Here is a 57,671-nt window from a genome sequence, read left to right as displayed (position 1 = left end):
CTGCTTTCCTGCTTGGAAATTTCATCGCTGCTGATGGTCACAACGACATCCTTACGGGTTTCTGTAATATCGGTTATACTGACGTTCACGGTCTCTATCGTTTTGATGATTAAATAGCTTCGGAAAAAACGGGCACTAAACGACATGGAGTTTTATCGGTCAACTCATTTTGAAATATTCCGCTTTGAAGGGGGCGTGACACTTAATCTTTCCAAACCAAAAAAATCCCCCATGGTGATGTGGATGCACGCGAGACATTCCCTGATTCTAGTCGGTCTGGTCATCATGAACCTTGCCGGGGCAGCTCCAATCTACCGGAGCAACTCCATTTTTCGCCCGGTTGAGGCGAAACAAGGCATGGTCGTGGCCGCCGAAAAGCTGGCCGCCGAGGCTGGATTGGCCGTACTGGAAGACGGTGGAAATGCCATTGATGCAGCTGTAACAACCGGATTCGCCTTGGCCGTAACCCTTCCCCGAGCCGGGAATATCGGCGGTGGAGGGTTCATGCTTTTTCACGAAGCGGAAACCGGGAACACCTATGCCCTCGATTACCGCGAAACCGCGCCCCTCAAGGCCTATCGGGATATGTTTCTCGACGAGGATGGAGAAGCCGATCCGGACCTTTCCAGGAATTCCCCGCTGGCGGTCGGTGTGCCGGGCACTGTTGCCGGGTTGATTGCCGCCCACGAACGCTTTGGCTCGCTTCCGCTAGAGCGACTCCTCGCACCCGCGATTGCCCTCGCAAGGAATGGATTCAACATTCACCCGGGCCTCGCGAAGAGCCTTTCCGAGGCGCGCGATTCCGGGCGAATGGACGCGACCGCGAGCCAGGTCTTCTTCAAGAAGGATGGTAGCCTCTACAGGGCTGGTGAGCGGCTTGTTCAGGCAGATCTGGCAACTTCCCTCGAGCGGATTGCCAAAGAGGGCCTGGCGGGCTTTTACGCAGGTCCGACGGCCCAAGCCATCGTGGAGACCCTTTCCAAGAACAACGGCATCATGAGCCTGGAAGACCTCGCGGACTACAAACCGGTCTGGCGCGATCCGGTCAGTGGCACGTACCGGGATTTTGTCATCTACTCGATGCCACCACCAAGCTCGGGAGGCGTCCATCTCATCCAGATGCTCCGCTTGCTTGAAAATTTCCCGCTGCGGGCGTGGGGACAGAACAGTGGCCAGACCGTCCACATCATGGCTGAAGCCATGAAACGAGCTTATGCCGATCGCTCAAAGCACCTTGGCGATCCGGACTTTGCAGACATCCCCGTGGATGAGATTCTTTCGGAGGGCTATGAGCAGAAGATCCTCAACCGGATCAATTCAATGACTCCCACGGCCAGTTCCGATATTGATCCGGGGGAGCCACGCCCCGTGACGGAAAGTCCGGAAACAACCCATTTCTCGATTGTTGACGCCCGAGGGAACGCGGTCTCCAACACCTATACGCTTAATTTCAGTTACGGTTCAGGCATCATGGCCGAAGGGACAGGCATTTTGTTAAATAATGAAATGGATGATTTCTCCGCCAAGCCGGGTACACCGAACGCCTTCGGTCTGATTGGTGGAGAGGCCAACGCCGTCGAGCCGCGGAAGCGCATGCTCAGCTCAATGACCCCGACTATTGTGACGCGAAATGACGAGGTCCACATTGTCACCGGAAGCCCCGGCGGGAGCAGGATCATCAATACCGTTCTCCAGGTCGCCTTGAATGTGATGGAATTCGAACTAAACGCCGCGGAAGCCAACAACGCCCCGCGCTTCCATCACCAGTGGTTCCCGGATGCCCTTTACGTGGAACGCGGCTTTCCTTCCGACGCGCTGCATTCGCTTCGGCTGATCGGATACCCGATAACCGAGGAAGGGACTATTGGCTCGGCCCAGACGATTGTCCGTGCGGGTGATGTCTTGACAGGGGCCACTGATCCACGACGGGATGGAGGGGCGGCAGTGGGGTATTGACGACCGCCTAAAGGCTGGACCCCAACCAAGACCGCCTGATGGCGGAACTTCAACCGGGACTCCAATTTTTTTTGCAGATATGAGTATAGCTATAGAACTACAGGACCTGCGGGTCGATTACGGCGATTTGACCGCCGTGAACAATCTTTCCCTGACCATCGACAAGGGAGAAATTTACGGACTGGTGGGTCCCAATGGGGCGGGCAAGACCAGCACCCTGAACGTCCTTGCGACTTTGCTGGTGCCCACCTACGGACACGTCCGGATGGCCGGTTACGATCTGGACCGGGATCCGGATGCTATCCGTGCCCGTTTGGGCTACATGCCCGATCTGGCTCCCGTGGTGGGCAATCTCAGGGTATGGGAATTTCTAGATCTCTACGCTGCGTCGTACGGGCTTGCCGGGACCGAAAAGTCCAAGCGGGTTGATGAATGCCTGGAGCTGGTCAAGCTTGCGGACAAGCGCGATGTCCTGTGCGGGACCCTTTCCCGTGGCATGACGCAACGGGTTGTCCTCGCCAAGACGCTCCTTCACAAGCCGGAGATTCTCCTCCTCGACGAGCCCGCCAGTGGCATGGATCCGCTCGCCCGTATTGATCTCAAGGATGCCCTTCAGAGCGTGGCCACCACCGGGGCGACAATCATCATTTCCTCGCACATTCTCAGCGAGCTTGCCGAGATGGCGACGTCCATTGGAATTCTCCACAAGGGTCGCCTTCGCGAGCATGGCGACGTTCATGATGTCCTCGCCTCAATGGAGCATGCCATCAGCAAGGTGGAGATTGAACTGGTGGATGGTCGCGAGGCCTGCCGGGACTGGTTGGCCTCCCACAATCTAACCGCCACCCTGCCCGAGAAACAGCCGCACCGGATCCATGTGGAGCTCGCCGGGGGCAAGGATGCGCAGGCCACATTGCTCAAGGACCTTGTCCAGGCCAATTTCCAGATCCATGGCTTTCAAGCCCGGCGCTCCAGTCTGGAGGATGTCATGCGGGCCATCTCGACCGAACCGGAGGAGTCCGAATGAGTCGCCAAACCAAACGCGATATAGATGAACCGACGAAAGGAGGAACCACCGATGACACGGATTTCAAGGATCAGGGTGTTTCTCTTAATTCCTGAAAACCTCTAAATCCCTTAAATCCGTGCAATCCGTGGTTTCTCTCCTCAACACTGCCGTACATACGATCGAATTTTAGACCATGCTTCACAATAATCCCATTTTCATCCGTTTCTGCCGATCCAATCTGCGCGTCAAGAAGGCCATCTTCTGGTATCTTCTGACGACCATCACATGCGCCTTCACGGTGGCAATCATCTACGTCCCCCAAGTTGTCCGTGATCGTGATCCGATGGATGCCGCCCGGGCCGCCATCCTGCCAATGATGATCATTCAGGGGATCATCCTGCTCTTCATGGGTACCGGTAGTGTGGCTACTGGGATCACGCGGGAAAAGGTCGACAATGTCCTCAATTACCAGCGTCTGACCCCTTTGCCCATTCCGCAGAAAATTCTCGGATACCTGTTTGGTCTGCCAGTGCGGGAATATGTGCTTTTTGGCATCACCCTGCCCTTCATGGCCTTTGTCCTGATTGTCGGCAAGGTGTCGCCCACCGCCTTCCTTCCCTACTACCTGATTCTCTTCACCTCGACCCTCCTGTACCACTTTACGGGCATGGTCGCTGGGATGATCAGCAAGAAGTGGCGCTGGTCGGCCCGGATCTCCCAGGGGCTCATCATTCTATTGTATTTTGCCCTCCCGCAACTTTCCCACCTCGGGCTCGTCTTTATGGAATTTCTCACCGTCCGGCCGGTCTTTGCGGAAAACATTCTTCCGGTCATTGGCCCGAGTGAGAATATCCGCATGGACGAATTCGGTTTGTTGGCCGGGCAGGATGTCCCGTTCTTTACCCTTATGATTTCCGGGACGCTCTTCTCTTTCATGATCCAGTCGCTCCTGATTATCCTCTTTGCGACTATCATCGCCCGCAAATGGAAGGCCGACAGCGTCCCGGCGATCAACAAGCCAATGGCTATGATTACCTTTTCGGCCTTCGCAATCATGAGCCTGGCCAATATCTGGCCCAACCTGACCCGCTCGGAGAACGCCATCCGCATCTTCCAGTCGGATGGCACCCTTCCACAGGCTGCTGCCGTGGCCGGGCTTCCTTTGATCCTTGCGCTGGTGACGACCCTCCTGGCTTTTGTCCTCATGGTCTCCGCCCTGCCCGATCCACAGCAATTCCGACTCGGCCGAATTCGCGCCAAGCGACAAAACCTAAACCAGCTCCCACGCTGGGATGACGAAGCCAACGGCTACACCCTGACTACCCTGCTCTTCCTGGTCCAAACAACACTGGTCGGCATCGCCCTTTTCACAGTTCACCGAAGCGGATACTTTGACGGTCTCAATTCGCACCCATTCATGGGCCTCATCCTTATTGGCACAACCGGGCTCTGCCTGTTTTATTTTCAGGGACTCAAGGAATCCTTTGGCGGAGGTCAACTTGGACTCTTCGCCCTCCTGCACTGGTTGGTGCCGATTCTCGGGGCTATCCTCATCACCGCCATCAGCAACGGATTCAATCCAGCCGCCCTCTTTGTTGCATCCCTCTCGCCCATTATCCTCATCCTCCTCAGCGTGACTCAACTTATCCCATCGGAGGAACTCAATGAACACGCCCTTACCGTTCAGCGCGCCTTGGGATTTGGGATTCTTCTCCTCACCGTGCTAACACTCGGCCTGCACGCAAAGCTGCGTAGGGACCGAAAGGACGATTAGAGCTGCCAATCACCAGCCGCGTAATCAAAGAGATACGCTGCGCCATTCACCTCGAACACATGCAACCAGGTGCCGGAGCTGTAGGAATAAAGAATTGGGTACGTATCGCGGCTGGTCCACACCCAGCTTGCCAGCGAAATGCTATAGAGAAATATGTCTTCCCGCGTTGAGCTGTTATTAACATACAGGACACCTCGTGCAGAATCATAAATCCAGCGAGACCCCAGATCGGAATAGGTCCCGAACCAGGATGAAGTGAAGGTCCCATCGAGGTTTTTCTTGGTCTCGAACAGCGCTTCCAATCCCAGGCCTTCGGATCCATCGCCCATTTCCTCAAGCGCATAGCCGCCCGGGACGACCGTCCCCAGAACAATATCCGCCTCGTCAATTGCCGAGCTGACCATGTTCAAGCTGCCAAGGTCAGAGGGAACGGTCCAGTTTGGGTCAGTAAATATCCCGCTCTGTGTGGCACTCTCAGGATTCCCTCCATTGTAGATCCAAAGATAAATCCTCCGGCCAACACCTCCGGCAGTTGATACCGAGACATTCGTGTTTCCCTGGATGTTGCCCGACCGGCTCGGAAAACTTGTCACTTCCGTAAACAAGGCGTCTAACGTCCCGAAATTTCGCAATCCGCTCGCATCCAATCCAGAGAGCCCAGCCTCGTCAAAATATCCAACCCGGGCAATACTCCCGTCCGGCAGGGCCGATTCGTCCGCCTGAAGGAACGCCCCTGTCGCCGGTATGGCAATCACCTGAATCGTGATGTCCGCGTGCGAGCAGAGACAGGCACAGCCCAACAGAAGCGTCAGTAAGTTTCGTCGCATGCGCCTGCGAAATCCTGCGCTAGCGCCGGCGGCGCCAGATGACCACACCAAGACCGATCAGCCCAACAAGGGCTGCATAGTGGGCGGGTTCCGGTACAGCGGTCAGCAGAAAATTTGTTGGCGCAGACCCATCGGTCGAGCCGACAACAGTCTCATTGATAGCCGAAGAGACCATATTTAATGAGCCTGTATCGGCCGGAGAGTTCCAGGTACTTGAGCTGAATATGCCGTACTCGCTAGCCGTCGCTGGGAGGGGTGAATTAAATACCCAAAGGTAAACCTGATCACCCACATTTGTCGCATCCAAGGTATTGTCATTCTCCAGAAAGTTTCCACTAGCGCTGGTGAAGGTCGTAAATTCCGTAAAGAAGGGTTCCACCAGACTGGAGTCAAGCAACTGGGATGCACTCAGAGAGCCCAGTCCAGTAATAGGATCAAGATCAAAGAACCCAACCCGCATTAGGCTACCATCCGGTAGCGCGGTCCCCGTGGAATCTTGAACCTGACCCGTGGCGGCATTCGAGATAATTTGCACCGTAACGGCACCATAAGATGCCACACCGCCAAGGCAAAGTGACGTCATTAAAAGAAGTGTGGATTTTTTCATTTAAAAAGAGCTTTGTGAGATTTGAAAATATAGAATTAAGGGGTAAACGGTGCTGGCAGAACAACGTTTGTTTCAATGCCCCCGTTGGCAATTTGTAAGGCGGTCAATGCCGGTACGGGATAAGCACTTCCATCGGTCGAGCCAAAGTCATCTGTCATAAACCCACCCCAGTCCGTAAAGAGCGTGATGGGGGTGAGATTGCCATCCTCGGATATGAATTTAACCGTTCCAAAAAAGTCGTTCAGTCCGCCAGCGGCAAGCTGCAGGGAACCAAGAGTTTCATCGACGGGGCTTGATGAACCATAAAAAACAGGATAAACCGTCGAAGCGGGAATCGGAACGACAGTCTTGGTCGTCTTCACTTTGCCACTGACGATAAAAGTGATCTCTGAGCTGAAGGTCGCGAGAAAGCCTTCACCGGGATAGATCTGTCTCTGACCACTATCAGTTGTCCCGAAATCTGGTGACCACATTGAGCCAGTCCACGTATAGAGATCGATACTACCATCCAGGTTGAAGAACTTTACTGTTTCGAAAAATGCGGCGAAAGAACTCTCAGCATCCGCAAAAAAGTCATCGAGAGTCATATGCTTGCGGATTTGAATCTGGTCCCCAGCAGCAAGGGAAAAATCTGCAGCCAGCTCAGCCGATACAATGACTGAATCTGTGGTGTTGGAAATGATATCAAAAGAATACCCCTCAAACGGGTGACCTCCCTCAGTTATTTCCAGATAGTAGAGGGGAAATTGGAGCGATTCATTAAAGGCCCCTGAAACCAAGGGCGCCCCCCCAACACTCACAGTGGAAGATCCAGTCCCATCGACTACACCAGATACGTCTCCCACAAAATCATTATCGTGAATGTAAGGACACGATACGAAGACCCCTCCCAAAATGCTTTCGGCAACAGTCACATAGCTCCCGCCCATGGGCTCGGTGTAGACTGTTGTCTGGGCGGATAACGAAACAGGAATGTGAGTACTTGATAAGAGTATGCTGGAAATAATCAGGGTGGTTCGCATTTCGCTATAAATACGTGACGGCACACCGCGTGACTGACAAGAAATTTTTTCGGTGAATTACGACAATCGGGGCGATGCAAAAGCGCCTGAAGACTCACGATTTCTCCTGATGTTAGAACAAAAAAAGCCCCGGCACCGCCGAAGCGATACCGGGACCGAAATAATCCCACCTAGATTATTATTAGAAAACTGTTTATGCCCGGCGGCGACGATACATCACGAAGCCGAGTGCCAAAACACCGCCCAAGAGAGCGAAGGTTGACGGCTCAGGAACGACTGAAACCATCTGGACGGAGCCAGCAGCTCCAGAAAGGATGGAGAAGTTGCCTGAAGAAATCGTGATGAAACGATTATCAAGATTTGACAAGAACGGGGCACCCGAAAGGACTGCAACTTCAGTCGGAGTGGCAACGCTGTCAAAGAAGGCAAAGATAGGTTGTTCGCCAACTGCGATAGAAACCAAGGCACCTAATTGTACATCAGGAGTCATGAAGTCTGCGCCTGCAGGAGCGCCGTCAACAAGTGGCAACCAGGAGAAGTCACTAATTGCAGCTGCGACCTCTTCTGGAGTAGGTGCGAGCGCATCCACGAAGGACGGCACAGTACCAGACGGGGTGACAGCATAAAATGCATCGACCGCTGTTGAATTAACAGGATTACCCGTTGCATTCAGGAGCTGGCCTACTTCGCCGACGAAAGCAAATGACTGCGCTGTCGCAGAGGAAACGAAAACCATGGAAGCGAGTCCAAGAGTGGCTAGGATTTTTTTCATAATTATTGTGTAGTTATTTTATTTAGATTGATTGAGTGAAAATGCTTTAAAAACTATGGGGCAATAACATTGCCAGCATTGACGATATTTACGCCTGCAGCTGTATTAATAACGATTGATTTGTAATCCGTTACATCAATAGTTGACGGATCAATTGACCAACCTGTGAAAAGCTTGGTTGAAACCAACGGGCTTCCGTCAGGATTCAAGGCTGTGATAGTCGAGAAGTTCGGAACGCCTGCAGCAACTGTGCTGACAACGTCCACTGCACCATCGACTGGGTCAATAAATCCAATAATTGCTGGTCCGGAAGCGGCTTCATAAATAACGTCGTCTTCGCTCACAGCGCCCGAAAGGGTCATCGTGAAAGCAAGGCCGTTATTGATAACGAAACCTTCGGCGGGACGGATAATGGTATCGCCACCTGTGCTCCATCCTGTGAATAACTTGGTTGCAACGAGTGGAGTTCCACCTGGCTCGAGCAATGTAACAGTCGAGAAATTAGGAACGCTGGCACCAAGGTCATCGAGCGTCATGTGGGCGCGGATGGCAACGGTATCACCGGCAGTCAAAGCCACCGGAGCCCCGGTCAAAGTAACTACATTGCCGACGTAAGAGTCGATATCATATACGCGGCCTGCGTCCGTTCCATCGAGAACATGCAGGTAATGAGGACCGGTCAAAACCGGAACAGTAGCGCCAACATCAACATCAGCGCCGGTAACACTAGCAACGGCTGATTGGAGCTCAACTGACTTGAGATAAGCGATCGACATCACGGTAGGGCCGCTGGGAACCGTAATTGAAGTCGCTCCCACGACGCCAGACGTCGCGGCAGAGAGTGAAAGAGATCCGGCGCATAAAGCGGCGGCAGATAGAACGATTGGGGTGAGATTATTTAGTTTCATATCGAGAATCATTTTGAAGGGCCTTCTCTAGGCCTGTAAAGCCTTTTTTTCTGCGGAAAGGAATTAATTTTGCTCGGGAAAGGCTGAAAACCTGTAAATCGTTCAAAAAAAGCCTCGATTGGCGCCTAGTGTGCCACCTCGACCCGTTCGCCTTTGGGTTGGCCCATGATTTCGAGGAGCTCAATGAACCAGTCGGTATCGATATCGAACGGCTTGCCGCCTTTAATGCGATCGAATGCAATGGCGGAGAGGATATTCTGGTTGTCCTCGTCATGCCCGATGACCCCACCCTGGTGCTTGATGGCGCACTCGACAGCAAGATCGACGCAGGACTTGATGAGGCGCAGATCCTCGTCGTTGGCGGCGGCGGCACGGGAGAAATAGCCGGATTTCTGGACCATGACCTTTTCGGCGCCCATCTTCCTGGCAAATTGTTCGGCAAAGTACTTGCCCGGATTGACTGCATCCAGCTTGACGTGGCCAAAGGCATCGCGCGGGACCTCCTGCCCCTCGGATTCCATCATCTTGACGATATCGCCCACCCCGGCTCCCTCGGAGACGAAGATATTCACGCAATCAAACTCATCCATGATCGCCTTGAGGCGGGCAGCCTCGGCATCGATATCGATGGACATCTCGGGAATATAGACCCCATGGACCTCAAAGCGCTCCTTATCGAGGCCAATTTCCGGGACATAATCGTTCTGGTCGACCAGATCCATGTATTCCATAGCCGTGGCAGCGGTGAGCCAGCCACAATTGCGTCCCATCACCTCATGGACGATGAGCATGCGCGGATTGGCGTTGTGCTCATTAACAATATTTTCGAAGAACGCGGCGCCTTGCTCGGCGGCTGTCCATGCCCCGAGGCTCTGGCTGATCGGGAAAACATCGTTGTCGATGGTCTTGGGCAGGCCGATAACCGTAAGATCGTAGTCATTTTTCTTGAGAAAGGCGGCCAGATCGGCGGCAGCCGTATTTGTATCGTCCCCGCCCACCGTGTGCAGGATATCAACGCCATCCTTAACCAGCTGATCGGCAGCCACTTGCTGGGGATCCTGGCCCTCCTGGACGAGGCCCCGCTTCACGCAGTCCTTGACATTGGTCAGCTTGACCCGGCTGTTGCCGATGGCGCTGCCGCCGAAACGATGCAGGATACCGGCATCCTCGCGGATGACATCGGTGACCTCGATTGAGTCACCCAGGAGAAGGCCCTTGTACCCGCTGCGGTAGCAGATAATTTCAATAGACGGATCAATCTCCGTATAGCGTTCAATAAGCCCGCCGACGGCGGAGTTGAGACAGGGCGCAAGGCCCCCGGCTGTGAGGATGGCTACTTTCATGGTATAAAGATGTTTGAAGACTACGAATCAGACGAATTGGACGAATCTAGACTGATATTGAGTTGTCTACAGGGAACTCAAAAAAATAATTCGTGGAATTTGCATGATTCGTAGTTGGGAAATTCAGGAATTAAGCAGGTTCGCGCCGGTCATGGCTGCGGGCTGCTCGAGACCCATGAGTTTGAGAATGGTCGGGGCGATGTCGGCAAGTCGGCCCGATTGGGCGAGGGAAAGGGACTTGAGCTCCTTTCCGTAGACGACCAGCTCGACCGGATTGAGCGTATGCGCGGTGTGGGCGCTGCCGGTTTCCGGAACATACATCTGGTCACTGTTGCCGTGATCGGCTGTGATGAGGGCGGCGGCGCCGATGGCATCCACCGCTTCAAGCAGCGTGCCTACGCAGTTGTCAACCACTTCGCAGGCCTTGATGGCCGCTTCCTTGGAGCCCGTGTGGCCCACCATGTCTGCATTCGCAAAATTTATAACGACCAGCCCGTACTTGCCTGAGCGGATGGCCTTGTCGGCGGCATCACGAATCCCGTAGGCCGACATTTCCGGTTTCAAGTCATAGGTTGCGACCTCCTTTGGGCTTGGGATCATTTCGCGATCCTCACCCTCCAAGGGTTCTTCCCGGTAATCATTAAAGAAGAACGTCACGTGGGGAAACTTCTCTGTCTCGGCGCAACGAAACTGCGGAATGCCCTTGTCAGCGACATAGGTGCCCAGAATGTCCGGCATCTTGGCTGGCTTGTTGAAGATCACCTTGTCGCAGAGGCCCTTTTGGTAATCCGTCATCGTCGCATAGTAAAGATCGAGCTTGTCGCCCCGGTCGAAGCCATCGAATTCGTCATTGATAAATGCACGGGTGAGCTCGCGCGGCCGGTCCCCGCGAAAGTTGAAAAAGATGACCGAGTCACCGTCCTTGATGGTCCCCACTGGCTTGCCGTCTTCACCGACGATGGCTGTCGGGACAATGAACTCGTCCCCGTTGCGGGATGAATCGAGTGGATTGTCGTAGTAAAGCTGAATGGCGGCTGAGGCATCGGGGGCCGTTCGCTCGACGTTGCGGCCGGTCAGGCAATCGTAGGCCTTCTGCACGCGATCCCAGCGCAGGTCACGGTCCATGGCCCAGAAGCGACCGGAAACGGAGGCAATCTGCCCGATGCCAATCTCGGCGCACTTTTCCTCGATCTGTTTGATGTAGCCCATTCCCGATTTGGGCGGCGTATCACGCCCATCGGTAAAGCAGTGGATAAAGACTTTTTCCAGTCCAGCCTCCTTGGCCAGACGGAGCAGGCCGTAGAGGTGTTCCAGCATGGCATGGACGCCGGCATCGGAGACAAGGCCCATCAGGTGGAGAGTTACAGGGCTCTGGCCTGTAAAAGCCCCCTGGAGGATGGCGTTGTCCTTCACGGTCCCCATTTCGAAGCCCTTGTCGATGCGGACGATCTCCTGATCGACAATTCGCCCAGCTCCGATGTTCTGGTGCCCTACTTCGGAATTGCCCATCACACCTTCCGGAAGTCCCACATCCAGCCCGCAAGCCATCAGTTCGGTGCGCGGCCATTCGGCAGTAAGTTTGTCGGCCACCGGCGTCTCAGCCAGTTTGACCGCGTTAAACGCATCGTGCGCCGGGTTGTGATTTTCACCCCAGCCATCCCGGATGATTAATACTACAGGTCGTGTTTCCATATGAAATCTATATTAGTGAGCCTAATCTTTATTGTACCCTTTAAAAACCGCTCTTATCTAGAATAGGAGAGCAACGTGACAAGAATATATGCGCCCAGAAGGACAAATCCTGTCCAGCGCCGCATGTGCGTCCCCGATACCCAGACGGAGATCCGGAAAACAAGCAGGACAAATATCATTGCCGGGAAAAGGAGCGAAAAGAACTTTGGATCCGCATACAGACCGCCCGGAGTCACAGCGGCCGAGGCCCCTGCGACAAAAAGGACATTCAGGATGTCTGCCCCGATTACATTTCCGAGGGCAAGCCCACCATGGCCGCGCCTCACAGATGTGACCACTGTGACCAGCTCCGGAAGGGATGTCCCGAAGGCGACCAGCGTGGCCGCAATGATGGCTTCCGGAACATGCAGACGAAAAGCAGTCTCTTCAACGGTCGGGATCAGCACCTTCGAGGAAAGAATGACCAGAGCCATGCCAAGGGCGAGCTTCAGAAGGACGATCGGCATCTTTGCCGAATCGGCATGTGTCTCCTCCTGTTCAGGTGCTTCGCCCTTGCGAGCCCAGTCGATCGATTTCCAGATGTAGACCACGAGCAGGAAAAGGAAAAGCCAACCACCCCAGCGCGGAAGTCGCCCGCCTTCGCTGAATACACTTCCAAGGGATGACCAGGGAAGACACATGGCAACGAGCAGAAATCCCGATCCCAGTTGAATCCAGCCCTGCCGGTTGACGATTGTCTTATCAAGGGGAATGGGCCTCATCAGGGCTGCAATGCCAAGAATCAATCCCGTGTCACAGATGATCGAGCCAACTGCGTTGCCCAGCGCAAGTCCCGGGCGCCCACCTAAGGCTGCCGCCACCGAAACCGCCGTCTCCGGCAAGGTCGTCCCGAGGCTGACAATTGTCGCCCCGATCAGGAGCGGCGGAACGCCCCAGCGAATGGATAGCGTGACTGCTTCCACCACGAGAATATCCGCCCCTTTCGCCAGCGTGTAGAGGAACACGGCGATTATTATGAAGAGTCCCCAAAGAGGAATCGGTTGGACGAGTGATTGTATCCAGGCTTCCATGCTGTGAAAGGTGGGAGAAAGCTCAATTCACGAGAGACTGCAAGAAGGAATGGGAGGAATCGTTGGAGTTCCACCTTCAGGCGGTCTTAGGTTGGAGTTACCCTACCTGACATCCAGATCCGGCCACTGCTTGAGCTTCCGGTGTAGAGTTCGGCGGCTCATTCCAAGAAGCTTGGCAGCCTGTGTACGGTTTCCATTAGCCTGGACAAGGGCATTGCGGAGGAGGCGCTTTTCATTCTCCTCGACGGACAAGGGATTGTTGATGGGGGCAGCCGGGGAAGAAGCTAGGGCCTCATGTTCCGGACTGAGAAAACGACTGTCCAGATCGTACAGGCTAAGCCGCCCACCCCGTTTCATGACGACCGTATTCTCGGCAAAGTTGCGCAGCTCGCGGATGTTGCCCGGCCAGTTGTAAGTCTGCAAGGCGCGGAATACATCCGGGTCGACTTCCAGCAGCGGGACACCGTTTTCCTCAGCAACGGTTTTCATGAAGTGATGAAGAAGCACGGGAATGTCATCCTGCCGTTCACGCAAGGGTGGCATGGTCAGGGTAACCACATTCAGCCGATACAACAAATCCTCACGGAAGTCGCCCGACTTGACCAGCTCGGCAAGGTTGCGATTGGTCGCTGCGACAAGACGTACATCGACCTTGACTGGCTTCACGCTACCGAGCCGCTCAAAGGAACGCGTCTCCAGAAAGCGCAGTAACTTTACCTGTGTACTGGCGTCAATTTCGCCAATCTCGTCCAGGAAGAGGGTTCCGTTATTCGCTGCCTCAAAGCGCCCGATCCGGCGCTCGCTGGCCCCGGTGAAGGCCCCGCGCTCATGACCGAAGAGCTCGCTTTCAAGCAAGTTGGCCGCGAGGGCCGCACAGTGAACAGCAACAAATGGCTTGTTCGCACGTTCGCTGTTCTGGTGAATGGCCTGGGCGATCAGCTCCTTGCCCGTTCCAGTTTCGCCCTCAATGAGCACAGTTGTCCGGGTTGGCGCGACCAGGCGGACCTTGTCGATCACACCCGCCAGCGCACTGGAATTGCCGATGATGCCATCCAGACTGAATTTGTCGTCCAACCGCTTCTTCAAGGTCTTCACCTCTTCTTCCGTGGAACGGTTGCGCAAGGCCCGCTGGATCATGATCTCCAGCTTTTCAATATTCAGCGGCTTGGTCAGGAAATCGTGCGCACCCCGCTTCATGGCCTCAACCGCCGTTTCCACATTTCCGTAGGCCGTCATCATGATAATGACTGGCTTGTTCGACAGCGTCATGGCTTGCTCAATGACCTTCATCCCGCTTTTGCCCGTCATGCGGAGATCCGTGAGAATCACATCGAACGGCTCGGATTCCATCAGACGGAAAGCCTCCTCGGCATCCGTTGCCAGATAGACATCGTATTCATCTTCCAATGCGAGCATCAACCCCTCCCGGGTGTGCTTCTCATCATCAACTATCAGAATGGTGGCAGGCATCTCCTCAAAAAGTGCGACATTATTACTCACGTGCAACCGAAATTATCAAACAGCGGGTCACACAGGGACTTAACCACGGATCGCACGGATTTAAAGGATTAGAAGTTTCAGAGGTAAGCAATCTCATGATTCAAAATCCGTAAGATCAGTATAATCCGTGGTTAGTTATTGGTGCGATCCGCAGTATTGCATTCGTTTGATTCACGTGATTCGTAGTCAGGGATGCAACAAGGTGAATCAGACGCCCACGCCGAACGATTTGGCGGGATTGCCCGACTCTATGGTGCAGACGGACTGGAAAGATTCCAGAAGGCTCATGTGGCAATTGTCGGAATTGGCGGGGTCGGTTCATGGGTAGCCGAAGGGCTTGCCCGTTCGGGGATCGGAACAATTACCCTGATGGATCTCGATGATATCTGTGTCACAAATACCAACCGTCAGATCCACGCCTTGGAAGAGACCATCGGACAATCCAAAATCCACGCCATGGCCAATCGGCTCCGCTCCATCAATCCGGAGATCATTGTCCACGAGCTCCATGCCTTTTACAGCGAATCCTCGGCATCTGCCTTTTTTGCCACCCAGTATTCGGTCATCGTCGACGCGATCGACAGCGTGCGCCAGAAGTCGCACCTCATCGCCACCGCCAAACAGCACAAGCGTCCCATCGTGACCGTCGGAGGTGCGGGCGGGCGCATTGATCCAACCCGTATCAAGGCGGACGACCTCAGCCGGAGCGAAGGGGACCGGTTGCTCATGCTGGTCAGGAAAAAGCTCCGCACAGAGTACCGTTTCCCCCGTGTCGGCAAGGGGAAGTTCAAGGTCCCCTGCGTCTATTCCGATGAGCCACCGCGCTTTCCCCAGCCCGACGGATCCGTTTGCGAAAATCGCAATCCCGAAAACCCCGGCGGAATCAATTGTGATACCGGCCTGGGGAGCGCCACCCAGATCACCGCAACCATGGCCTTTTTCGCCACGGCGGAGGTGTTGAAAATGTTGGAGAGTCGCTAAAATGTTGGAGTGCCGTCTTCAGGCGGTCTGCACGTGACATAAAACCGCCTAAAGGCAGAACCCCAACGCTAATTAAAGGCGGTACTCCAACCTAATCTATAAATTTCGCACGACCGCGCGGGCAACGCCTTGGATGACCAGCTCGGAGACCGGATGCAACTCGGGGAAATTACGGTTTTCGGCCTTCAGATACGGGGAACGGCCCGGTTTGTTCATAAAGCGCTTGAGGGTTGTTTCGCCGTCGATCAGCGCGGCCACGATATCACCGTCATTGGGCGGGCATTGCTCAATGACAACTGTGTCGCCATCGAAAATCCCGACATCAATCATCGACTCGCCGCGCACCCGCAAGGCAAAGCTGCGACGTGAACGCCGGATCCCGGCTGTCTCGGTATCGATCTGCAGGCGCCCGATTTCACCACCGGACTCCACCCCGTCGGGGAATCCTGCGGCGATGCTGCCATAGATCGGAATGTCCAGGACATCCATGGCCTCCACTGGCCGGGCGTCCTCAGTAAGGTCGAAATTAATCTTGAAGGTTCGGGCCTGTCCCGGAACACGGCTGATGTAGCCCTTCTTTTCAAGTGCCTTGAGATGCCCCATGACCGCGTTGGTGCTCTTGAACCCGAAGTGTTCCTCAATTTCGCGGAAGCTGGGCCACGTCCCATAGTCCCGCATGTGTAATTGAATATAGCCCAAAACCTCTTCCTGCCGAAATGTTAACTCCTTCATATGTGCATTTGTACAGTAAACAGGTGTTCACTGTCAAGTAGAAGACTTAACGAAAAAGATCGCCGCGGCGAAAGCGCCAGAGGGCGATCGACAGAACAACACAGGCGATGGCAAAAAGTACTCCCACTTGCGGCAATACCTGAACCAGACCGGCATCCCTCCAGAGGACGGCCAGCAATCCATCCATGGCCCAGTAGACCAAGGTAAACGGAGAAATGTAGGTCCGGATTGTCTCGGGAATCATGAAAAGCGGAAACATGGCTCCGCCGAAGGCACTCATCCCGAGGATCAGGAAAGTTCCGAGGCCGTTTGCCTGGGCGGGCGTCTTGGCGATTGAGGAGAGGAGCATCCCGAAAGCGGTCGCCGCGGAGGCAGCGGCCAGGGAAACCACAAAGAGCGGAAGCAATTGTCTCCACGATGTGATGACGTCGAAAACGACTTCACCGAAAAGGATCAGGACCACCATTTGGGACAATCCCAACAAGGCGCAGAAAATGAACTTGCTCCAGAGGATCTGGGTGCGGTTGGCGGGGCCTGCGAGAATTCTCAGGAAAAGTCCCTGGTCCCGCTCTTCAAAGAGGCTGGAAGCGGCACCCGTGAGGGAAAAGAGCAGAAACATCACTGCCCATCCACCAACGCTCTGGGAGGCCGGGTTCTTCCCCTTTCCGAAGACCTGCGTCTTTTCCATGTTGAAAACACCGCCGAGGAGGTCATCCGAGGCGTCAGTTTCTTCACCCTCCGCCGAGGAATCCGCGCTGAATGCGCCACCAAAGAAACCGCCTGAATTAATCTCCTCAAGGATTTCATCGGGATCCGCTCCGAAGTGTTCGGAAATGATCATCGCCAGATCACCGTTGAAGGCGTCTTGAACGGAGTCGGTGATGCCGTATTCGATGTTATTGAGGAGCAGGGGGAAGCCCTGCGAGAACAAGGTCTTCTGGAGAATTCCCTGAACGATGTTGTTCTCAATCGTGTTTTGCGGATTGTAGAGCAGTTCAAGGTTGAAGCCAAAGTCCTCGGAGAGCAGATCCTCAGGAAGGATCAGGAGATAGCGATACGTGCTCGCATCCGTCTGCAAAAGTGAGGCTGCATACTCACGCTCAAGCGGAACGGATTCTCCTTCAGGAAGACTGCGGTCAGTAAAAATGCGGAAGGTATCTTCGGACCGGAGAATTTCGATCAGTTTTTCTGACGTTTCACTGTTGGCTTCATCGACGACAAGGACCCTGATCCCGGAGGGTCCCCCTCCCCCGCCACCGAATATCATCCCAAAAATCGTGATAAGAACCATTGGAACAAGGAAGGACAGGACAACGGCGGTCCGGTCATTCCAGAAGACCCGCAGTTCCTTTGAGACCAGTGCAAGCAGAGTGTTCATCATTCCAATCGGTTAAATTCAGTCCCTGAGGCGGTGGCCGGTTAATTTAAGAAAAAGGCTCTCCAGGGAGGGCGGACGAACATCAAGGATTTCGTAGGGAAGCCCGGCCGACTCGAGGGCGCTGTAAATTTCCGATAGCCGGCTCTTGCTGGACGGCATAAGCCGATAGACCAACTCATCCTCCATGAGCTCTCCATGTTGCTTCAACCCGGCGAGGAACGATTCCTGGTCCGGGCCTTTGCGGATGACAATCTCTCTTTCGAAATCAGCCTTGCGCAGCAATTCCTTTTGTTCACCGCAGGCGAGGATGTCCCCATGATCAATGATCGCAATGCGCGGACAAAGGCGCTCAGCCTCTTCCATGTAATGTGTTGTGTAGAGGACGGTCAGGCCTTCGCGGTTGCGGGCCTCGAGGAAATCAAAAATCGCATTTCTCGATTGTGGATCGACGCCCACCGTCGGCTCATCGCAGAGGAGAATGTCAGGATTGTGGAGGAGGCTGACGATAATGTTGAGACGCCGCTTCATGCCACCTGAGAATTCCTTGACGCGATCATTCCGTCGTTCCCAAAGTCCAACGGATTTCAGGAGTTCCTCGCTTCTTGCCTCAGCCTGCTTGTGCGGTAGCTTATATAAGCGGGCAAAAATCCTCAGGTTCTCGAGCGAATTAAGGCTCTCGTAAAGGGCAATTTCCTGCGGAACGAGTCCGCATCGACGGCGCGCCGCCATGTCATGCAAACCAACTGTTTGCCCATCGATAAGAACCTCTCCGGAATCAGATTCAATAAATCCGCTGAGGATCTTCATGAGCGTGCTCTTCCCTGCACCGTTGGGTCCTAACAGCCCGAAAAACTCGCCCTTGCAAATGGATAGGTCCACCTCTTTCAGGGCAACCAGATCCCCGAATTCCTTATGAATCCCCTTGAGTTCGAGTATCGTCCTGTTGTCTGTCATGCTGCCTGATTATTGCGAAGAGTTCCTTCAATCTATCCGGGTCCTTGACGCCGGGAGACTGCTCAACGCCACTATTGACATCAACCATCTCAGCCTGCGTGAAGCCGAGCGCCTCACGGATGTTATCCGGTGACAACCCGCCAGCAAGAATCCACCTCTTGTGCTGGTAAAGGAGCGTGCAGTCAAGGAATCGTTGCCAGTTTGCCCCGGCGTGGCCGGTTCCGCCATACGCATTCTTGTCAAATGCATCGACAAGGATGGTTTCGGCAAACTCCATCAAGACCTGAGGAAAATCCGGCTCGCTGTCGGGGAGGCGCGGAGCCACCCAGAGCGCATCCGGCCCAACCAGACCGGACCAGGTGGCGATCGAGGCCATGGGAATATCCAGGTCAAAATGAATCTGGTAGGCATCAAATCCAAGGGAAAGGCAGCTTTCGAGGCGCTGAGCCGATGGGGCCACATCAACAAGCACCCGTTTGCCCTTGGGAATCGACTCCAGCAGTTCGGGAACTTTCTCCAGCTCAACCGCCCGCGGAGACTTCTCATAAATGATCACTCCAATGAAATCTGCTCCAAGGGACAATGCCAGTTCGGCATCCCCGGGCTGTGTGATTCCACAAACTTTGACCTGCGTCGCCATCTTTCAGCTGGTTCAGGCCTTGCCCGAAAAATAGTCCACAAGGGCGGCCACCATGCCGTCCAGTCCGGGATCCGAAGCCTCGACAGCAACCGGAATACCCGCTTTCTTCATGCGCTCGCTTGTAGTGGGTCCAAAACTACAAAGAGCCGGCACCTTGGCACCCTTTTCCAGTTGGAGATGTTTTGCCTGCTCCCCGAATGCCTCCACGGACGAGGCGCTGGCGAAGACCAGGGCATCTGCGCCTTCCTTGCGGAATCGCGAAGCTTCCTCGTTCCCCTCCAGATCACAAAAGTGTGTCGAGTAAACCCTCAGCGAATCGACAATGGCCCGGTCTTCCCAGAGCCGCTTGACCAGATCCTCCTTGTTTCGGTTACCCGTGATGACGAGCACCTTCAAGTTGTCCAAGGTCTCCTCATCCTCGAGGGCTTTTGCCAAATCATCGGCCGTGGCACTGGGAGCAACCAGATCCGCCCGAAGATGATACTCACCCAGTGCCTCAACAGTCCCCTTTCCGACAACCGCGATGCGGACAAATCCGAGCGAGCGGATATCATCATAAGCCTTAAGAAAAGCATTGAAGAAGTGTTTCACGCCATTCCGGCTGGTAAAGATCAACCATTCATAGCTGGCAAACTCCTTGAAAATCTCGACTGCGCTTTCACCGTCGATATCAAAGCGGACCTCAATCAGGGGAATTTCAAGAATTTCCGCCCCAAGTGCTTTCAGACGGCCAGCAAGCCGACTAGCGCCCTCGACGTTGCGCGTGAGGACAATGCGCCTGCCACTCAATGGTTGTGACTGGATCATGACACTTGTTCGGCTACCCACTCCGTCATCCCCGTGGGATTCAGATGACTCACTTCTTCCGGAACCTCCAAGCAACGATAGCCGGTGGCCTCATCGAAAACATGCAGTTGGCCATCGGTGAAATGGGCTGCTGTGGCGGAGTGGCATCCACCCCCCATGGCCGCGAGATAAGCCCGCTCGAGATGAACCGCACGGGCTGTTTGCTCACAGAGCAGACTGGCAAAAACCGGTCCATCTTCGGCCCGTACCTGCAACCCGATCGCTCCCTGACCGGCAGCCGGTACGCTGCGGGTGATCGGGATAGGGAGAAATCGCAGGCCCTCGTAATGATCAATGCCCAAGCGGTATAAACCCGCCTGCGCCATTACGGTGGCTTCCGCCTCCCCTTCAGAAATCTTCCTCAGGCGTGTATTCACATTGCCCCGGATCTCCTTCCACGCGGCATTTGGATAGACCGCCTTCAGCTGCGCACGGCGCCGTGGGCTACTGGTGGCAATCAAAGCCGGCTCGGTCACTGATTCCCGAATGATGAGCAAATCCCCTGCAGGTGCCCGGGGCAGAAAGCCTGCAAGAACAACCCCTTCGGGCATTTCCGTAGGGAGGTCCTTGGAGGAATGCACTGCCAGGTCGCCGTCTCCCTTGACGATCGCCTCTTCCAATGCAGACGTGAAAAGTCCCTTGCCGCCGCTCGTTTCAAGCGACCAGGCAAGGCGCTCATCGCCCGTCGTGCTCATCGGAATCAGCTCAAAGTCCCAATGAGGGCAAGCCGCACCGAGGGCCTCAATGGCAATCTCGGTTTGCCGCATGGCGAGTGGGGACTTGCGGGTCACCACCCGGATTGTGCGCTTCTCCTCAGGCATTGTAAAAAAATCCGGCCCGTGGAGTGAACCACGAGCCGGGAATTAAAAATCAGGAAGAATACCCGGCTTGCGCACCCTTCAGGTTCCGCTTTTTGACCCAGGGCATGAGGCTGCGCAAGCGATCCCCGGTCTTTTCGATCGGGTGCTTCACACTATCCTTCTGGAACTGCTTGTAGTTCGGGAAACCGGCTTCAGCTTCCTTGATCCATTCACGGGCAAACTTGCCGCTCTGGATATCCTTCAGGACCTTTTGCATGGCCTTCTTGGAGGAAGCGTTAATCACTTTTGGTCCACGGGTGTAGTCACCATACTCGGCGGTCTCGGAAATGCTGAAACGCATTCCGCTGACCCCGGATTCAACCATCATGTCGACGATCAACTTCAATTCGTGCAGACACTCAAAGTAAGCCATCTCCGGCTGGTATCCGGCATCGACAAGTGTCTCATAGCCGGCCTGGACAAGTGCGCTGGCGCCACCGCAAAGAACTGCCTGCTCGCCAAACAAGTCTGTTTCCGTCTCTTCCTTGAAAGTTGTCTGGATAACACCGGCCCGAGCCGAGCCAATCCCCTTGGCCCATGCCAGGGCGATCTTCTTGGAATCCTTTGCGGATCCCTTCAGAACAGCAATCAATGCTGGCACGCCCTTCCCCTCGAGGTACTGCGCACGCACGGTGTGGCCGGGTCCCTTCGGGGCGACCATGATCACGCTCACACCCTTCGGCGGAGTAACGAGACCGTAGAGAATCGCAAAACCGTGGATAAAGACCAGCGTCTTGCCCTTGGTCAGGTTCGGCTGGATCTCGCTTTCGTAGACGGACTTCTGCTTCATGTCCGGAACGGCAATCATGATCACATCGGCCCGCTGAACCGCTTCAGCCACCTCGACCACCTCAAACCCGAGCTTTCTGGCCACAGGAATGGATTTGCTCCCCTTGTAAAGCCCGACCAGCACGGTCATGCCACTTTCCTTGAGGTTCAACGCATGTGCGTGCCCCTGGGAACCAAAGCCGATAACGGCGAGGGTCTTGTTCTTGATTGTACGGAGATCCGCGTCCTTGTCTGTATACACCTTTGCAGGCATTGTTTATCAACCTTTCCTGTTTTGAATTAGAGTTCGAGTTTGCGATTGCGCGGAAGGGCTGCTGTCCCTGTCCGTGCCATTTGTTTGATTCCAAAATGTGTGATCATCTCAAGAAAGCCATCAATCTTGGATTGGCGGCCAGTCATTTCGATAATCATGCTTCGATGCGAGACATCCACAATGTTCGCACGGAAAATTTCACAAATCTGCAACAATTCGGCGCGCTTGGAGCCATCGGCAGCCACCTTGACCAATACAAGTTCACGGGCCGCGTACTGGCCTTGCGCCAGATCCTGGACCTCAATCACGTCAATCAGCTTGTGAAGCTGTTTAATCGCCTGATCAAGCTGCTGGGTATCGCCTTTGACGGTGGCGGTGATGCGCGAGTATCGCGGATCGTGAGTCGGGGCAACATTCAGGGTGTCGATGTTGAACCCGCGCCCGCTGAACATCCCGGCCACTCGGGCCAGCACCCCAAACTTGTTTTCCACAAGGACGGATAGCGTGTGTCGCATGATTGGTTTTCTTTGCTCTCCTCACTCCCTGCGCGGACCTCGCAAGCAGTTTGGAATAGGTGGTTATCTCATCAATTTGGGCCCGCTCAAAACCCTCACCATTCAGGCCATCCACGGTTCTTGGCAAGCAAATAAAAGAAAGCCCCGACGGTGCTGGTGCACTGTCGGGGCTGTTCCTCACTCCTGATATCCAAACAACCAAGTTAAACTACGACAAACTACTACAATCTAAACACATGAAATGCTTGTAGGGATTGAGACGGGGTCACCTCTCTCTTTGTTCACTTTTTTCGTGCTTTTTTTCCCAACCTGCCTCTACCTTGCCGGCATGGAGAATAAAACACGCACTGACGGACGACAGCCCGATGAATTAAGGCCCATCCATTTCGAATTGGATTTTGCCCCGCACGCCAGCGGATCGGTTTTGGCGTGCTTCGGGAACACCCGGGTTATCTGTGCTGCCACCCTAGAGCCCAACGTGCCACGCTGGATGAAGGCCCAGGGCGTGGAGGGCGGATGGATGTCGGCCGAATATAGCATGCTCCCCTACTCGACCCTCGACCGCAAAAAGCGCGATATTGCCAAAGGACGCCAGGATGGGCGCTCCGTGGAAATCCAGCGCCTGATCGGGCGCAGCCTGCGCGCTGTGGCCGACCTTTCCAAGCTGCCAGGTCATACCCTCTGGGTGGATTGTGATGTCCTGCAAGCCGACGGCGGGACGCGTACCGCCTCCATCACCGGCGCATGGCTCGCCGCCGAAGTGGCCATTCGCCGCGCGATCAACAAAGGCGCATTGGCGGAGTCCCCTTTCCGTGAGCCGGTGGCCGCGGTCAGTGTGGGTGTCCTTGAAGACCTTGGCCTTTTGGATTTGTGTTATGTTGAGGATCGCGATGCTTCCGTCGACGCCAACATTGTCATGACCGGATCAGGACAATTTGTCGAGGCACAGGCCTCAGGTGAGGAAGCCACCTTCTCGCACGATCAACTGATCCAGCTATTGGATCTCGCGAAAGGCGGTATCATGAAGTTGGTTCAATTGCAGAACGAGTCGCTGGCGTCCGCTCAACTGGAACGCCCCATCGACTTGTAGGCCTTGATCGCTTCCTTCAAATCCTGAATTGTCAGCGGCTTGTTCACGAATGCATTGATACCTGATTTGTAAGCCCGCTCACGGTCCTCGTCGGCGACACATCCGGTGACTGCGATTATGTAGGCCTCGCGGTTGACTTCGCCACAATCACCATCGCGGATTCTCCTCGTTGCCTCATATCCATCCACTCCGGGCATCATTAGATCCATCAGGATGATCTCGTAGTTCTGCCTCTTCAACTGTTCCAGCAGCTCGCGCCCGTTTTCAGTTGTATCGCAAACATAGCCCAGAAAATGCATCAGGCTGCTGTTGACCTCGAGGCTGCTTTTTTCGTCGTCAACGACCATCACTGTGGCCTTTTCCTCTGCACCCTCCTCCGGGGAACCGGAATGTTTTTTCCGCCGCGTCTTGGGTCGTTGCAGATGCTCCGGGACCGGGGAGAAAGGAATTGTTAACTCAATCGTTGTTCCTTTCCCTTCCTCGCTTTGGACACTTATTGTGCCGTGCATTGCGTCCACCAGCTTCTGGGCAATGGCAAGGCCCAACCCGGCCCCGGAATATTTCTCGGCAAATTCAGTTTCTGCGCGGGCAAACGGCTCAAAGAGCTTATCCACCTGTTCCGGTTTCATGCCCACGCCGGTATCGCTCAAGGTAAACTTCAGCATCTGCACATGCCCGCCGTTGAGACGAACTTTTTCAACCGCCGCTTCCAGATCGACATGCCCGGTGTGCGTGAACCGGATGGAATTTGTGATGAGCGTGCCGAGGACCTGCTGCAGCCTCAGTCTGTCCTGATAAAGCTCAGTGTCGCCCTCCACATTGTCCTTCACCCTCAGCTCGATTCCCCGCGACTTGGCGTCGAAAGCATACAGGTTGTCGATCTCCATCAGGAGGTCGTGCACATCGGTCGGTTCCGGGGAAAGTTTAAGCGCACCTGCTTCGATCTTCGCGTAGTCCAGGACCTCATCAAGCAGTTTCAGGAGGTTCTTTCCGGCCTTCAGGATCATCTGCGCCATTTCCTTCGAGTCCCCGTCAAGGTTCGGATCAGAGGCAAGCAAATCAGCAAAACCGATGACAGGATTCATCGGGGTCCGTATCTCATGACTGGCCAATGAGAGGTAAGCCGACTTTTCCCGGTTGGCCTTGTCTGCGGCCGCCTTCTGAAGGAGCGCCTGCTCTCGCAAATGGCGAGCCTCCTCAAGGTCCTGACGCATGACTTCCACCCGTTTGCGGCTGTCGTCAATATTCAGGGCGGAAACAATGAAATCAGTCTTGCCCTCGGCTTCCGGCTCAGCCGGCCGGCCACTGAGACGTACCCAGCGATAACCGCCCATCAGGTGGCGAAGCCGGAACTCCAATTGGACCACTTCACGGTTACCAATGGCGTACTGGATTCGGTCCATAACCTGTTGCCGGTCATCCGGGTGCACCATACCGGACCAGCCTTCACGAACTTGCTCGACAAGCGTGCTGCCTGTGAAATTGAGCCAGGATTCATTGTAAAAATAGGGAATTCCGTCCTCACCTGAAATCCAGACCATTGCCGGAATACGGCCCAGAAGATCCTCCTGGAAATCCAGTGATTTGCGTCGCCTCAAGTCCAGTTCCTCGCGTTCCGTGACGTCCCGGAACTGCAAAATCAGGCAATCTTTGTCGACCAACCCCGGATGCTTGTACTCGCGCAAATCCGCCTCAATGTACCGTCGGCCTGTCTCCGGAAATTCGATCCATCCACGAAAAGTTGCCTGCCCATCGCTGCGCGCCCTTTGCAGAAGCACTTTCAGCCGCTTCTCGTAAATGTCTGCCCCCATCACCTCGCTGATCGATTGCCCGCGGACCGTCTCTAACCCCAGGCCATACTGCGCGGCATACGCCTTGTTCATGAACAGGAAACTGTCCGCTGCATCAACGATCCCAATCGGTTGATCCAACGCATGAAGGACATGCAGAGCCAGGTCATCCGGTTTCGCGGATACGCCTGTACGGAAGGAATTTCCTTCCTCTATCTCGTTTTCAGACATGTTGACAGCAGCAGATCCCTAGAATTTGCCATTTCGAGTCATTATAGGGACTTATACCTATACGTGGGCTAAAGTTTTCGGTCAAGTGAATTGTATTAATCAGTTAAGGTAAGGTCTATACCCTATTTTTATCCAAAAATCCACTGAAATCAACCTGCCCTCTGAAAAGAGTGAAAAACCGAATATGATGAAAGTAAAACCAATCTTTATAGTAAATAAGAAAAGGGTTGTCAGGAAATTTTGTAGGTTTTCTATCAAATCTTTATCGAATAACAAAACGAATGAACATACACGAATTTCAAGCAAAGGAACTATTTGCCGGATACGGGATCCCGATTGCCAAGGGTATTGCTGTAAAAGCTGAGTCCGAATTTGATAATGCGCTCGCGCAACTACCTGATGGAAAGATAGTTGTAAAAGCCCAAATCCATGCTGGAGGCCGGGGAAAAGGGACCTTCACGGATGGTTTCAAAGGGGGCGTTCACGTTTGCCCGGACAAGTCAACGGCACGGGAAACCGCCTCGAAAATGCTGAATAACACCTTGGTCACGCATCAGACGGGCCCGGAGGGTAAATTAGTGAAAACCCTCTACTTCAATGAGCCTTGCGCCATCGAGAAGGAATATTACCTGGCCATCACGCTGGATCGCGCTGGCAGCCGGCCGGTCATCATCGCCTCGACTGAAGGTGGGATGGATATTGAGACCGTTGCCGCGGAGACCCCGGAAAAGATCACCCGCGTCTTCATCGACCCGGCCCAGGGCCTTCAGCCACACCACAAGCGATCAGTCGCCTTCGGTTTGGGATTCAGCGACAAGGCCCAGCTCAAACAGCTGGATAAACTGCTCACCGGGCTTTATAAATTTTATTGGGAAAAGGACGCTAGCCTCGTTGAGATCAATCCCCTGATCACAGCTCCTGACGGCGCAATCATCGCGTTGGACGCAAAGGTTGGCTTTGATGAAAGTGCGCTCTTCCGCCATCCGGACGTGGTTAACCTGCGCGACCTCGACGAGGAGGATCCGAAGGAGGTCGAGGCCAGCAAGCACGGCCTGAGCTACATTGCGCTGGACGGGAATATCGCCTGCCTCGTGAACGGAGCCGGCTTGGCCATGGCCACGATGGACATCATCAAGCACTTTGGCGGCAATCCGGCCAACTTCCTCGATGTGGGTGGTGGAGCCAGTGAGGAGGCTGTCACGGAAGCGTTCAAGATCATCCTCAGCGACCCGAACGTGGAAGGGATCCTGGTCAACATTTTCGGAGGCATCATGAGTTGCAAGGTGATTGCCAAAGGCATCATTGCCGCCGCCAAGAATGTCGAAATCAAAGTTCCGCTGGTGGTCCGTCTGGAAGGAAATGAAGTCAAGGAAGGCAAGGCTCTGCTTGATGAAAGCGGACTTGCTCTCACTTCTGCGGACAGCTTGAGCGACGCGGCCAAGAAGGTCGTCGAACTGGTCAAGGCCTCCAACTGAAATTCTTAATACAGGAAAATTTAAATGTCGGTACTAGTCGGAAAAGAAACCCGCGTCGTCGGTCAGGGGATCACAGGAACCTTTGGCAAATTGCACGCGTTGAAAAACATTGAATACGGCACACAATATGTAGCCGCAGTCACTCCGGGGAAAGGTGGACAAACTTTCGAAGGAAAGCTGCCAATCTTTAACACGGTGAAAGAGGCTGTGGAGAAGGAAGGCGCCAACACCAGCGTTATCTTCGTCCCGCCACCTTTTGCCGCGGATGGCATTCTCGAGGCGATTGACGCAGGTATTGAGCTGGTGATTTGCATCACTGAGGGAATTCCCGTGAAGGACATGGCCGTGGTGAAGGACGCACTCAAGAAATCGAGCACGCGCCTGATCGGTCCAAACTGCCCGGGCATCATCACGCCGGGTGTCTGCAACATTGGCATCATGCCGGGATACATTGCCCAGCCGGGCAAGGTCGGCGTAGTCAGTCGCTCGGGCACCCTCACCTATGAGGCAATGTACCAGGTGACTCAACGCGGGCATGGTCAAAGCACCTGCATTGGAATTGGTGGAGACCCGATCAACGGGACTAATCACACCGATGCCATCAAGCTTTTCAATGAGGATCCGGAAACTGAGGCGATCGTCATGATTGGCGAAATTGGTGGATCCGCGGAAGAGGAAGCGGCGGCCTACATCAAGGAGCACGTGAAAAAGCCAGTGGCGGCCTTTATCGCCGGCATGACAGCTCCCCCCGGGCGCCGGATGGGACATGCCGGTGCAATTGTATCTGGTGGAAGCGGAACCGCCGAAGCGAAAGTTGCTGCCCTCAAGGATGCCGGCATCGCCGTTGCCCCGACTCCCAGCGATATTGCTGAGGCACTGTTTTCAGTATACAAGGTTTGAGACCGCCTGGAGGCGGGACTCCAATTAATTACAAGAGCCCTTCGACCACCTTCTCAATGAGGGCGGCGAGGCGCAGGTCCTTGTCGGTAATCTTGTCACCGGCATCGTGCGTGCACAGGCGGATTTCAAGGGTATTGTAGCTGATGAGGACATCCGGATGGTGGTTGGTCTCCTCTACCTCATAACTGATGCGGACCATCGCGGTCACCGCTTCGCGAAATGATTGAAAGGTGAAGGATTTCACCAATTGATCATTCTTCCCCGACCAGCCGGGTAATCCGCTCAATGCCGCTTGCAACTCACCCTCAGATATCATGTGGCTCATAATCTATTCCTGACCAAAATTCGGTAAACTGTCAAAGTTGGAGTTCCGCCTTCGTCTTACGGTGGTGTCCCGCCCCCATCCTTTCCTTGTCAATTCCGCCATCATATCCTTTCGTGCCCCTACCATGACCCATTACGCGGTGACTGCCTTTTATAAATTCGTTGATCTGAAGGATCTCGCCAGCCTGAAGTCCATTCTGGAAACCAAGGGCTCCGAGCTAGGGATTCTCGGTACCATCCTCTTGGCGGAGGAAGGGATCAACAGCACGATTGCAGGACTTCCTGGGAAACTGGATACCTTCATGGCATTTCTCCGCTCCCTGGAACCCTTTGAGGATCTTGAGGAAAAACGATCTGGATCGGAGGGTCCACCCTTCTATCGGTTCAAGGTTCGCCTGAAAAAGGAGATTGTGACTATCGGGGTTCCCGAAGCTGACCCGCGTAAAGCGGTTGGGAAATATGTGGACCCGCAGGAATGGAACAACCTGATTGAGGATCCGAATACCGTCCTCATTGACACGCGTAACGATTACGAAGTGGCAATGGGGAAGTTCAAGGGCGCCATCGATCCGGAGACACCCTCATTCCGCGATTTTCCCAAATGGGCTGAGGAACACCTTGCCAAGAAGCCCGACCAGAAAATCGCCATGTATTGCACAGGGGGCATCCGCTGTGAGAAAGCCACTTCCCTGCTCAAGCAGATGGGCTACCGAAATGTCTATCACTTGAAGGGTGGTATTTTAAAGTACCTTGAAACCATACCGCCCGAGCAATCGACATGGGAGGGCAGTTGCTTCGTATTTGACCAACGCGTCGGTCTGGAGCACGGGCTGCGGGCGAGCGACTACACGCTGTGTCACGGCTGCCGCAATCCCCTCTCCGATCAGGACCGGGACAGTCCCCTCTATGAACCGGGCGTCATGTGTCCTCATTGCGCCAATACACTTTCCGAGGAAAAGATTGCCCGGCTGCGCGAACGGCAACTGCAGGTCCGCCTGGCCGAGGCGCGGGGGGATCACCACATCGGTTCCCTTCCCAACCCTGAACCATTTGAAGAAAACAAGGATGACTGACTCCAGCGAGCCCATCCACACCTTCCGCGGCAAGCGGCTCTTCCTTTCGATTGATCTACCGGATTACGTAAAGGACAGCCTGCTGGCAATTCAGGAGGAGACTCTCAAGGGTTTCAACTGGGTCCCGCGTGAGCGCTTTCATCTCACCCTGAAATTCATCGGGGATATCCCGGGCCAATTTCAGGAGACCATCGAAGCGGCTATTGACCCGATCCAGGTGCGCTCGTTTTTGCTCCCGATTGATGGACTCGGCAGCTTTCCACCGATGGGAAAGGCCCATGCCGTCTGGGCAGGACTCGCTACCGGACATCCTCACCTCTTCCAGCTTCACAAGCGAATAGAGGACGCCCTCTTCAATATCGGCATTGAACCGGAAAAGCGCATTTATCATCCCCACATCACGGTGGCACGGGTCAACCATGCTGCCGATGAGTCAGTCCGCCAATTCCTCAAGCGCCACCAGAATTTTGGAGCGGCGCCCTTCAAGGTCGATGCCTTCCATTTGATGCAAAGCCAGGAGATTGAGGGAAAGCGGGTCTACTCGATCGAGCGGACATGGGAGCTCACACACTGATTGTACGAGCTGAGAGCGCGCGAATCCTAAAGCTTATGAGAGTATCACCGCCCCTTCAGGATATCTGCATAGCCCTCGCGAAAACTTGGATGGGACGGTTTCCAGCCAATGGATTCCTTTAGTTTCGCGTTGCTGACCCGACGATTTGGCAAGCCGCCCTGAGTAGTCCGGCGCGAGGCGCGTGGGCCCAAATCATCTGGATTAAAAGGGATTGTCGGCAGTCCCAGCTTGGTCGCCAGCCAGTCGACGATCTCCTGCTTCCGCGCAGGCTCATCATCAACCACATTAAAAACCTCCGCCACGTTGGGCATCGGCGCATCTAACAATTGGATCAGGGCGGTCACAATGTCCTTCAGGTAAATCAGGTTCAGCCATGCTGACCCATCCCCGGGCAGGGATTGGGCCCCCTCCTGCAAACGGTTTAAATACAAATGCCGACCCGGGCCATAGATTCCCGCCAGACGGGCCACGACTCGCTCAGGAAAAATATCGCTCTGCAAAATTTCCAGTTCTGCCTCACGCAGGACTGCCCCGCTTGGGGACAGGTGATTCATTTCGGGCACATCATCTTCCGACACCCACTCTCCTTCGGTTTGCGGATAGACCGAGGTCGCGCTGCTGTAGATGAAGCGCCTGACCGCAGCTTCCTCCGCCCATGCGCGAATGGAGCGGTTTCCTTCGAGGTAGGACAATTTGTATCCTTCCAACCCCCCGCCGGCTGAGCTGACCAGATTGACCACGGCATCCCATTGCCCTTTCAAGCGACTCTGCCATTCATCCTCGTGCAGGTTTCCAATGATGCGACGTTCCGTCGGTATTTCATTCACTTCTGCCAAAGACTTCGCATTGCGCGAATGGATCCACACCTCCCAGCCTGCCTCAGCTGTTGCCTTGGCAAGGGATCTACCGACATATCCGCATCCGAAAATCATGAGGCGTTTTGATTCCATATCGCAGCTATACCTGCCTTGGCATTGATCAGCAAGTCCTGAGCAGAATTCCGGTCCAGGAATTACGCGGATTTCATAGATTAGGCTGATCCCAATTCTATATCTGTGTGATCCGTGTAATCCGTGGTTGATCCCGCTGCTCCTTGTCTCTTTTTCTTTGACCGCTTCTTCCCTATTCAATGAAACAAAGTTGGACATGATCGAATCCTCCGCCATCAAAGCCTACTTTACCGGACTGCATCGGGGCCTGATCGAACGCCTCACTTTTCTGGATCCGGAGGCCCTCCACGCCGAGGATTCATGGCAACGGGAAGAAGGTGGAGGAGGACTGAGCCATGTCATTACCGACGGACGGCTTGTTGAGAAAGGCGGCGTGAACTTCTCGCATGTCACAGGAGCAAGCCTCCCTCCCTCGGCCACGAAGACCCGCCCGCAATTGGCAAACCGTCCCTTTGAGGCAATGGGCGTCTCCGTGGTCTTTCACCCACAAAACCCTTTTGTCCCCTGCACACACATGAATGTGCGTTACTTTTCCACCCGGGATGATACCGATGCGCCACCCATCTGGTGGTTTGGAGGCGGCTTCGACCTCACTCCCTGCTATGGGTTTGAGGAGGATGCCATCACCTGGCACCAAGCGGCACACGATGCCTGCGCGCCTTTCGGCAATGACCTCTATCCAAGATTCAAGGCTGCTTGCGACCAGTATTTCCATCTCCCCCATCGAGGGGAAGCCCGGGGCATCGGTGGGCTCTTCTTTGACGATTTTGATGAATTGGGACCACAGGACTCCTTTTCCCTTACCCAATCCATCGGGAACGCCTTCCTCCCCGCATGGGAGGGAATCGCTCTCAAGCGGAAAAACACGCCCTACAATCACGATCAAAAATCCTTTCAGAAAATCCGCCGGGGACGCTATGTTGAGTTCAATCTGCTTTACGACCGCGGAACCCTCTTTGGCCTCCAAAGCAACGGCCGTACGGAGAGCATCCTGATGTCGCTTCCTCCACAGGTTCAATGGGCTTACAATCACACACCGGTCCCGGGTTCTCCCGAGGAGTCACTTGTGCGTGACTTTTTAAAACCACGCGATTGGATAAGCTCCTGATTCCATTAAATTAAACCCTTCAGCCCAAGTCCCTGAAAATTACATGACCTCCCGCGACCGTTTCCTGAATGCCTTCACGAATAACGCCCCGGACCGCCCGCCTGTCTGGATCATGCGGCAAGCCGGGCGCTACCTGCCCGAATACCGGGAGCTCAAGACGAAATACGATTTTGTCACCATGGTAAAGACCCCTGATCTGGCGACTGAGGTCACGCTTCAGCCACTCAGGCGATTCCCGCAGCTTGATGCCGCTATCATTTTCAGCGATATCCTCATCGTCCCGGAAGCGATGGGACTTCCCTATTCCTTCCGGGAACAGGGCGGGATTGAAATGGCCGGAGCCATCCGCAGCCATGGGGAAGTCGAAACCCTCGATCCCTCAGCCGTGCGCGAAAAGACTGCCTATATCGCTGATGCCCTCCGGCTTGTCCGGGCCGAACTTGGAAATTCCAAGGCCCTGCTGGGCTTCGGGGGCGCTCCCTGGACGCTGGCGACCTACATGATTGAGGGCGGCTCGAGCAAGGATTTTTCGCATGCGAGGGACATGTTCATCAAGGACCGCGCACTCTTCGACTGCTTGATGGAAAAACTCACCCTAGCCGTCATTGAGCTCTTCAAGAGCCAGGTCGAGGCGGGCGTGGATGCCGTGCAGATTTTTGACTCGTGGGCCGCAGCTGCCCCCGAGGGTCACTACTGGGACTGCTCCCTCAAGTGGATTAACCGGATCATTGAGGCGATTCCCAAGACCACACCCGTCATCCTCTTCTCAAAAGGCATGACCAGCCATCGGGGTGAACTGGCCAAATCCGGGGCGCGCGCGCTCGCCGCAGACCATTCCATTGATCTTCCCTCCTGGCGTAGCCATCTGCCCGCCGACATCGCAGTCCAGGGCAATCTTGACCCGGAGATCATGACAGGCGAGCCCAAGGCTGCCGCCGAGGCCACGCACAAACTCCTTTACGCCATGGCACCATGGAAACGTTATATCTTCAATCTTGGACACGGCATTACCCCGCAAGCCCGTATCGAAACGGTGCAAGCCGTGCTTGAGACAATTGATGGGGCAAAGCAAAAGGGATAGAATGCCTGAAAACAGCCCAGATCCTGTGGAATCGGAGAACATCGACCCATTGCCTCAGGCCAAAAAGCCTTGGCCTCTTTCATGGATTTTAATCGTCATCCTCGCTTACATTGCCTTTCAGACGATTTTCTTCCTCTTTTTTGCCGATTGATGGCCGCATGCCTGATTCAATGCCATCGAGACTTTGATTCCAGACCCATTCAAGGCAGCTAATTCCCGGCTTTTATAATAATTCTTGATCTAAGCCGCTTGGGTCCTAAAGACTCTCCCCTCACTTTCATTAACATAAAACAGAAAATAACATGTCTATAGCCACACCGAAACAATTCGCGTCCATGCTGGATGCGGCTCAAAAAGGCGGATACGCCTACCCGGCCATTAACTGCACCTCGATTCAGACGCTGAATGCCGCTTTCAAGGCCTTCGCCGACCAAAAGTCCGACGGGATCATCCAGTTTTCAACGGGTGCCGGGCAGTTTGCCTCCGGCCTCAATAACTCTGATGCCGCCTACGGGGTCATCATCCTCGCCGAAGCAGCTCACCGGCTGGCCGAGCAGTACGACGTCCTCGTCGCACTCAATACCGACCACTGCCAGCCCGAGAAAGCAGCCAGTTTCCTCAAGCCACTCATTGAGGCCACAACCGCTCGCCGGGCAAAGGGTGAAAACAACCTTTTCCAGAACCACATGCTGGATGCCTCTGGCTTGCCGCTCGAAGAGAATATCGCCATCAGCAAGGAATACATGAAGCTCTGCGCTGAGAACGAAATCGTTCTTGAGGTGGAAGCCGGTGTAGTCGGTGGTGAAGAAGACGGAGCTTCCGGAAGCGAAGATACTCCGGAAGAAAAACTTTACACCACGCCGGAAGACATGTTGGCGGTCTATGAGGCCCTCAGTCCGCTGGGAAGCTTCACCTTCGCCGCGACATTCGGTAATGTCCACGGCCACTACAAGCCAGGTGCGGTCAAACTACGCCCGGAAATCCTCAAGCAGGGTCAGGCTGTTGTGATGGAAAAGCACGGCGCGGATGCCGAAATGGATCTCGTCTTCCACGGTGGTAGCGGCAGTGAGCTTGAGCAGATCCGTGAAACATTGGACTACGGCGTTGTTAAGATGAACGTCGATACGGATACCCAGTATGCCTTTACGCGCCCGATTGTTGACCACGTCATGAAAAACTATGACGGAATCCTCATGATCGATGGCGAATGCGGCAATAAGAAGGCCTACGACCCACGCGGCTACCTGAAGAAGGGTGAGGCCGGAATGTCAGCCCGTATTGCTCGTGCCTGTGACGACTTGCTTTCAACCGGCAAGACGCTTTTCGGGAAGATCTAATTTGTTACCCTGACTCCTAAACCTATAAAAACCGACCCTTCGGGGTCGGTTTTTTTTCTGAAAAATTCATGTTTATACCACCAAAAAAATCCTATCTTGGCTACATCTTCGACTGTGACGGCACCCTTGCCGACACAATGCCATTGCATTTGCGGGCATGGAACTACGGGCTCAAAGCAGCCAACAGCGGATTGGAACTGGATGGCCACTCCTTCATGTCCGTGGCCGGCATGGCCCTTGAGCAAACCATCAAACACTGGAACGAGACACACTCGCTCCAAATCGATGCCGAAGTCGTCATGCGGGAAAAGAATGATTACTTCAAGCGCCACCATGAGGAAATTGACCCGATAATCCCCGTCCTTGAATTTGCCCGGAGCTGCAAGGCCTCCGGGGCCGCCGTAAGTGTTGCTTCCGGCGGGGAAAGACCTGACGTGCTTGAGACATTGCGGCTCATTTGCATGGATGGCTTCTTCCCAGTCATCACCACCGCTGAAGATGTCAAACACTCCAAACCCGCCCCGGACCTGTTTTTGCTCGCTGCTGAAAAAATGGGGATTGCCCCGGCGGATTGCCTGGTCATCGAGGACAGCCTGCTCGGTATCGAAGCTGCGGATACAGCCGGGATGGATTCGGTCCTGGTCCCCCACCCGTTCTAATATCCCGAGCCCGAGTCGGGCCTTCCATGAGTCGGGCCTTCAGGCCCGGTTAACTTCCCTCACATCGGCACCGGCGCTGAAGCGCCGACTCGCAAGTATCGCCTGTTCACGCTCACAATGAGTCGGGCCTTCAGGCCCGGTTAATTTCTTTCCGCGCCCTAGCTACGCGTCACCTGCAGGCCCTCATTTGAAATGGCCACGTCGACAAATCGAGCTCGTGGATTCGGAGGATTCTTGCTGAGGTGTTCCTTGATCTTCTGGGCTGCGGAACTGTCCTTGGCCAACATGAGAAGGTAGCCGCCCCCACCTGCGCCAAGCAATTTGCAACCAGCCATCCAAGGCTCAAGCCCTTTCAGTATTCCTTCGATTTCGGGAGTGTTGGTCCCGGAATCCAAGGCCTGATTCAGCTGCCAACTCCGATCTACTGATGCCGCAAGGTCTTCGTAGCTACCCTCCTGAAGGGACGCCTGTAACCTTAAGGCATTTTTTCCTATCTTCTCAAGGACCCGCAGGCGGTGCTGGCTGTTCAGGAACATGCCCCGGACAATCTCGCCCAAGACATTTTTGGCCACACGCGTGATCCCGGTGTAGTAAAGAAGAATGTTCGGCTGGGCCGATGGATCCGTGAACAAATGGTCGTCAAGCCAATGGACTTTTGGTGACTGGTCCAGCCCCGCAGCTGTATCAAGGTATTTCAAGCCGCGGCAAATTCCACCGAATTGGTCCTGCCATCCGCCACCCGAAGTCAGCATCTGCTCAAGGACCAACACACGCTGCCCGATAATGTAGTGATTCCACCCGAGCTGACAGAGCTCGCTCAGGGCGCCCAGAAGCGTCGCCGAGAGAATGCTGCTGGTACCCAGTCCGGATCCCTTCGGCACCGCGCACAGTAGTGAAATTTCGATACCGCTGCCGAAATTACGGAGAAACTCCTCCAGAGTATCCGGGCACTTTCCGGAATGAAACTCCGGCAGAAACCCACAGAGGGCAAGGGCCGCCTTGGCTATGGCAAATCCGGAACCAAGATCAGCGTAGCTGCGCAGGTCATCGTAGGTATACAACTCCTCGGATATCCCCAGATCGATGGAGCGGATTTTGATTCCCCCTTCCCTTCGTGGCCTGACAAAAACCTGGATGGGGGGTTGTCCGTTCAGCTCGACAGCCACATTCACCACCTTTCCCCCATTGAGGAAACAATACGGAGGTGTGTCCGTCCATCCACCAGCGAGGTCCAAACGAACAGGACTCCGAGCCCAGATAATCTGGTCTTCCAGGCAATCCAAAGCGGGGCGTACCGGGTCACTCTTTGCAGATTTGATCAAGGCGGTACGCAATGCAGCAAATGCCGCTTCCTCCTCATTCTCCCAGTTCTTGTTGCGGCGCTTCAGGACACATGCCCGGAACATCGCGTCCCGGATAAACTTGAACAATTCCCTTTCTTCATCGGGGCGGGCTTCCGGCAGGGAAAATTCACTTTCCGCATAAAGCCCGGCCAGATGTTCCAGATCGACTTGGTAGAAGACGCTACGGTCGGCATGCTTCGCCAGTAACGGCAGGCTGGAGGTGAGAAAGGCATCGCGTTGCTCCTTGATGGCAGGCAAGTCCGCGTCGCGGGAAATAGTCTCCGCCGAGATACGCCGCAAATCCTTGTAAGCATTGGCACAATCACCCTCGCCAGTGAGGAGCCACTGGAGAATTGTTGAATCAATTTCCCCTTTAAAAACCGGAAAGATCGCTGCCTCTTGTAAATCAGTTGAAGGGTCCAGCCCAAGCTCTTCCAGACTGATTCCACGGCTAATCAGCCAGCTGTTGAAGGATACTCCAGCATAGAGCGTCTGTTCATCACCAACCGGTCCCCGGAACGGATCACGAATGCCGTAAACCCGCACTACTCGCCCCCCATCCTTTAAAGGCACGCAATCAAGACAAAGGCCTGCCGGAACGGAAAGTGACCAGTCATTCTCCGGAATACCGGTAATGACATGCTCGCTATCCAATGACCAATTGGCCCCCAAGTGGCTGTTCTCAACCCAAATCTGAGACTGTTTCTCCGATAGAAGCCCCTTTCCGAGAAAACTATTCTGCACGAACATGGATGGGTGCGGCTTGATATTGGTCGTGGAAAGCTGGCGCTGGTCGATGATCCGGTTTTGCAGCCTCAAGGTCGATTCAATCAAGTCCGGGCCGCTGCCGAAGTGATAAAACTCCCCACCCTCCAACGGGAGTATGGCTGAGCTGAGCGCATTGACTTCCTCGTCCTTGCGGTGGGGATTCATTCCCAGAGCCGGACCAAAGTCCCCGTAGAGATCATACGCCTCGACCGGGCTGTTGCCGGATTCCCCTCCACTTGAGGTAAAGCACCGCTCCAGCAGGACACGCATGGCGCGCCCACTGAGTAGCCAGACACCAACATCCAACAGGAAATAATGGTCCCGTGCACAATTGCGGATTTCGTCCAGTGTCGGCTTTTGCAACATGAACGATAGGGATTCCGGATCATTTCGCGGTGTGAAAAAGACCCCGTGTCGGGTGGCCTGTTCCGGCTCGCCCCAAATTCCCAGGCATACCACATCCGCGGAAGGAAGCGACGCCGGAAGGCGATCCGCATGGAGCATGACATCACCGCTGGCAATGAGCCATCGGGAATCCTCCCCGGCCGTTTCCATGACCTGCTCGAGAAACGGCACCTGCAAGTCGAGAAGGGTCTGGTTGATACGCTGCCCGGTGGACCAGCGAAAGACTGGTACCGGAATGAGCGCCTTCCCCTCCGCCGCGTAACCCGGCAATCGCCGGCTTTGTCCCCCGGCATGCAACAGAATGCCTTTTTCTCTTTCAATCCACTCCGGGAAGTCTCCCTTGCGTCCGGCAGAAGCCCACGCCTCGCGCAGCAGATGGATCGTCCCTCCCCCGCTGCCCAGCTTGCTTCCAGCTGGATCATGCGTGCAAAACCACTCGGGAGACGCTTTCCCTGTCAGTTCGGTAAATTGATCTGCAACGGATGGTGATAAACTGATCAGTTTTTGCATTAAATGTGATTAAATACATGAAAAGCATCCGCACAATCCAAAGATAATTCGATTTAGTGCTTGCCAGCCCATCCAGATTCAGGAGTGTCACGCCCTTCGCGCAGGCAAGTCCTGCAGGGGAGACCGGTCATGGCCCATGTTCTGGTAGCCTGATTGATTAACGGTCTTAAAAAATACATGTCATCTATTACATTCGCGGATCTGCCATTGGCAGAGCCCATTCAACGCGCATTGCGTGAAGAGAAATACACGGTTCCGACGCCTATCCAGGCGCAGGCCATCCCCGCCCAGCTTGAAGGACGCGACATCATTGGTTGCGCCCAGACAGGCACAGGTAAGACAGCGGCTTTTGCCCTGCCGATCCTGAATCATATTGCGGCCAATCCGAAGGGATTGCGACGCGGCATGGCGCGGACCCTTGTCTTGACCCCGACGCGTGAACTCGCCGTCCAGGTCGGCAAGAGCTTTAACACATACGGAAGAAACATCCGCTTGCGCCACGCGCTTGTCTATGGTGGCGTCAGCCAGCATCCCCAGACCCGAGCTCTCGCCCGGGGTGTGGATATCCTTGTTGCGACGCCCGGACGATTGCTTGACCTGATGGATCAGGGGCATATCGACCTCAGCGGAGTTGAATTCCTTGTATTGGACGAAGTTGACCGCATGCTCGATATGGGCTTTGTCCACGATGTGCGCCGTATCGCCAAGGAAATGCCGGGCCACCGAAAGACTGCCCTCTTTTCCGCCACCTTGAGCCGTGATGTGGAGCGCATCGCCAAGGACTTTGTCGAGGATCCGGTTCGCATTACTGTTACACCTGACAAGCCTGTAGTGGAAAATATCCTACAAGAGGTTTGCTTCGTGAAGCAGGAAAACAAGATGCCGCTGCTTCAGGCATATTTGCGCGGACAGGGCGATCGCTCCGGACATCACTCAACCATTATTTTCTGCCGCACGAAGTACGGAACGGAAAAACTTTCCAAGCAACTCAACAAGCACGGTTTCCGTAGCGACGCCATCCATGGCGACAAATCCCAAGGCGCTCGCCAGCGAGCACTGGACGGATTCCGTTCAGGCAAGGTTCCGATCCTTGTGGCGACAGATGTAGCCGCTCGCGGAATTGATGTACGCTCAATTTCTCTCGTGGTGAACTTCGACCTGCCGGAAATGGCAGACAGCTACGTTCATCGGATCGGGCGCACCGCACGCGCGGAAGCCGAAGGCAACGCCGTGAGTTTCTGTACCGGTAATGATGTGGGATTACTTGCCCAGATCGAAAAGTACATTGGTAAGAAGATTGAGGTGGATGTGAATCATCCTTTCCACGATCCGCAGGCAGCCGATCGCTCAACACACCACAGCAAGCGTCCATTCGGCGGTGGCGGTGGTCAAGGCGGAGGCAAGAAGTTCTTTGGCAAGAGAAAGCCATTCGGCAGAAGCGGCCGTCATCCCGCTCCTCGCGGTGGCGGGCACTTCAAGCACAAGAGCCGTGGTCGGGCATCCGGCCGTTAAGGGCTTTCACGCTAATCTTCCCAAAGACGGATTCAAAAGTCTTGAGGGCACGGGATATCCGGTTAATCCTGATCTCCAATACTCAGCCAGCTCTGTGCTGACGGTTTGCCCTTGAAGACGTGAAATGAAGATCATCCAGATACTCCCCGAGCTGAATTCCGGCGGTGTTGAACGCGGCACCCTGGAAATCGGGCGTTATCTGGTGGAACAGGGGCATGAGTCGGTAGTAATTTCCAACGGGGGCAAGCTCGTCAAATCGCTTGTTGAGGACGGCTCACGCCACATCACCCTGCCCGTGCATAAGAAATCCCTTCTTTCGCTCAGCCAGGTCAAGGTGCTGAGGAAGGTATTCGAGGATGAATCCCCCGATATCATTCATGTGCGTTCCCGTTTACCTGCCTGGATCACCTGGCTGGCATGGCGACGAATGGACCGGACAACCCGCCCCCGTCTGGTCACGACCGTTCACGGATTCAACTCGGTTAACGCGTATTCAAGAATCATGACACGTGGGGAGCTGGTGATTACAGTCTCGGATAGTTGCCGGCAGTTCGTCCTGACAAACTATCCTGAAACGGATCCCTCAAAGATCCGGGTGGTCCACCGTGGTGTGGATCCGGGTGACTACCCCAACGATTTTCAGCCCTCCCAAGAGTGGAGAACCAAGTGGCATCAAGCTTATCCAGAAACGGCAAATAAAATCCTGATCACCCTACCCGGCCGGGTGACCCGGCTAAAGGGGCATGCCGATTTCATACAAATCATCCAGTCCCTTGTTTCTGTTAATCCTCGTATCCACGGGATCATTGCCGGCGGGGCGCACGAGAAGAAGCAGGCTTACCTGGATGAAATCAGGGAAGAGATCAAGAAGGCCGGCCTAGCCGACCACATTACTATCACCGGACACCGGTCAGATTTGCGGGAGGTTCTGGGATTATCGGATATCGTCCTGTCCCTCACGACCCAGCCCGAATCATTCGGCCGCACGACATTGGAAGCCCTCTGCCTTTCAACGCCCGTGATCGGCTACGAGCACGGAGGTGTCGGGGAGATACTCCAGGCAATGTTTCCGGAAGGTCGGGTCCCGTTCGGCGACAGGGAGAAGCTTACTCAGTTGATCATTGATTGGCTCGATAATGGTTTCCCTTCCATTTCCAATGAGCGTCCTTTCACACTTGAGGCCATGCAGCGGGAGACACTTGAATGCTACAAGGAATTAGCGGCCCAATCCCGCTGAGGACCGGCCTCGGGAAAACAACTTGCGCTTGCCGGTGAGCAGCATCCGGCGAAATTGCCTTCGGCTCATTTTCCCGCTGACTTTCAGTCGCCCGGTGTCAAAAGGATCCGATGCCGGATCAACAAACGATTCCTCAACGGTGAACGCTCCCACATAGGAAGCCCCTTTGACGATTCGAAGGGATTCCTCATCAAACAGACCGAAGGGATAACAAAATGTCGGCACCTCCACATGGTGGGTCTCACTTAGTCTGCGTGCACACCCGACAATTTGCTCCACCTGTGACTCGGTGTCCTCTTTGAGTAGATTCACATGATCGATGGTATGCCCACCCAACTCGAGCAACCCTGATTCCAACATCTCATTCACCTGTGAATCGGATAACTTGGGTTCCTCCTTCAATTCACCTCCGGAATGGTGGCTCTTTTTATTCGTCGACCAGTCTTTGTCATGGCGGTTGTTCACCAGATAAAGCGTGAAGGGAATGCCAAGCTCCTTGAGCACGGGAAAGGCGTTCCTGTAATTGTCCTCAAAACCGTCATCGAATGTGACAGCAACCGACTTTTCCGGCCACTTACCCCATTGCCCGAAAAGATCACGAGTCGAAAGAAACTGCCATCCGTCCTCCTTGAGCCATTTCATCTGCCAGACAAAATCCTCCGGCGGCACACGCATCTTATTGAAGCGAGCCTTAGGAATATGTTCCCTCACCATGTGGTACATCAGGACACGTGGCTTCTGGGGTGACTTAACAGTTCTCTGGAATAAAATGGGCATTGATTCGCGAACAGGTAAGCGGGTACTCACAAAAATGGCAACCGGAACAAGTTGGATCATCCTTAATTCCTTGCCGCATTCCCAGCCAATTGGATAGCCTCCCCACTGAATTAATGGACAAAACAGCCCAGCAATCCCCGGACCAATCGGCGACCCTTCTCACCCTGAAGGGCCTCGAACCGTTCGGTGTGGGCGGTCGTCGCAAATGCTATGTCCATCCTTCGGACCCGTCCAAGTGTGTGAAGGTCCTGAGGCGCGATGACAAGCGGACCCGGCGCCACAAGAAGAGCAAGTTGATCCCGTCAGCCATCCGGCGTGAACATGATAACAATGAGGAGGAACGCATTGTCCTTGAGCGAATAGAAAACCGGATCGGTCTAAAAATGCGCGAGCATTTGCCAAAATGCTACGGCTACGAAGCCACGGATGAAGGACCCGGACTGGTCCTCGACCTCATGCGGGACGCTGATGGAAAGATCAGCCGGTCCCTGCGCGAGCTCTTTACCGCGGGTTTTGAGCCGGATCAGTTCAGGCAGGCTTTTGATGAATTTGCAGCGTTCCTGTTGGAGAACAGGGTCCTGACTCGCAACCTGCATGATCATAACCTCGTCGCCCGTCACCTCGCTGGCGGGGCGTGGAAACTGTACCTGATTGACGGTGTGGGCGATCCAGCATGGCTGCCCCTCGCCCGTTGGAGCAGTCACCTCGGCAGAAAAAAGGTCCAGAAACGAATTAGCACAGCGTGGCCCCGATTCGAGGCATTCTGGAAATCCGGCGGAGTATCAGAAAAGATGCGACAGGAAAGCACTTGGGATCAGGGCTTGTTGCGCCACCGATAATCCCTTATACAAATCTAATTAATTAATCCCTTGAGTACCCACAATTTAAAGGAAAGCCATGAGAAGCCGTTGGTCGGAAAAAATTAAGCAGCTGGTTCGCCCGGCTTGGTACAAGTTATTCAATTCGTCACGCACCCCGTACACCTGTCCAATTTGTGGATACAAGGGGCCGTTCAAAGACAAATTTGTCCGGCCCGAACCGCGAACCATCCGGACTGATTCCAAATGTCTCGGCTGCGGTTCGACAGAACGTCATCGCCTGATTCATCTGGTCATGAACGACCTTGCGAAGACGGAAAACTTCAAGAAAAAAACTGTCCTGCACATCGCCCCGGAAGACTGCCTCGGCGATCAATTGAAGTCCTTGTTTGGTGGATACGAAACAGCTGACCTGTTCATGAAAGGGGTTGATCACAAGGAGGACCTGCAAAACATGTCCTTTCCCGATGCCACCTATGACTGGGTTGTCATCTCGCGCGTCCTGACTGAACCGCCGCTTCTGGAGCCCTGCCTGAATGAGCTCCGCCGGATTCTCAAGCCGGGCGGCGCAGCGGTCGTTGCCGAGATCTTCACACATGAAAAAACGGTTGAGTTCGGGAAGATCATCAACGAGCGGGCCCGGGAGATCGGGGTCGACCTGCTCGACATGTTGCGGGAGCGCTTTACCTCACTCGACCTGCTAAAGGGTGACCGCTATCCCGCCGAGTACCAACTGATGAACCGCATTGTTGTCGAGGGAGAGATGAAGGACGACTTTCCTGAGGAAATCCGTGAACCGGGAGTCGGCTTCAAGGACATGATTGTCATTGCCCGGGTCTAGACTGCCCCTCCCAAAATCCCTTGTTTTAGAAAGTATAATTCAGGAGCTTGATCTCCCGACTGAACACTTCCGCCACCTTATCACGGGTCTTGTCCGTGTAATATTCCTGGTAAGGTTTCCGGTCCAGCTTGATATCAGTCTTCTCACGCGGAAGACGACCATCAAAGGGCAGCCCCAGCCGCTTGTAGAGCGACGAGACCTCGTACATGAGATTATGAAAGTCATAAATCCGGTCCACCAGACAATCCCCCGAATCATCGCAATACAGTCCACCATCCATGGGCAGGCGATGTGTCTTGGTCAGCACATATTCTTCAAACTCCGGAAGCGGTTTATCCTGTCCATGCTTTTTCCACAGATAATAGGAGACCACTTTGTCCCAAGGATTTCTCTCAAAGCAAAATTTGTAGTAGGAATTCCATACATCCTCACCAACCTGTTCACGAATTCTCCATGCCGGCATATGCTCGTAGTACCATGGTTCCACAAGCCTTGAATGTCGATTGATCAGTTTCCGGGTAAACTTCGATTTTGCATACAGGCGCCCAAGAAAACTGGTCCCGTGATAGTTCCGTGGTATTCCCGAATCATCATTTGTCTCCATCGAACTGATAATGTCATCCGGGCCGCACAGGGCGCCGAGCCCCATTTCCAAGCTGCTTCCAGCCGTCTTGTGTGTCTTGATGAAGATGAATTTATGGCGATGGCTGATAATCATGCTTGTCGGATTTTTCAGGAAGTTCGAATTGTTTCACTAGTAGCTCAGCACAACGGTCGGCCTCGCGCAAGACAGCCTTGTCCTCCTGTATTGAAGAGACGGGCTTAACCTGTCCGAAACGGCTAACCCATCCAGATTCGACAAGCTGCTCAATGCCACGGGCGACACGGCCAGGTTTGCCTTTCCGGGACATGGGCAACAGTCCCACTTGGGCCCCGCTTGAGAGGGCCTCGTAAATCATCGATACACTGTCCTCGGTCACCCAACACTTGGATGCGGAGGCCAGTTTTTCAGGAAGCCATCCGTGGGCAGTCTTCTTATGTGGATACTTGGTAATCCGACCGTCGAGGGAGAGGAGAAATCCCCCCTGTGTGCGGCGTGAATCCGTGACCAGCCAATTAATCGAGGGATTCTCACGGACTACCGTCTCAATCGCCTTCTTCAGGGTTTCACCATCCCAATCATACTCCTTTGAAACGCCCCCGATCAGGATCAACCCTGTGGGCGGCTGGGTCTTTTTTCCCGGACGAACGCTATTCAGGACACCCTTTGTTGGGATCAGGTTCTTTCGTTGGGAAAAGCCTTCCTTCAAGTCATGCTCGGGAACAAGGCAGAGATCAAAAAGTCCCATCGGCAGGCTTGGCTTCATCAGGACAACCGACTTGGCCCGGTGGAGTATCGACCAACGCAACAACTTCCAATGAGTTTGGTGTCCGGCAGCGATTATAATGTCGGGACGACTACATTTGGGACGGGGCCGGTTTACCGGTACATCAATACACTCCAGGTTGATCAGTCGGGCAAGGGCATTGACCAGTCCCCCACTCTGGTTTTCGTGACCGGGCTTGCCGTCAATCAGCCGCCAAATGACCAGACGCTTTGTCATGCCCCCGAAGTTGCCAAAACAGGCGCGGCAAGGCAATACGATATCTACGGCTGAAACATTCCCCCTCGAAGCGGGCTTCAGGAGGTTAATCCGCCTCGACGACGATCTTGATCCCCTCTTTTCGTATATTTGTGGCGAAGGCCTCCGCTATCCGGCTGAGTAAGAAACGGTGCGTGACCATTGGTAACCGAGAAGCTGTTCAAGTAGTATTTTTTCACGTCCGGTGTGTGTATCTGGCGTGCCGTCGGGTATGGCTTGCCTGTAGGTCGGACTCCCAAGGAGACTGCGGAATCTCGCCAAAGATTTCGTATTTTCGCATTTGTGATAATGGGGGATTTCAGCAAATGAATAGAAATCAGGCAAGTTAACCCTCCTATCCTAGTAGCCGAATAACCCGTAACGTCTATTCACCCGATTTTGTGTTCTAGGAGATACTTAATCACAGTAAAAGCACCTCATATGAAAATAAATACCGCAAAACTACAAATTAAGCCATGGGCTTTATCCTGGCTTGGACTCCCCACCATGGCCTTGTCACTTCTGGGCTTTTCCAGCATGATTAATGCTGAAGTCATCCTTGAGGAAAACTTCGAGAACATGGCAACAGGTACCCTTTCCGCAGCAACCCATCCAGACTGGAGAGGGATGCTGGAAGGCAACACAGCTGGGCAGGATCCTTCTGATTGGGAGATTGAAGAAGGATCAGGGCTCACTTGGGTGGCTGAGGATGGCGGTGTCATTGACGGCGGCAACAAGCACCTCGACATGCGCTCTGTGAGCAACATTACCGGTCGCGCCTACTATGATTTCCCGAATCCATTGCCAACCGATATCGGGCAGGCAACATCGATCTACCTGCGTTATCTGATATCCTTCGATCAGTTTGAGTGGATCTCCCAGAATTCCACAGGGCCGGAAGACCCTCGGAGTGTCTGGCCGCTGGTCCGCTTCAACGGTTCGTGGCAGATGCGTTCTGTGCTGAAGTTCCGTGAATACGAAACAGCCGAGAATCAGGTTTTAGGCTTCATGTTTGAACTGCATGATGACAAGGATCTTGCCACCGGGCAGAGAAGCATTGTGCGTCTGGAAGGCAAGCTCGGTGAGCCGCAGCCAATGACCACCTACCTTGTCGTGACCCGGTACGACTTCGATGCTGCCGGCGTCCTGCAGGGGCAGGCTGCCTGGGTGAATCCGAACTTTGCAGATATGGGCACACCTGACCTGGTTTCCAATCATGCGCAACCCGGGTACGATACCTTTGTCAATCCCATCGTTTCTCTGGACATCACAACCTATGGCGGAACGATGCGTTATGACAATATCATGATCGCCAATAGCTGGGATTCGGTAGTTCCGCAACCTAGCATGACTTGGGCTGGCTACGGCGTCGATCCAAATGGGCTTGTCGACACCGGCCCATGGATGGGGTGGCTGAATGTGACCGACGATCCATGGATCTATAGCTATTCTCTCGAAAGCTACATCTATATCCCCGCAGAGGGAAACACCGCAGCCGGTGGATGGATTTATGCCTTCAAGTAATTAACAGAATAGAATTTATTACCGACGCTCTTCCTTTCGAGGAAGAGCGTTTTTTTTTGTTTCGTTTGCGCAAATTCGAATCCCTTTACGCTTTATTGCATTTGCGTCCCATCGAGTGAGGGCGAAAATCCAATAAATCATCTATTTAACCATATGGAAATGAGTAAAAAGCCCTCCCCCCGATTTTATCCCAGAACCAAAAATTTCAGGACCTTCTTACTGTTGGTCTCGCTAAGCTTACTTATAGAAAAGGGCACAGCCTACGCACAGGAGGAAGCGGGCAGCGATGTCTTCGAGCTGGATCCGTTCACCGTGCAAACCGACGATGTCCAAGGCTACATTGCAACGACAGCCATGACCGCCACGAAGATCGGCACCGCAATCAAGGATACCCCGTTGAATGTTCAGGTAATGACGGCGGAGTTCCTTGATGATGCGGCGATGCTGAACTTTGAGGAAATCACCAGCTATAGCTCTTCTTTTAGCCAGGATGCGGTCAATGGATCCAATTTCAATTCTGTGTTGAACGCTGGACAGCGGGGCGATACTACAGGTCCAAGCAACATCTCCGGACAAGGAAGGGTCGGTGTCACGCCGCCCAACGGCATTCGCCTCCGTGCCTTCCCCATATCCAATATTCTCCGCAATGGGCTGCCACGGGGAGGGAATCACACCTTGAAGGGTGTCGACCGCGTGGAAGTGGTAAAAGGTCCTGTGGCTATATTCTTCGGTCAAAGCCAGCCCGGAGGCGCCATCAATTACGTGACGAAACGGCCCGTCGACATTTACCAGTACAAGGTCAAAACCCGAGTCGGTGAAGACAATCTAAGGGCCGTTGAACTCGACGCCAACGCTCCCCTCCTTGACAGTCTGGGAATCCGCCTTCTGGGATCCTGGCAGGAATCCGATGATTGGAGGCAGTTTGTCAATTTCACTGAGGAGTATCTGGGTCTCGTGCTCAAATGGGATCCGACGCCATGGCTGACCATTGTGCTGGAAGGTGAGAAGATCGACCGAACGGGCAATTCCGGCGGCTCCCCCATTGTTACCAATCCCCTTTACCACAACGATTTTTTCAATCCCCCGGATGAAATCCTGTTTCTCCCACAAGACTCGACCTATGGACGTAATCCATGGAATCGGGGTTTCGGACGGGAAGATACTTTGCGGCGCTGGCAACAAACGATCCTCCGAAACCGTGACAATTGGGTCAATGCCCGGCAGTCTGCATTCCCTGAAGAAGGATATCCATCTGTGATCACTCAATACTTCTTCGATGGCGTGAAGGAATATGAGAATAATCGTCAGTCTTTCGAGGATGCCGCTGCCGACGTCTATGGACCCGATGCGAATCTATCGGGCCCAAACGGATTCACCAGTGATGTCGGCGAGGTGGCTTATTATGAGATCAGCGTACGCCCGTATTCCTGGTTATCGCTTAAAGCCAGCGGGAATTATGGAGAAAACAGTAGAAAGTTCAGAATGACCGGAGTAAACATGCCCTATGGGGATATGACCTTGGCCGGGACAAGCGTGAACACGGGACAACTTGAGAGTAAGTTTACCAATCACATTTTCGACATGGTATTCCGCTTCGATTTATTTGGCACGCCACAGAAAATTGTTACAGGAGGTGAGCTTCGCTGGAGCGAGACTGTACGCTGGAGAAACGACCGGACTTGGACCCAGGAGCTGACACAAATTTACCGGGAATGGGATCCCCGGGCAGCATACTATCCTCCTTTGGATGAGATTTATCCCCTCACTTCACGTGAACCCGATGTCATCGGGATATTCGAACCTTCAGACGCAAGTCGGGCGTATAATCGCTCAGAGCGACTGGGAAGCTATGTCATGCATCAGGGGGAATTCCTCAACGGACGCCTCCACACCATGGCAGGGATCCGGCATGAAAATTCCAAGGAGAAATCAAGAGGAGTCCTCTCCATCGATTGGCGCGATTTGGGCACCACGAGCGGTACGTCACAAGCAATTGGGTTTGTTTATGAAGTGACCAATTCAGTGAATATCTATGCCAGTTGGAACCAGAACTATCAACCGAATACGCGGTTTTCCGTGGAAGCAAGTGACCTCGGAGATTTCAACCAGCAGGACCTCAATGAGCGGCAATGGCTGGAAGATGAGACAGGGACTGGAATTGACCTGGGGTTAAAGGTGGAGGCTTTTGATGGCAAGTTGACCGGCCAGTTCAGCTACTTTGAGATTGAGCGTGAGGGAATATCCAGACTGGACTATCAACGATCCCTGCAACGCATGCTTGACGAGGGTTGGACGGACGATTCATTCCGAGTGAGGTATTATGTTAATGGGGGTCTTGAGAGAGCCGAGGGCTTTGAGACGGAAATTCTCTCTACACCTCTCCCCGGCTGGCAGATACTCCTGAGTTACACCTACTACTTCGATGCAAATGTTGTCTCAGACCCATCACTTGCTGATTTCCAGGCAGAGGCCGTGATCGGACAGGGACTACCCAATGTCAGCAAGCAGCGGCTGTCCCTATGGACAAACTATGAGATTCAAGAAGGAAGACTGGAGGGTTTTTCCATTGGCGGAGGAGTCCGCTATGCGAGCGCAAGCAAACCCTTTGTCTACAATTGGCAGTATGACATCACCAACGGCTCTTACACTATCTACGACGCCCGCTTAGCTTATAAATTCGAGGCACTGAAGGGGAACTTCAACTTGGCCTTGAACGTAAAGAATGTCACCGACAAGCTCTACTCCAGCGGGGGTTTGGGCTTTTCCCCTCCAAGAATCTGGATACTTTCTCTGCATTACTCATATTGAACCAAAGTTTTCTCTCCTTCAGTCATGCCTTCCATGCATTGTAGGATGAGTGTCTTTTTGCCCCTGCATGCCGAGTTTCAAAGTAACTTTCTCCACGATACTCCCTATGGTCCAAATAAGCCAAGGCTTCGAGGAAACGACATTCGAGATCCTTCCTGGCGAACTGGTAGCTGAGGAGATTCTCCACGGCCAATACCTCTGGCCGGCGTTGACCCGGATGCCATGCCTCAAGTCACTTGGAATGATGAGCGCACAATCGTCACAGTAGAATGGCCTGATCAAAAGGATATTATCACCTTCCATGAAGACTAAACCGGGTGCACCCATATTCAGATAACCCGCAATGGAGAATCCATCGTCAAACTATAGTTAAAACCAAATTCGTTTTTCAAAATTTCAATTATCAATTCATGGGATCTTACCTAACCAAAATTATTGTTCTAATAATGACCTTACTCCCATTTGAAACAATCTGCAGTGAGCCAAACAACTTAAATACGAATTGGGACCCTGAGGTCGGCCTCTGGTATTCTCCTGGGCCGGGACATACCTTTGCCGTGCAGGGATTGGAGAGGGTTCATATCGGACGCGCTGCCGCCAACCGCCTTTTGAATGCAGCAGCCATGAACCGGCTTGATGAGATTGAGTCGACCTGGGTGCTCAAAGCTCTTCGCAATATGCAGGATTTGGATCCGGATAGCCAAACCTATGGATGCATGCGCTGGTACGCTGAAGAAACGAAGGTCGATGATACCAATGCGGCCTTTTTTATCGGCCTTCCATTAATCGTTATCAAAAGTCAATACAGTGAACAATTGGAACCTGATGGACTGGAGATTCTCGATACAATATTGGGGGATTTACAGACTTGGTTTGTCGGAGCGGTTTACGACCACCCACGAGTCTACTACCCCAATAAATTTCTCGGGGATCTAGTGTGTGCCTGGTTGCTTCTTGATCGTAGCGGAAATGAAGAGCAAATGTCCTCCGTGGCCAATGAGATGCTCAAATCAGCGAATTACTGGACAGAACACGGCTGGGGCTGGGGAGAGCATATGAGTGACGGTTACACTGGCGTTTGCCTTAATGAACTTTCTCTTCTTCTTTGCCTCTCCGAAAATTTACCGGAACCCGTCCGGGGTGCCTATACCGGATTAATTAATGACCTTCTGACAATCGAAGATATTTACGGCGGACTCCCAAGAGTTCCCGCGGTGCGCTCCTATGCCTTTACAAATTCCCCGAAACACCAGAACTACCGGGACATAGTGCGTGATTGGAGGACCGAGGAATTCATGGCGCAGAAGGATTCCCTGAATCTTGGACACATCCTGAATAATCTGGATTGGCACAATCGGGTTGCTCCAAGGAAGCCGCAAGGGACCCATATTCAAATCAAATGCTTCAACAACAATTTCGCCCAAGCCTGGCTGCAGGATGATATACGGGTAGGCAGCCTATCCGCTTTCCCGCTCATGCCAACGGCCGAGCACAATGGATGGGGGCTTGCCTGGCAAAGTTTCCCGGTTGCCCTATGGAAACCTGAAGGCGACTGGGGATTTCTACAATGGCTGGTCGAAGAGGACGGATCGCAAAGAGCGCATCCTGCCATTGAATGGGGTAGTGCTTATTTGAATAATGCTTTGTCTGAAGCGATCTCCCCTCCTATTGTCGGCCAAACCTACACCTTGCAGCACCAAGGCAATATCCTGGTTCTCCGCATTCTCCCGGCAACAGATATGAACTGGGAAATGGCGGCCGATCAATATCGTATCATCAACAATCACGGAGAGATTGAAGCACTTTCTCAAAAAGGAAATTGGTCACAATTACTTCTGGATTACGAAGGTCGTCAGGTCAGCATCAACCATATCGACTTGATGGATCTTCATGGACCTGCATTGCAGGAAAACGAATTTGGGGGAATTGACTGGCGAGTCACGTGGCCAAATAAGGACCTGCAGGCCCCCCCGGCGAATGAACTTGGCAAACACATGTTGATTGGGATTTGGGGAATTTCGATTGATGGTAAAATCACCAGTGCCCCGGAACTTATTCCACTGGAAACTGTCCCAATGCAACGCAATCCGGAACAGCAGCCCTACGTGCTCAAGTGGAAGTGGCCGGGCATCGACTGGCATGTCGAGATTGATCCTTTAAGTCCGAATCCACTGAAACGCTCCTTGCCCGCTGAAGCTGCTTACGACTTCAAGCTTCTGAAGGAACTTCCAAAGCCAGAAAATACTAAGCCCCTCGGCGAGCACATCAAACGGACGATGCATTTGCTCTCGACCAGTACCAAAGAGCGGCCCAATAAGGTGAAAATCCTTTTCTACGGACAGTCGATCACTCGGCAGGACTACTCCCGGGAAATCATCGAAGCTCAGCTGCGCGAACAATTTCCCCATGCCCAACTGGAAGTTCTCAACCCGGCGATTGGGGGATACGAGGCCCCTCGAAGTTTGCTCACAATGCACCACACTCTTATCCCGGAGCAGCCGGATTTGGTGGTTTTTCATGTTTACAGCGGTGAGGAAGACGGCACCTACGAGGAGATCCTGAGGCAAATTCGTACAAAAACGTCTGCCGAGTTGATCTGCGTAACCCACCACCTCGACAACTACGGTCCGGAAATCGATGCGAAGAAGGATAAGGCCTCCCAGCTGCGCCGGGAATTAGCCGAAAAATACGGAGCCGAGCTCGTTGAAGTTCGAGAAGAGTGGCGCGAATACATCAAAATGCATGACCTGAAGGTTCATGACTTTCTCGTGGACAAAATCCACCTCAATACCCACGGGGGCGAGCTTTGGGGCGCACTGCAGGCCCGTCACTTCCAGGTCCAACCGGGAACTCCTGTTGAATGGGAAGACAAGGTCACGCGCATTGACCTGCGAGACGCTATCCCAAGTACCTTTCAATACAACCACTCGGAGTGGAATTCCGGTATCGATGGATTGAGCACCCGCGGCGAAAACGCTACCTTGACCATTCCTTTTAAAGGATCCCGGGTGGATGTCATCAGCCACACCGGAAGCGGACAGGCCGAGATCCGCGTGGACGGGAAACGGCCCTCGGAACTCCTTAGCAATTGGGCTGCCACCCTACCCTCACCAACTCCGTTTGACTACCGCCCTGCGATTATGCGGGTGATGTTACACGGACAACCTATTAAGGAGAAATGGACAGTCACCGTGGAATCCTGCAGCGACGACGGTAATGAATTCAGCTACGCTGTTAAAGGTTCCGTAAGTGGACACCAAGGCAGTGGTGACCACACAGGTAACTTCCTTTCCGACAATGGGGTCATCGAATTGCGGCCTGAATGGTTTACCATGGAACATGTCATTCGAATAAAAAATGAGCCCATACCGACCCCATTTGAAATCACTTGGGAGGTTTATCCAATGCTGGTCGATGTCTGGGATCTGAGCCCGCGTCCGGACAACCCTAGTGGCCAGACAACCCTGATACAATGTCTGCCGCACGGTGAGCATGAATTGGAAATCCAATTGGTAGAGGGTGCATTGAGCCTTGAGCAACTATTAAATCACAGATATTCCACGAAGAAATGAAACAAATCCTTACCTCATTCACAGCAGCTTGTTTCGTTCAAGTTTTCTCACTTCCCGCCTTCTTGTATGCCGTCGAGCAATCCACGCCTTATCTTCCACAACCGATTGGCCTTGAAGAAAAAGCCGGTGACTGTGGGAGTAACGCTCCCAACATACTGATCATTTTAGCCGATGACATGGGATGGTCCGATCTTGGCTGCTATGGCGGGGAGATTCAGACACCGAATCTGGACCGCCTTGCGGACAATGGAATCCGTTTCCGCCAATTCCGAAACACAGCCAAGTGCATGACAACGCGGGCTTCCCTCCTGACCGGTTTGTACCCGCAGCAAACCGACATGATGCTTCCGAAAAAAATCAGGAATGCAGTTACTTTGGGTGAGGTTTTGAAAGCCAGAGGCTACCGCACCCTATGGGTTGGCAAACATCATGGAACCGAAAACCCTGTTGATCGTGGATTTGACCGATACTTTGGCCTTCGCGACGGCGCCTGTAACCATTTTAATCCCGGTCTCCAGCGCGATGGAGAAGCAGTGCCCGCGAGGAAAAGAGATGACCGGGTCTGGTGCATTGATGATAAGGAACTGGTACCGTATACACCACCGAATAAGGACTTCTATACAACCGACGCATTCACCGACACAGCCCTTGACTATCTGGACACGTATCGGGACGAACGGAAACCCTTCTTTCTCTACGTGGCTTACACAGCCCCCCACGATCCGTTGATGGCATGGCCGGAGGACATAAAAACCTACGACGGTGTATATGATGAAGGGTTTGAGGTAATACGAAACGCACGCTACAAAAAACAACTGGACTTGGGCCTTATCGACGGGCGATACCCCTTGACTGAACCCACATACAGTCAATGGCAAAATCTTTCCTTAGATGAAAGGAAGACAGAGGCCCTGCGCATGCAAGTATATGCCGCGATGGTTGATCGTATGGATCAGAATATCGGTAGGATTCTGGCCAAGTTGGATAGCCTGAATGAGTTGGAAAACACATTGATTCTTTTCGCCTCCGATAACGGAGCCTCAGCCGAGGTGGTCCATGCCGGAGACAATATTCCAGGTAACGGCGAAATGGGAAGCATGTCACGCTGGACGTCACAGGAGCACAACTGGGCCAACGTCAGCAACACCCCTTTTCGCTTTTTCAAAAATTACAGTCACGAAGGAGGTATTAACACCCCCTTGATTGCCCATTGGCCCGCGGGGATCAGCAATCCTGGTCGGTTTGATGACTTCGCAGGTCACTTCATCGATATCATGCCTACACTGCTTGAGATTAGTGGAGCCATTTATCCGGCTGAATTTAACGGGGAGAAGGTTTTACCTTATGAAGGTACCAGCATCGTGCCCGTCTTCAAGGAATCTGCTGTCGACCGCGCAACTCCGATATTCTGGCAATGGGATGCAGGAAAAGCTGTTATCAATGGTCGATGGAAGCTGGTTTGTTGGAATAATGACCCCGGATTGCCTGAGAAATGGGAGTTGTACGACCTGGAATACGATCGAACTGAATCCAGGGATTTGGCTGAAGAACATCCCGGAGTCGTAAAGCAACTCGGCTCATTATACCAACATTGGCTTTGGCGGGTCGCCAAATAGCGCTTCACGATTTTCTACCTCATCTCACATCTTACAAATCTACTAAACCGTACTTCCGAAGCACATCGGACACCTCGACCTGGCAATTCGATTCCATTGATAATTGAATCGCTTTCAAAATCGCAACCACTTTGAGACCATCCTTTAGGTTTGGACGCGGGCTTTGCTGTCTCTGCAAGCACTCGGCGAAGTGAACCAAAAGATTCCGGGTCTCCCCCACATGGTACTTTGACCCGCCCCAGGGGAAATACTCCCCAGCATCATCTGGAAAACTGCTAGTGGTTTGAGGGAATCCATCAAGATTTGTTGAGTATTCAAATTGGGGTGCAGAAGCAACACTGCTTCCTTTATCTCCACGAAGGATACAGCCGCTTTGCGGGTGCGCCTCCTGAACTGTCGACGCGGCCCCATAGACTCCGCTCACTTGTCCCAAGGCACCGGTTTCGGCCTTCAACACAGCATGAAAGCTGTCGGGAACCCTAGAGCCCAATCGCTTGCCGGCCGGACTCAGAACCGACATTGCCGAAACCGATTTGATCGGACCAAGGAACCAGAAAACGAGATCAAGCGGATGGCACAATCCAGAATAGAGCCAGTTGACTTCTCCCTTTTTTCCACGCTTCCCAGCGGAGCCCAATCGCTTATCACTATTGTAATGCGTCTCACAGGAAACTATTTCCCCGAGACGGCCCTCTTTGAAATCTGAGTACTGCTGCATTGTCGTCGGATAAAACCGGCTTGTGTGACCAACAATCAGTTCCTTACCGGAAGCCTTTTGCGCTTTGAGGAGTTCTTGTCCTTTTTCAAGCGAATCGACTAGCGGCTTAGTGCAGAAGACGTGCTTCCCAGCAGAAAATGCCTTCAATATGTGGTCCGCATGAAAAGGATCGGGCGTGTAGATGAAGATCACATCGACTTCTGGATCCGCCAGCATCTCGTCATAATCCGTCGTCGTTCTGGAAATCGAAAATTCACTTTTCCTAGCGTCTAACAATTGCTGGTCAAGATCGCAGATCCACCGCGTTTGCCAGTTCTCCATGGAACTTATTGCGGCCAAGGCACTCCTGCCTTCGCCCAATCCGAGTATGCCAGCCTTTAACATATATTTCTTTTGTTGAGGATCAACTGACTCAAAAGGGAAAATCTATAATGTTAATCAGTTAATTACGCACTTCCTCGTACGACCGGCTTGAACAGCCTTCCTTAGGTGGCGTAGTAAATTCTCCACGATCTCAGGATGTTCGACCGCAAGATTGGTCGTCTGTTGCATGTCTGAATTGAGGTCAAATAATTCAACACCTAGCTCATGGGGAACAACTCCGCGCTCCCGGCAAAGCCATTCGGGTTCCTGTTCGCCATTGTCACCGGAAGGATCATCAATCAAGACCCAGTCTCCTTTCCGGATTGCCAACTTATTCGAGAAACCCGTGTGGTAAATGGCTAACTCCCGCTGTTCCTTAACGCAATGTTCTGGAAGCAGTTCATCGAGGAAACTAAAACTATCCTCCGCACAGTCCTTCGATAAGGAAACATCCAGAAGGTCAGCCACAGTGGCATAGATATCCGTTTGGCAGACAAGCCGATCAGTGACACTACCTGGATTGGATATTTCCGGCCACCGGATAATGAAAGGCGTGCGGTGCCCTCCTTCCCAAGCATCCCGCTTGACGCCCCGCCAATCGCCAGATGAGGCATGCCCCAGCTTGTGATAATCATAAGTCTGGACTTCCGGTCCATTGTCAGAGCAGAAAATGATCACAGTGTTTTCAAGCTCATCACTGGATTCCAAAGCATCCACAATTTGACCCACCGCCCAGTCCAACTGAGCCACAAAATCGCCATAGTATCCCAGGGAAGTGACTCCATGAAATTGCTTCGCAGGCACATGAGGCCAATGCGGGATATGGGGGGCATAATAAATGAAGAAGGGCGAATCGTTCGATTTTATCCAATCAACGGTTCGTTCGATGTAATGCATCTGGGCCTCTTCCATATCAAAGGCAGAAAAGTTAGGATCCCCACCCCGGCTCATTCCGTTGACAAAGTACCAACGCCCTCCGTCAACTTTCTCGTAAGCATTTGGATCTGAATGACAAGGATAGGTGGTTTGATGAACTTCTTTACCGTACCAAAGATGTACTTCCTCATGGGAAAAGCCGAAGTCCTTTCCCGCAAAAATGGGTTTCGTGTAATCGATCCCCCTCGGGCTTGTATCAAGCCCTTCTCTCCCCGGCTTGGCAGCGGAATTCCAATCGGCTCCAAGTCCCCATTTCCCGAAAACAGCGGTGGTGTAACCCTTTTGCTGAAGCATTTCAGGGAGAGCAACTCTCCCTTTCTTTATCCAAGGCTGCGTGCCAGGTGGTGGGTTTCCAGATTTTCGATCGGTTCTCCATGAGTATTGCCCTGTGAGGATACCATATCTGCTGGGACTGCAAACTGTGTCTGGGGCATGAGCATCGGCAAATCGAATCCCCTCTTCCGCCAGCCGGTCTATATTAGGGGTGGAGATTTTCGAATCAGGGTTGTAACAGCTGACATCACCATACCCGAGGTCATCTGCGTAGATGAGTATGATATTGGGTTTCATGGTTGAAAAAGTGCCGCTCCAGACTGGACTTAGGATTAGGCCAGACAGCAGCACGAATATTCCCGGTTTAACTTTGTTAAAATTTCTCACTTTACAGGGAATTGCAAATTCGAGGGGAACCGGGCTGTTCAAGGTTCTTCGGTATGTGGACGGATTTAAAGCGTTGAGGGAATTATTTCGCGGGTTTAAATACCGTTAAGCCGGTTAAATCCCTTTCCTTGTGCGGCAGGAACAGACTGAACAGGTAGCCAACGACGACACAGGAAACTATTGCCAATGCCTGATAGAGTGACCAGTGGACATCGGTGTAGTTTTTAATCCAAATGAGGGCGAATATACTGGAAATCGCCCCAACAACAGCCCCGGGTGAATTCGCCCTGTTGGTAAACATCCCAAGAAAGTACATGCCCACAAAGCCACCGCCGATCAGGGCCGAAATTTCAATCCATAACTGGAACATGGATTTAATATTCAAGGAGGCCATGAACAACGCAGTCCCCGTTCCGAAGAGCCCGATCACCAGGGATGATATCTTCAGCACCACCAGTTTTTCCCGATCCGTGACATTCTTCTTGATTTTGCAATAAAAGTCCTCCGAAAGGAGAGTTGACACACTGTTGACACTACTTGACAGCGTGGACATTGAGGCGGCAAACAAGGCGGCGATGATGAGGCCGGAAATGCCTGCAGGCAGCGTTTGCGTAACAAACA

Annotated in this window: 52 protein-coding genes (2 of these 52 cut by a window edge); 24 read left to right on the top strand and 28 right to left on the bottom strand. The window is 53.6% G+C overall.

What is annotated here, in order from left to right; translation table 11 throughout:
* A protein-coding gene (locus tag G0Q06_RS04875) for a trigger factor (protein WP_163963004.1) crosses the window boundary here: on the bottom strand, positions 1–89 show its start. The gene continues 1,270 nt to the left of window position 1, outside the view; 89 of the gene's 1,359 nt are visible here — the first part of the coding sequence; its start codon is at positions 87–89; its stop codon lies beyond the left edge, outside the window.
* 154 nt (positions 90–243) lie between these two features.
* Between G0Q06_RS04875 and ggt the strand changes: the two genes are divergently transcribed.
* The 3 genes from ggt to G0Q06_RS04860 all read left to right on the top strand — a co-directional run bounded on the left by ggt (position 244) and on the right by G0Q06_RS04860 (position 4,739).
* A complete protein-coding gene (gene ggt / locus G0Q06_RS04870; RefSeq protein WP_163963002.1) occupies positions 244–1,956 on the top strand; it encodes a gamma-glutamyltransferase in 1,713 nt (570 codons plus the stop codon).
* 79 nt (positions 1,957–2,035) lie between these two features.
* Positions 2,036–2,983, top strand: coding sequence for an ABC transporter ATP-binding protein (locus G0Q06_RS04865; protein ID WP_163963000.1), 948 nt, complete (start codon positions 2,036–2,038; stop codon positions 2,981–2,983).
* A 175-nt stretch (positions 2,984–3,158) separates the two neighbouring features.
* Positions 3,159–4,739 (top strand): hypothetical protein, encoded by a 1,581-nt coding sequence (locus G0Q06_RS04860; RefSeq protein WP_163962998.1) that lies wholly within the window; start codon positions 3,159–3,161, stop codon positions 4,737–4,739.
* On the opposite strand, the gene G0Q06_RS04855 is transcribed toward G0Q06_RS04860, so the two are convergent.
* The 9 genes from G0Q06_RS04855 to G0Q06_RS04815 all read right to left on the bottom strand — a co-directional run bounded on the left by G0Q06_RS04855 (position 4,736) and on the right by G0Q06_RS04815 (position 14,450).
* Complete coding sequence (locus G0Q06_RS04855) at positions 4,736–5,566, bottom strand: hypothetical protein (protein ID WP_163962996.1); 831 nt, start codon at positions 5,564–5,566, stop codon at positions 4,736–4,738. The two genes, G0Q06_RS04860 and G0Q06_RS04855, sit on opposite strands and share 4 nt — an antisense overlap.
* A 19-nt stretch (positions 5,567–5,585) precedes the next feature.
* Positions 5,586–6,173, bottom strand: coding sequence for a PEP-CTERM sorting domain-containing protein (locus G0Q06_RS04850; RefSeq protein WP_163962994.1), 588 nt, complete (start codon positions 6,171–6,173; stop codon positions 5,586–5,588).
* Positions 6,174–6,208: 35 nt separating this feature from the next.
* Positions 6,209–7,195, bottom strand: a complete 987-nt coding sequence (locus G0Q06_RS04845) for a hypothetical protein (protein WP_163962993.1) — start codon at positions 7,193–7,195, stop codon at positions 6,209–6,211.
* Positions 7,196–7,388: 193 nt separating this feature from the next.
* The gene (locus G0Q06_RS04840) at positions 7,389–7,967 is read right to left on the bottom strand and encodes a PEP-CTERM sorting domain-containing protein (RefSeq protein WP_163962991.1); all 579 of its coding nucleotides are present in this window, start codon (positions 7,965–7,967) and stop codon (positions 7,389–7,391) included.
* Positions 7,968–8,020: 53 nt separating this feature from the next.
* Complete coding sequence (locus G0Q06_RS04835; RefSeq protein WP_163962989.1) at positions 8,021–8,875, bottom strand: hypothetical protein; 855 nt, start codon at positions 8,873–8,875, stop codon at positions 8,021–8,023.
* Between the two features lie 125 nt (positions 8,876–9,000).
* Complete coding sequence (locus G0Q06_RS04830; protein ID WP_163962986.1) at positions 9,001–10,218, bottom strand: pyrophosphate--fructose-6-phosphate 1-phosphotransferase; 1,218 nt, start codon at positions 10,216–10,218, stop codon at positions 9,001–9,003.
* 123 nt (positions 10,219–10,341) lie between these two features.
* A complete protein-coding gene (gene gpmI / locus G0Q06_RS04825) occupies positions 10,342–11,910 on the bottom strand; it encodes a 2,3-bisphosphoglycerate-independent phosphoglycerate mutase (RefSeq protein ID WP_163962984.1) in 1,569 nt (522 codons plus the stop codon).
* Between the two features lie 53 nt (positions 11,911–11,963).
* A complete protein-coding gene (locus G0Q06_RS04820; protein ID WP_163962982.1) occupies positions 11,964–12,980 on the bottom strand; it encodes a calcium/sodium antiporter in 1,017 nt (338 codons plus the stop codon).
* A gap of 102 nt (positions 12,981–13,082) precedes the next feature.
* On the bottom strand, positions 13,083–14,450 hold the full coding sequence (locus tag G0Q06_RS04815) for a sigma-54-dependent transcriptional regulator (RefSeq protein ID WP_163963339.1): 1,368 nt from the start codon (positions 14,448–14,450) through the stop codon (positions 13,083–13,085).
* A 222-nt stretch (positions 14,451–14,672) separates the two neighbouring features.
* Between G0Q06_RS04815 and G0Q06_RS04810 the strand changes: the two genes are divergently transcribed.
* Positions 14,673–15,461 (top strand): tRNA threonylcarbamoyladenosine dehydratase, encoded by a 789-nt coding sequence (locus G0Q06_RS04810; RefSeq protein ID WP_163962980.1) that lies wholly within the window; start codon positions 14,673–14,675, stop codon positions 15,459–15,461.
* Positions 15,462–15,557: 96 nt separating this feature from the next.
* Here the strand turns inward: G0Q06_RS04810 and lexA are convergent, their stop codons facing one another.
* Genes lexA through ilvN form a run of 8 tightly spaced genes read right to left on the bottom strand, consistent with a single transcriptional unit; the run spans position 15,558 to position 22,428 of the window.
* Positions 15,558–16,193, bottom strand: a complete 636-nt coding sequence (gene lexA, locus G0Q06_RS04805; protein WP_163962978.1) for a transcriptional repressor LexA — start codon at positions 16,191–16,193, stop codon at positions 15,558–15,560.
* Between the two features lie 46 nt (positions 16,194–16,239).
* Positions 16,240–17,571 carry an ABC transporter permease gene (locus G0Q06_RS04800; RefSeq protein ID WP_163962976.1) on the bottom strand — a complete coding sequence of 444 codons (1,332 nt, stop codon included), beginning with the start codon at positions 17,569–17,571 and terminating at the stop codon, positions 16,240–16,242.
* Positions 17,572–17,589: 18 nt separating this feature from the next.
* Positions 17,590–18,525, bottom strand: coding sequence for an ABC transporter ATP-binding protein (locus tag G0Q06_RS04795; RefSeq protein WP_163962974.1), 936 nt, complete (start codon positions 18,523–18,525; stop codon positions 17,590–17,592).
* Positions 18,482–19,165 carry a phosphoribosylanthranilate isomerase gene (locus tag G0Q06_RS04790; RefSeq protein ID WP_163962972.1) on the bottom strand — a complete coding sequence of 228 codons (684 nt, stop codon included), beginning with the start codon at positions 19,163–19,165 and terminating at the stop codon, positions 18,482–18,484. Before G0Q06_RS04790 ends, G0Q06_RS04795 begins: the two co-directional genes overlap by 44 nt.
* A gap of 12 nt (positions 19,166–19,177) precedes the next feature.
* A complete protein-coding gene (locus G0Q06_RS04785) occupies positions 19,178–19,972 on the bottom strand; it encodes a uroporphyrinogen-III synthase (RefSeq protein ID WP_163962970.1) in 795 nt (264 codons plus the stop codon).
* Positions 19,969–20,832 (bottom strand): hydroxymethylbilane synthase, encoded by an 864-nt coding sequence (gene hemC / locus G0Q06_RS04780; RefSeq protein WP_163962968.1) that lies wholly within the window; start codon positions 20,830–20,832, stop codon positions 19,969–19,971. The genes G0Q06_RS04785 and hemC overlap by 4 nt, the downstream gene beginning before the upstream one ends.
* Positions 20,833–20,881: 49 nt before the next feature.
* Complete coding sequence (ilvC, locus tag G0Q06_RS04775; protein WP_163962965.1) at positions 20,882–21,913, bottom strand: ketol-acid reductoisomerase; 1,032 nt, start codon at positions 21,911–21,913, stop codon at positions 20,882–20,884.
* Between the two features lie 26 nt (positions 21,914–21,939).
* Positions 21,940–22,428, bottom strand: a complete 489-nt coding sequence (gene ilvN / locus G0Q06_RS04770; protein WP_163962963.1) for an acetolactate synthase small subunit — start codon at positions 22,426–22,428, stop codon at positions 21,940–21,942.
* A 328-nt stretch (positions 22,429–22,756) separates the two neighbouring features.
* Here ilvN and rph point away from each other — a divergent pair, with 328 nt between their 5' ends.
* Positions 22,757–23,518 (top strand): ribonuclease PH, encoded by a 762-nt coding sequence (gene rph / locus G0Q06_RS04765; protein WP_163962953.1) that lies wholly within the window; start codon positions 22,757–22,759, stop codon positions 23,516–23,518.
* Here rph and G0Q06_RS04760 read toward each other — a convergent pair.
* Positions 23,491–25,539, bottom strand: coding sequence for a PAS domain-containing hybrid sensor histidine kinase/response regulator (locus tag G0Q06_RS04760; RefSeq protein ID WP_163962951.1), 2,049 nt, complete (start codon positions 25,537–25,539; stop codon positions 23,491–23,493). The genes rph and G0Q06_RS04760 overlap by 28 nt on opposite strands.
* 281 nt (positions 25,540–25,820) lie before the next feature.
* Between G0Q06_RS04760 and sucC the strand changes: the two genes are divergently transcribed.
* Together sucC and sucD are read left to right on the top strand one after the other, a co-directional pair.
* Positions 25,821–27,014 (top strand): ADP-forming succinate--CoA ligase subunit beta, encoded by a 1,194-nt coding sequence (gene sucC / locus G0Q06_RS04755; protein WP_163962949.1) that lies wholly within the window; start codon positions 25,821–25,823, stop codon positions 27,012–27,014.
* A 24-nt stretch (positions 27,015–27,038) separates the two neighbouring features.
* A complete protein-coding gene (sucD, locus tag G0Q06_RS04750; RefSeq protein ID WP_163962947.1) occupies positions 27,039–27,914 on the top strand; it encodes a succinate--CoA ligase subunit alpha in 876 nt (291 codons plus the stop codon).
* A gap of 28 nt (positions 27,915–27,942) precedes the next feature.
* On the opposite strand, the gene G0Q06_RS04745 is transcribed toward sucD, so the two are convergent.
* A complete protein-coding gene (locus G0Q06_RS04745) occupies positions 27,943–28,239 on the bottom strand; it encodes a 4a-hydroxytetrahydrobiopterin dehydratase (RefSeq protein ID WP_163962945.1) in 297 nt (98 codons plus the stop codon).
* A gap of 124 nt (positions 28,240–28,363) precedes the next feature.
* On the opposite strand from G0Q06_RS04745, the gene trhO reads away from it, so the two are divergent.
* The gene (gene trhO, locus G0Q06_RS04740; RefSeq protein WP_163963337.1) at positions 28,364–29,311 is read left to right on the top strand and encodes an oxygen-dependent tRNA uridine(34) hydroxylase TrhO; all 948 of its coding nucleotides are present in this window, start codon (positions 28,364–28,366) and stop codon (positions 29,309–29,311) included.
* Complete coding sequence (gene thpR, locus G0Q06_RS04735; RefSeq protein WP_163962943.1) at positions 29,304–29,885, top strand: RNA 2',3'-cyclic phosphodiesterase; 582 nt, start codon at positions 29,304–29,306, stop codon at positions 29,883–29,885. Before trhO ends, thpR begins: the two co-directional genes overlap by 8 nt.
* Before the next feature lie 44 nt (positions 29,886–29,929).
* Here the strand turns inward: thpR and G0Q06_RS04730 are convergent, their stop codons facing one another.
* Positions 29,930–30,835, bottom strand: coding sequence for an NAD-dependent epimerase/dehydratase family protein (locus tag G0Q06_RS04730; protein WP_163962942.1), 906 nt, complete (start codon positions 30,833–30,835; stop codon positions 29,930–29,932).
* Positions 30,836–31,025: 190 nt separating this feature from the next.
* Between G0Q06_RS04730 and hemF the strand changes: the two genes are divergently transcribed.
* From hemF to G0Q06_RS04705, 5 genes are all read left to right on the top strand, one after another.
* The gene (hemF, locus tag G0Q06_RS04725; RefSeq protein ID WP_425496119.1) at positions 31,026–31,943 is read left to right on the top strand and encodes an oxygen-dependent coproporphyrinogen oxidase; all 918 of its coding nucleotides are present in this window, start codon (positions 31,026–31,028) and stop codon (positions 31,941–31,943) included.
* Positions 31,944–31,986: 43 nt separating this feature from the next.
* Positions 31,987–33,024 (top strand): uroporphyrinogen decarboxylase, encoded by a 1,038-nt coding sequence (gene hemE / locus G0Q06_RS04720; RefSeq protein ID WP_163962940.1) that lies wholly within the window; start codon positions 31,987–31,989, stop codon positions 33,022–33,024.
* Position 33,025: 1 nt separating this feature from the next.
* Positions 33,026–33,175, top strand: coding sequence for a hypothetical protein (locus G0Q06_RS04715; RefSeq protein ID WP_163962939.1), 150 nt, complete (start codon positions 33,026–33,028; stop codon positions 33,173–33,175).
* Positions 33,176–33,326: 151 nt separating this feature from the next.
* Positions 33,327–34,361 (top strand): class II fructose-bisphosphate aldolase, encoded by a 1,035-nt coding sequence (gene fbaA / locus G0Q06_RS04710; protein ID WP_163962938.1) that lies wholly within the window; start codon positions 33,327–33,329, stop codon positions 34,359–34,361.
* Between the two features lie 68 nt (positions 34,362–34,429).
* Positions 34,430–35,020, top strand: coding sequence for an HAD family hydrolase (locus tag G0Q06_RS04705; protein WP_163962937.1), 591 nt, complete (start codon positions 34,430–34,432; stop codon positions 35,018–35,020).
* 158 nt (positions 35,021–35,178) lie between these two features.
* Here G0Q06_RS04705 and G0Q06_RS04700 read toward each other — a convergent pair whose 3' ends face one another.
* Positions 35,179–38,046 (bottom strand): bifunctional fucokinase/fucose-1-phosphate guanylyltransferase, encoded by a 2,868-nt coding sequence (locus tag G0Q06_RS04700; protein ID WP_163962936.1) that lies wholly within the window; start codon positions 38,044–38,046, stop codon positions 35,179–35,181.
* Between the two features lie 177 nt (positions 38,047–38,223).
* On the opposite strand from G0Q06_RS04700, the gene G0Q06_RS04695 reads away from it, so the two are divergent.
* Positions 38,224–39,558: a DEAD/DEAH box helicase gene (locus tag G0Q06_RS04695; RefSeq protein ID WP_163962935.1), complete on the top strand. Its 1,335-nt coding sequence runs from the start codon at positions 38,224–38,226 to the stop codon at positions 39,556–39,558.
* Positions 39,559–39,682: 124 nt separating this feature from the next.
* Positions 39,683–40,795 (top strand): glycosyltransferase family 4 protein, encoded by a 1,113-nt coding sequence (locus G0Q06_RS04690; RefSeq protein ID WP_163962933.1) that lies wholly within the window; start codon positions 39,683–39,685, stop codon positions 40,793–40,795.
* Here the strand turns inward: G0Q06_RS04690 and G0Q06_RS04685 are convergent.
* Entirely contained in the window at positions 40,775–41,632 is an 858-nt protein-coding gene (locus G0Q06_RS04685; RefSeq protein ID WP_163962931.1) for a polysaccharide deacetylase family protein, read from the bottom strand. The genes G0Q06_RS04690 and G0Q06_RS04685 overlap by 21 nt on opposite strands.
* A gap of 53 nt (positions 41,633–41,685) precedes the next feature.
* Here G0Q06_RS04685 and G0Q06_RS04680 point away from each other — a divergent pair, with 53 nt between their 5' ends.
* Positions 41,686–42,411, top strand: coding sequence for a YrbL family protein (locus tag G0Q06_RS04680; protein ID WP_163962930.1), 726 nt, complete (start codon positions 41,686–41,688; stop codon positions 42,409–42,411).
* A gap of 58 nt (positions 42,412–42,469) precedes the next feature.
* Positions 42,470–43,231, top strand: a complete 762-nt coding sequence (locus tag G0Q06_RS04675) for a class I SAM-dependent methyltransferase (protein ID WP_163962929.1) — start codon at positions 42,470–42,472, stop codon at positions 43,229–43,231.
* A gap of 25 nt (positions 43,232–43,256) precedes the next feature.
* On the opposite strand, the gene G0Q06_RS04670 is transcribed toward G0Q06_RS04675, so the two are convergent.
* Both G0Q06_RS04670 and G0Q06_RS04665 read right to left on the bottom strand, forming a co-directional pair.
* A complete protein-coding gene (locus tag G0Q06_RS04670) occupies positions 43,257–43,949 on the bottom strand; it encodes a sulfotransferase family 2 domain-containing protein (protein WP_163962928.1) in 693 nt (230 codons plus the stop codon).
* A complete protein-coding gene (locus G0Q06_RS04665; protein WP_238710331.1) occupies positions 43,927–44,736 on the bottom strand; it encodes an ELM1/GtrOC1 family putative glycosyltransferase in 810 nt (269 codons plus the stop codon). The genes G0Q06_RS04670 and G0Q06_RS04665 overlap by 23 nt, the downstream gene beginning before the upstream one ends.
* On the opposite strand from G0Q06_RS04665, the gene G0Q06_RS14445 reads away from it, so the two are divergent.
* From G0Q06_RS14445 to G0Q06_RS04640, 6 genes are all read left to right on the top strand, one after another.
* Positions 44,650–44,889, top strand: a complete 240-nt coding sequence (locus G0Q06_RS14445; RefSeq protein WP_238710352.1) for a hypothetical protein — start codon at positions 44,650–44,652, stop codon at positions 44,887–44,889. The two genes, G0Q06_RS04665 and G0Q06_RS14445, sit on opposite strands and share 87 nt — an antisense overlap.
* A gap of 471 nt (positions 44,890–45,360) precedes the next feature.
* Positions 45,361–46,377, top strand: a complete 1,017-nt coding sequence (locus tag G0Q06_RS04660; protein WP_163962926.1) for a hypothetical protein — start codon at positions 45,361–45,363, stop codon at positions 46,375–46,377.
* Positions 46,378–46,536: 159 nt separating this feature from the next.
* The gene (locus G0Q06_RS04655; protein ID WP_163962925.1) at positions 46,537–49,185 is read left to right on the top strand and encodes a TonB-dependent siderophore receptor; all 2,649 of its coding nucleotides are present in this window, start codon (positions 46,537–46,539) and stop codon (positions 49,183–49,185) included.
* Between the two features lie 106 nt (positions 49,186–49,291).
* Complete coding sequence (locus tag G0Q06_RS04650) at positions 49,292–49,453, top strand: hypothetical protein (protein ID WP_163962923.1); 162 nt, start codon at positions 49,292–49,294, stop codon at positions 49,451–49,453.
* 178 nt (positions 49,454–49,631) lie between these two features.
* The gene (locus G0Q06_RS04645) at positions 49,632–52,757 is read left to right on the top strand and encodes an SGNH/GDSL hydrolase family protein (RefSeq protein WP_163962921.1); all 3,126 of its coding nucleotides are present in this window, start codon (positions 49,632–49,634) and stop codon (positions 52,755–52,757) included.
* Positions 52,754–54,373, top strand: a complete 1,620-nt coding sequence (locus G0Q06_RS04640) for an arylsulfatase (RefSeq protein ID WP_163962919.1) — start codon at positions 52,754–52,756, stop codon at positions 54,371–54,373. Before G0Q06_RS04645 ends, G0Q06_RS04640 begins: the two co-directional genes overlap by 4 nt.
* Before the next feature lie 31 nt (positions 54,374–54,404).
* Here the strand turns inward: G0Q06_RS04640 and G0Q06_RS04635 are convergent, their stop codons facing one another.
* From G0Q06_RS04635 to G0Q06_RS04625, 3 genes are all read right to left on the bottom strand, one after another.
* Complete coding sequence (locus G0Q06_RS04635) at positions 54,405–55,475, bottom strand: Gfo/Idh/MocA family protein (RefSeq protein ID WP_163962917.1); 1,071 nt, start codon at positions 55,473–55,475, stop codon at positions 54,405–54,407.
* 54 nt (positions 55,476–55,529) lie between these two features.
* The gene (locus tag G0Q06_RS04630) at positions 55,530–56,960 is read right to left on the bottom strand and encodes a sulfatase family protein (RefSeq protein ID WP_163962916.1); all 1,431 of its coding nucleotides are present in this window, start codon (positions 56,958–56,960) and stop codon (positions 55,530–55,532) included.
* Between the two features lie 172 nt (positions 56,961–57,132).
* Positions 57,133–57,671, bottom strand: partial view of a sodium:solute symporter gene (locus tag G0Q06_RS04625; RefSeq protein ID WP_163962914.1) — the end only. It continues 1,903 nt past the right edge of the window; the window shows 539 of its 2,442 coding nt (coding positions 1,904–2,442); the start codon falls outside the window, past its right edge; the stop codon is at positions 57,133–57,135.

This window comes from Oceanipulchritudo coccoides, assembly GCF_010500615.1.
Lineage (GTDB): Bacteria > Verrucomicrobiota > Verrucomicrobiia > Opitutales > Oceanipulchritudinaceae > Oceanipulchritudo > Oceanipulchritudo coccoides.
This window is presented reverse-complemented; position numbering and strand designations above follow the sequence as displayed.

Coding starts and splice junctions, on each gene's coding strand:
- sucD (WP_163962947.1), top strand. CDS start 27,039: ATGTCGGTACTAGTCGGAAAAGAAACCCGCGTCGTCGGTCAGGGGATC.
- rph (WP_163962953.1), top strand. CDS start 22,757: ATGGAGAATAAAACACGCACTGACGGACGACAGCCCGATGAATTAAGG.
- G0Q06_RS14445 (WP_238710352.1), top strand. CDS start 44,650: ATGAGTTTGGTGTCCGGCAGCGATTATAATGTCGGGACGACTACATTT.
- G0Q06_RS04815 (WP_163963339.1), bottom strand. CDS start 14,450: ATGCCTGCCACCATTCTGATAGTTGATGATGAGAAGCACACCCGGGAG.
- trhO (WP_163963337.1), top strand. CDS start 28,364: ATGACCCATTACGCGGTGACTGCCTTTTATAAATTCGTTGATCTGAAG.
- G0Q06_RS04695 (WP_163962935.1), top strand. CDS start 38,224: ATGTCATCTATTACATTCGCGGATCTGCCATTGGCAGAGCCCATTCAA.
- G0Q06_RS04835 (WP_163962989.1), bottom strand. CDS start 8,875: ATGAAACTAAATAATCTCACCCCAATCGTTCTATCTGCCGCCGCTTTA.
- sucC (WP_163962949.1), top strand. CDS start 25,821: ATGAACATACACGAATTTCAAGCAAAGGAACTATTTGCCGGATACGGG.
- G0Q06_RS04760 (WP_163962951.1), bottom strand. CDS start 25,539: ATGTCTGAAAACGAGATAGAGGAAGGAAATTCCTTCCGTACAGGCGTA.
- G0Q06_RS04630 (WP_163962916.1), bottom strand. CDS start 56,960: ATGAAACCCAATATCATACTCATCTACGCAGATGACCTCGGGTATGGT.
- gpmI (WP_163962984.1), bottom strand. CDS start 11,910: ATGGAAACACGACCTGTAGTATTAATCATCCGGGATGGCTGGGGTGAA.
- G0Q06_RS04845 (WP_163962993.1), bottom strand. CDS start 7,195: ATGCGAACCACCCTGATTATTTCCAGCATACTCTTATCAAGTACTCAC.
- G0Q06_RS04640 (WP_163962919.1), top strand. CDS start 52,754: ATGAAACAAATCCTTACCTCATTCACAGCAGCTTGTTTCGTTCAAGTT.
- G0Q06_RS04790 (WP_163962972.1), bottom strand. CDS start 19,165: ATGGCGACGCAGGTCAAAGTTTGTGGAATCACACAGCCCGGGGATGCC.
- G0Q06_RS04650 (WP_163962923.1), top strand. CDS start 49,292: ATGGTCCAAATAAGCCAAGGCTTCGAGGAAACGACATTCGAGATCCTT.
- G0Q06_RS04675 (WP_163962929.1), top strand. CDS start 42,470: ATGAGAAGCCGTTGGTCGGAAAAAATTAAGCAGCTGGTTCGCCCGGCT.
- G0Q06_RS04715 (WP_163962939.1), top strand. CDS start 33,026: ATGCCTGAAAACAGCCCAGATCCTGTGGAATCGGAGAACATCGACCCA.
- G0Q06_RS04860 (WP_163962998.1), top strand. CDS start 3,159: ATGCTTCACAATAATCCCATTTTCATCCGTTTCTGCCGATCCAATCTG.
- fbaA (WP_163962938.1), top strand. CDS start 33,327: ATGTCTATAGCCACACCGAAACAATTCGCGTCCATGCTGGATGCGGCT.
- G0Q06_RS04645 (WP_163962921.1), top strand. CDS start 49,632: ATGACCTTACTCCCATTTGAAACAATCTGCAGTGAGCCAAACAACTTA.
- G0Q06_RS04705 (WP_163962937.1), top strand. CDS start 34,430: ATGTTTATACCACCAAAAAAATCCTATCTTGGCTACATCTTCGACTGT.
- ilvC (WP_163962965.1), bottom strand. CDS start 21,913: ATGCCTGCAAAGGTGTATACAGACAAGGACGCGGATCTCCGTACAATC.
- G0Q06_RS04660 (WP_163962926.1), top strand. CDS start 45,361: ATGGCCTTGTCACTTCTGGGCTTTTCCAGCATGATTAATGCTGAAGTC.
- hemE (WP_163962940.1), top strand. CDS start 31,987: ATGACCTCCCGCGACCGTTTCCTGAATGCCTTCACGAATAACGCCCCG.
- G0Q06_RS04855 (WP_163962996.1), bottom strand. CDS start 5,566: ATGCGACGAAACTTACTGACGCTTCTGTTGGGCTGTGCCTGTCTCTGC.
- G0Q06_RS04865 (WP_163963000.1), top strand. CDS start 2,036: ATGAGTATAGCTATAGAACTACAGGACCTGCGGGTCGATTACGGCGAT.
- G0Q06_RS04795 (WP_163962974.1), bottom strand. CDS start 18,525: ATGACAGACAACAGGACGATACTCGAACTCAAGGGGATTCATAAGGAA.
- ggt (WP_163963002.1), top strand. CDS start 244: ATGCACGCGAGACATTCCCTGATTCTAGTCGGTCTGGTCATCATGAAC.
- G0Q06_RS04670 (WP_163962928.1), bottom strand. CDS start 43,949: ATGATTATCAGCCATCGCCATAAATTCATCTTCATCAAGACACACAAG.
- G0Q06_RS04635 (WP_163962917.1), bottom strand. CDS start 55,475: ATGTTAAAGGCTGGCATACTCGGATTGGGCGAAGGCAGGAGTGCCTTG.
- G0Q06_RS04785 (WP_163962970.1), bottom strand. CDS start 19,972: ATGATCCAGTCACAACCATTGAGTGGCAGGCGCATTGTCCTCACGCGC.
- G0Q06_RS04685 (WP_163962931.1), bottom strand. CDS start 41,632: ATGATCCAACTTGTTCCGGTTGCCATTTTTGTGAGTACCCGCTTACCT.
- lexA (WP_163962978.1), bottom strand. CDS start 16,193: ATGAAGGAGTTAACATTTCGGCAGGAAGAGGTTTTGGGCTATATTCAA.
- G0Q06_RS04700 (WP_163962936.1), bottom strand. CDS start 38,046: ATGCAAAAACTGATCAGTTTATCACCATCCGTTGCAGATCAATTTACC.
- G0Q06_RS04730 (WP_163962942.1), bottom strand. CDS start 30,835: ATGGAATCAAAACGCCTCATGATTTTCGGATGCGGATATGTCGGTAGA.
- G0Q06_RS04745 (WP_163962945.1), bottom strand. CDS start 28,239: ATGAGCCACATGATATCTGAGGGTGAGTTGCAAGCGGCATTGAGCGGA.
- G0Q06_RS04850 (WP_163962994.1), bottom strand. CDS start 6,173: ATGAAAAAATCCACACTTCTTTTAATGACGTCACTTTGCCTTGGCGGT.
- thpR (WP_163962943.1), top strand. CDS start 29,304: ATGACTGACTCCAGCGAGCCCATCCACACCTTCCGCGGCAAGCGGCTC.
- G0Q06_RS04690 (WP_163962933.1), top strand. CDS start 39,683: ATGAAGATCATCCAGATACTCCCCGAGCTGAATTCCGGCGGTGTTGAA.
- G0Q06_RS04810 (WP_163962980.1), top strand. CDS start 14,673: ATGCAACAAGGTGAATCAGACGCCCACGCCGAACGATTTGGCGGGATT.
- G0Q06_RS04680 (WP_163962930.1), top strand. CDS start 41,686: ATGGACAAAACAGCCCAGCAATCCCCGGACCAATCGGCGACCCTTCTC.
- G0Q06_RS04840 (WP_163962991.1), bottom strand. CDS start 7,967: ATGAAAAAAATCCTAGCCACTCTTGGACTCGCTTCCATGGTTTTCGTT.
- ilvN (WP_163962963.1), bottom strand. CDS start 22,428: ATGCGACACACGCTATCCGTCCTTGTGGAAAACAAGTTTGGGGTGCTG.
- G0Q06_RS04655 (WP_163962925.1), top strand. CDS start 46,537: ATGAGTAAAAAGCCCTCCCCCCGATTTTATCCCAGAACCAAAAATTTC.
- hemC (WP_163962968.1), bottom strand. CDS start 20,832: ATGCCTGAGGAGAAGCGCACAATCCGGGTGGTGACCCGCAAGTCCCCA.
- G0Q06_RS04800 (WP_163962976.1), bottom strand. CDS start 17,571: ATGAACACTCTGCTTGCACTGGTCTCAAAGGAACTGCGGGTCTTCTGG.
- G0Q06_RS04820 (WP_163962982.1), bottom strand. CDS start 12,980: ATGGAAGCCTGGATACAATCACTCGTCCAACCGATTCCTCTTTGGGGA.
- G0Q06_RS04830 (WP_163962986.1), bottom strand. CDS start 10,218: ATGAAAGTAGCCATCCTCACAGCCGGGGGCCTTGCGCCCTGTCTCAAC.